The organism is Streptomyces wuyuanensis (genome assembly GCF_900103455.1).
GTDB classification, from domain to species: Bacteria; Actinomycetota; Actinomycetes; order Streptomycetales; family Streptomycetaceae; genus Streptomyces; species Streptomyces wuyuanensis.
In genome coordinates this window covers 1-56,294 of the sequence record NZ_FNHI01000005.1, presented here as the reverse complement: position 1 = coordinate 56,294, position 56,294 = coordinate 1, and the positions used below count along the sequence as shown (strand labels likewise).

53 protein-coding genes and 1 pseudogene (1 of these 54 running past the window's edge) are annotated in these 56,294 nt (G+C 71.5%); 30 read left to right on the top strand and 24 right to left on the bottom strand.

Annotation, left to right across the window (positions count from 1 at the left end):
- The 7 genes from BLT82_RS37825 to BLT82_RS09270 form a co-directional block, all read left to right on the top strand.
- Positions 1–1,776 carry the 3' portion of an ATP-binding protein gene (locus BLT82_RS37825; RefSeq protein ID WP_244291895.1) on the top strand. It extends 363 nt beyond the left edge of the window, so only the last 1,776 of its 2,139 coding nucleotides appear in the window; the start codon falls outside the window, past its left edge; it ends in the stop codon at positions 1,774–1,776.
- Positions 1,777–1,816: 40 nt separating this feature from the next.
- Positions 1,817–2,506, top strand: coding sequence for a response regulator (locus tag BLT82_RS09295; protein ID WP_093653413.1), 690 nt, complete (start codon positions 1,817–1,819; stop codon positions 2,504–2,506).
- 125 nt (positions 2,507–2,631) lie between these two features.
- Complete coding sequence (locus BLT82_RS09290; RefSeq protein WP_244291894.1) at positions 2,632–3,990, top strand: ABC transporter substrate-binding protein; 1,359 nt, start codon at positions 2,632–2,634, stop codon at positions 3,988–3,990.
- The gene (locus BLT82_RS09285) at positions 3,987–4,859 is read left to right on the top strand and encodes a carbohydrate ABC transporter permease (protein WP_093653411.1); all 873 of its coding nucleotides are present in this window, start codon (positions 3,987–3,989) and stop codon (positions 4,857–4,859) included. The genes BLT82_RS09290 and BLT82_RS09285 overlap by 4 nt, the downstream gene beginning before the upstream one ends.
- Positions 4,859–5,695, top strand: coding sequence for a carbohydrate ABC transporter permease (locus BLT82_RS09280; RefSeq protein ID WP_093653410.1), 837 nt, complete (start codon positions 4,859–4,861; stop codon positions 5,693–5,695). The genes BLT82_RS09285 and BLT82_RS09280 overlap by 1 nt, the downstream gene beginning before the upstream one ends.
- 263 nt (positions 5,696–5,958) lie before the next feature.
- The gene (locus tag BLT82_RS09275) at positions 5,959–6,567 is read left to right on the top strand and encodes a helix-turn-helix domain-containing protein (RefSeq protein WP_093653642.1); all 609 of its coding nucleotides are present in this window, start codon (positions 5,959–5,961) and stop codon (positions 6,565–6,567) included.
- Positions 6,568–6,793: 226 nt separating this feature from the next.
- Entirely contained in the window at positions 6,794–7,471 is a 678-nt protein-coding gene (locus BLT82_RS09270) for an HAD family acid phosphatase (RefSeq protein WP_093653409.1), read from the top strand.
- A 98-nt stretch (positions 7,472–7,569) separates the two neighbouring features.
- On the opposite strand, the gene BLT82_RS09265 is transcribed toward BLT82_RS09270, so the two are convergent.
- Entirely contained in the window at positions 7,570–8,595 is a 1,026-nt protein-coding gene (locus tag BLT82_RS09265; RefSeq protein WP_093653408.1) for an ATP-dependent 6-phosphofructokinase, read from the bottom strand.
- A 234-nt stretch (positions 8,596–8,829) separates the two neighbouring features.
- Here BLT82_RS09265 and pta point away from each other — a divergent pair, with 234 nt between their 5' ends.
- The 5 genes from pta (at position 8,830) to BLT82_RS09240 (ending at position 14,386) form a co-directional block, all read left to right on the top strand.
- The gene (gene pta / locus BLT82_RS09260) at positions 8,830–10,911 is read left to right on the top strand and encodes a phosphate acetyltransferase (protein WP_093653407.1); all 2,082 of its coding nucleotides are present in this window, start codon (positions 8,830–8,832) and stop codon (positions 10,909–10,911) included.
- A complete protein-coding gene (locus BLT82_RS09255; RefSeq protein WP_093653406.1) occupies positions 10,908–12,149 on the top strand; it encodes an acetate kinase in 1,242 nt (413 codons plus the stop codon). The genes pta and BLT82_RS09255 overlap by 4 nt, the downstream gene beginning before the upstream one ends.
- A gap of 91 nt (positions 12,150–12,240) precedes the next feature.
- Positions 12,241–13,674, top strand: coding sequence for a pyruvate kinase (gene pyk / locus BLT82_RS09250; protein WP_093653405.1), 1,434 nt, complete (start codon positions 12,241–12,243; stop codon positions 13,672–13,674).
- A 179-nt stretch (positions 13,675–13,853) separates the two neighbouring features.
- Complete coding sequence (locus BLT82_RS09245; RefSeq protein ID WP_093653404.1) at positions 13,854–14,132, top strand: type II toxin-antitoxin system Phd/YefM family antitoxin; 279 nt, start codon at positions 13,854–13,856, stop codon at positions 14,130–14,132.
- Positions 14,129–14,386 carry a Txe/YoeB family addiction module toxin gene (locus BLT82_RS09240; protein WP_093653403.1) on the top strand — a complete coding sequence of 86 codons (258 nt, stop codon included), beginning with the start codon at positions 14,129–14,131 and terminating at the stop codon, positions 14,384–14,386. Before BLT82_RS09245 ends, BLT82_RS09240 begins: the two co-directional genes overlap by 4 nt.
- Positions 14,387–14,743: 357 nt before the next feature.
- Here BLT82_RS09240 and BLT82_RS37820 read toward each other — a convergent pair.
- From BLT82_RS37820 to BLT82_RS09210, 5 genes and pseudogenes are all read right to left on the bottom strand, one after another.
- A pseudogene (locus tag BLT82_RS37820) lies at positions 14,744–15,063 on the bottom strand (transposase); the annotation flags it as partial.
- Between the two features lie 76 nt (positions 15,064–15,139).
- Positions 15,140–16,450 (bottom strand): midas domain-containing protein, encoded by a 1,311-nt coding sequence (locus BLT82_RS09230; RefSeq protein ID WP_093653402.1) that lies wholly within the window; start codon positions 16,448–16,450, stop codon positions 15,140–15,142.
- A complete protein-coding gene (locus BLT82_RS09225; RefSeq protein WP_093653401.1) occupies positions 16,440–16,982 on the bottom strand; it encodes a DUF6114 domain-containing protein in 543 nt (180 codons plus the stop codon). Before BLT82_RS09225 ends, BLT82_RS09230 begins: the two co-directional genes overlap by 11 nt.
- Positions 16,983–17,079: 97 nt before the next feature.
- Positions 17,080–17,709 carry a DUF6230 family protein gene (locus BLT82_RS09220; RefSeq protein ID WP_093653400.1) on the bottom strand — a complete coding sequence of 210 codons (630 nt, stop codon included), beginning with the start codon at positions 17,707–17,709 and terminating at the stop codon, positions 17,080–17,082.
- Positions 17,710–18,344: 635 nt separating this feature from the next.
- Positions 18,345–19,310, bottom strand: coding sequence for a tetratricopeptide repeat protein (locus tag BLT82_RS09210; protein WP_093653399.1), 966 nt, complete (start codon positions 19,308–19,310; stop codon positions 18,345–18,347).
- 228 nt (positions 19,311–19,538) lie between these two features.
- Between BLT82_RS09210 and BLT82_RS09205 the strand changes: the two genes are divergently transcribed.
- A complete protein-coding gene (locus tag BLT82_RS09205) occupies positions 19,539–20,165 on the top strand; it encodes a TetR/AcrR family transcriptional regulator (protein WP_244291893.1) in 627 nt (208 codons plus the stop codon).
- A gap of 94 nt (positions 20,166–20,259) precedes the next feature.
- Here BLT82_RS09205 and BLT82_RS09200 read toward each other — a convergent pair whose 3' ends face one another.
- The gene (locus BLT82_RS09200; protein WP_093653397.1) at positions 20,260–21,270 is read right to left on the bottom strand and encodes an SDR family NAD(P)-dependent oxidoreductase; all 1,011 of its coding nucleotides are present in this window, start codon (positions 21,268–21,270) and stop codon (positions 20,260–20,262) included.
- Positions 21,267–22,379 carry a UDP-N-acetylglucosamine--N-acetylmuramyl-(pentapeptide) pyrophosphoryl-undecaprenol N-acetylglucosamine transferase gene (locus tag BLT82_RS09195; protein ID WP_244291909.1) on the bottom strand — a complete coding sequence of 371 codons (1,113 nt, stop codon included), beginning with the start codon at positions 22,377–22,379 and terminating at the stop codon, positions 21,267–21,269. The genes BLT82_RS09200 and BLT82_RS09195 overlap by 4 nt, the downstream gene beginning before the upstream one ends.
- 144 nt (positions 22,380–22,523) lie before the next feature.
- Between BLT82_RS09195 and BLT82_RS09190 the strand changes: the two genes are divergently transcribed.
- The gene (locus tag BLT82_RS09190; RefSeq protein WP_093653395.1) at positions 22,524–23,213 is read left to right on the top strand and encodes a response regulator transcription factor; all 690 of its coding nucleotides are present in this window, start codon (positions 22,524–22,526) and stop codon (positions 23,211–23,213) included.
- A complete protein-coding gene (locus tag BLT82_RS09185) occupies positions 23,210–24,601 on the top strand; it encodes a sensor histidine kinase (protein ID WP_093653394.1) in 1,392 nt (463 codons plus the stop codon). The genes BLT82_RS09190 and BLT82_RS09185 overlap by 4 nt, the downstream gene beginning before the upstream one ends.
- Before the next feature lie 82 nt (positions 24,602–24,683).
- Here the strand turns inward: BLT82_RS09185 and BLT82_RS09180 are convergent, their stop codons facing one another.
- From BLT82_RS09180 to BLT82_RS09160, 5 genes are all read right to left on the bottom strand, one after another.
- Entirely contained in the window at positions 24,684–26,384 is a 1,701-nt protein-coding gene (locus BLT82_RS09180; RefSeq protein ID WP_093653393.1) for a coenzyme B12-dependent isobutyryl-CoA mutase large subunit, read from the bottom strand.
- A 73-nt stretch (positions 26,385–26,457) separates the two neighbouring features.
- A complete protein-coding gene (locus BLT82_RS09175; protein ID WP_093653392.1) occupies positions 26,458–26,790 on the bottom strand; it encodes a DUF3817 domain-containing protein in 333 nt (110 codons plus the stop codon).
- A gap of 124 nt (positions 26,791–26,914) precedes the next feature.
- On the bottom strand, positions 26,915–27,424 hold the full coding sequence (locus tag BLT82_RS09170) for a MarR family winged helix-turn-helix transcriptional regulator (RefSeq protein ID WP_093653640.1): 510 nt from the start codon (positions 27,422–27,424) through the stop codon (positions 26,915–26,917).
- 262 nt (positions 27,425–27,686) lie between these two features.
- The gene (locus BLT82_RS09165) at positions 27,687–27,980 is read right to left on the bottom strand and encodes an MTH1187 family thiamine-binding protein (RefSeq protein ID WP_031073724.1); all 294 of its coding nucleotides are present in this window, start codon (positions 27,978–27,980) and stop codon (positions 27,687–27,689) included.
- Positions 27,977–28,321 (bottom strand): DUF3817 domain-containing protein, encoded by a 345-nt coding sequence (locus BLT82_RS09160; RefSeq protein ID WP_093653391.1) that lies wholly within the window; start codon positions 28,319–28,321, stop codon positions 27,977–27,979. The genes BLT82_RS09165 and BLT82_RS09160 overlap by 4 nt, the downstream gene beginning before the upstream one ends.
- A gap of 179 nt (positions 28,322–28,500) precedes the next feature.
- On the opposite strand from BLT82_RS09160, the gene BLT82_RS09155 reads away from it, so the two are divergent.
- The 4 genes from BLT82_RS09155 (at position 28,501) to BLT82_RS09140 (ending at position 31,148) form a co-directional block, all read left to right on the top strand.
- Positions 28,501–29,133 (top strand): AIM24 family protein, encoded by a 633-nt coding sequence (locus BLT82_RS09155; RefSeq protein WP_093653390.1) that lies wholly within the window; start codon positions 28,501–28,503, stop codon positions 29,131–29,133.
- On the top strand, positions 29,133–29,783 hold the full coding sequence (locus BLT82_RS09150) for an AIM24 family protein (RefSeq protein WP_093653389.1): 651 nt from the start codon (positions 29,133–29,135) through the stop codon (positions 29,781–29,783). Before BLT82_RS09155 ends, BLT82_RS09150 begins: the two co-directional genes overlap by 1 nt.
- Positions 29,780–30,553: an AIM24 family protein gene (locus BLT82_RS09145; protein ID WP_093653388.1), complete on the top strand. Its 774-nt coding sequence runs from the start codon at positions 29,780–29,782 to the stop codon at positions 30,551–30,553. Before BLT82_RS09150 ends, BLT82_RS09145 begins: the two co-directional genes overlap by 4 nt.
- Positions 30,554–30,671: 118 nt before the next feature.
- A complete protein-coding gene (locus BLT82_RS09140; RefSeq protein ID WP_093653387.1) occupies positions 30,672–31,148 on the top strand; it encodes a MarR family winged helix-turn-helix transcriptional regulator in 477 nt (158 codons plus the stop codon).
- Positions 31,149–31,326: 178 nt separating this feature from the next.
- On the opposite strand, the gene BLT82_RS09135 is transcribed toward BLT82_RS09140, so the two are convergent.
- Positions 31,327–32,667: a sensor histidine kinase gene (locus tag BLT82_RS09135; protein ID WP_093653386.1), complete on the bottom strand. Its 1,341-nt coding sequence runs from the start codon at positions 32,665–32,667 to the stop codon at positions 31,327–31,329.
- On the bottom strand, positions 32,664–33,329 hold the full coding sequence (locus BLT82_RS09130) for a response regulator transcription factor (RefSeq protein WP_093653385.1): 666 nt from the start codon (positions 33,327–33,329) through the stop codon (positions 32,664–32,666). The genes BLT82_RS09135 and BLT82_RS09130 overlap by 4 nt, the downstream gene beginning before the upstream one ends.
- Positions 33,330–33,446: 117 nt before the next feature.
- On the opposite strand from BLT82_RS09130, the gene BLT82_RS09125 reads away from it, so the two are divergent.
- Positions 33,447–34,061, top strand: a complete 615-nt coding sequence (locus BLT82_RS09125; RefSeq protein ID WP_093653384.1) for a PepSY domain-containing protein — start codon at positions 33,447–33,449, stop codon at positions 34,059–34,061.
- 67 nt (positions 34,062–34,128) lie between these two features.
- Here BLT82_RS09125 and meaB read toward each other — a convergent pair whose 3' ends face one another.
- Together meaB and BLT82_RS09115 are read right to left on the bottom strand one after the other, a co-directional pair.
- On the bottom strand, positions 34,129–35,085 hold the full coding sequence (gene meaB, locus BLT82_RS09120) for a methylmalonyl Co-A mutase-associated GTPase MeaB (RefSeq protein ID WP_018891382.1): 957 nt from the start codon (positions 35,083–35,085) through the stop codon (positions 34,129–34,131).
- Between the two features lie 26 nt (positions 35,086–35,111).
- Positions 35,112–36,314 (bottom strand): acetyl-CoA C-acetyltransferase, encoded by a 1,203-nt coding sequence (locus BLT82_RS09115; protein ID WP_093653383.1) that lies wholly within the window; start codon positions 36,312–36,314, stop codon positions 35,112–35,114.
- A 148-nt stretch (positions 36,315–36,462) separates the two neighbouring features.
- Between BLT82_RS09115 and mce the strand changes: the two genes are divergently transcribed.
- From mce to BLT82_RS09090, 5 genes are all read left to right on the top strand, one after another.
- Entirely contained in the window at positions 36,463–36,903 is a 441-nt protein-coding gene (mce, locus tag BLT82_RS09110) for a methylmalonyl-CoA epimerase (protein WP_093653382.1), read from the top strand.
- Between the two features lie 166 nt (positions 36,904–37,069).
- Positions 37,070–41,020 carry a polarized growth protein Scy gene (gene scy, locus BLT82_RS09105; RefSeq protein WP_093653381.1) on the top strand — a complete coding sequence of 1,317 codons (3,951 nt, stop codon included), beginning with the start codon at positions 37,070–37,072 and terminating at the stop codon, positions 41,018–41,020.
- 115 nt (positions 41,021–41,135) lie between these two features.
- A complete protein-coding gene (locus BLT82_RS09100; RefSeq protein WP_093653380.1) occupies positions 41,136–42,074 on the top strand; it encodes a coiled-coil domain-containing protein in 939 nt (312 codons plus the stop codon).
- A 180-nt stretch (positions 42,075–42,254) separates the two neighbouring features.
- On the top strand, positions 42,255–43,205 hold the full coding sequence (locus BLT82_RS09095) for an ABC transporter ATP-binding protein (protein WP_093653379.1): 951 nt from the start codon (positions 42,255–42,257) through the stop codon (positions 43,203–43,205).
- A gap of 4 nt (positions 43,206–43,209) precedes the next feature.
- Positions 43,210–43,989 carry an ABC transporter permease gene (locus tag BLT82_RS09090; RefSeq protein WP_093653378.1) on the top strand — a complete coding sequence of 260 codons (780 nt, stop codon included), beginning with the start codon at positions 43,210–43,212 and terminating at the stop codon, positions 43,987–43,989.
- Positions 43,990–44,154: 165 nt separating this feature from the next.
- On the opposite strand, the gene BLT82_RS09085 is transcribed toward BLT82_RS09090, so the two are convergent.
- Positions 44,155–45,048, bottom strand: a complete 894-nt coding sequence (locus tag BLT82_RS09085; protein WP_143041484.1) for a hypothetical protein — start codon at positions 45,046–45,048, stop codon at positions 44,155–44,157.
- 552 nt (positions 45,049–45,600) lie between these two features.
- Here BLT82_RS09085 and BLT82_RS09080 point away from each other — a divergent pair.
- Positions 45,601–46,719 (top strand): ABC transporter ATP-binding protein, encoded by a 1,119-nt coding sequence (locus tag BLT82_RS09080; protein ID WP_093653376.1) that lies wholly within the window; start codon positions 45,601–45,603, stop codon positions 46,717–46,719.
- Positions 46,716–47,549 (top strand): ABC transporter permease, encoded by an 834-nt coding sequence (locus tag BLT82_RS09075; protein WP_093653375.1) that lies wholly within the window; start codon positions 46,716–46,718, stop codon positions 47,547–47,549. Before BLT82_RS09080 ends, BLT82_RS09075 begins: the two co-directional genes overlap by 4 nt.
- Positions 47,550–47,588: 39 nt before the next feature.
- Here BLT82_RS09075 and BLT82_RS09070 read toward each other — a convergent pair whose 3' ends face one another.
- Entirely contained in the window at positions 47,589–47,918 is a 330-nt protein-coding gene (locus BLT82_RS09070; protein ID WP_093653374.1) for an ATP/GTP-binding protein, read from the bottom strand.
- Positions 47,919–48,131: 213 nt separating this feature from the next.
- Between BLT82_RS09070 and BLT82_RS09065 the strand changes: the two genes are divergently transcribed.
- Positions 48,132–49,172, top strand: coding sequence for an LLM class flavin-dependent oxidoreductase (locus BLT82_RS09065; RefSeq protein WP_093653373.1), 1,041 nt, complete (start codon positions 48,132–48,134; stop codon positions 49,170–49,172).
- Between the two features lie 131 nt (positions 49,173–49,303).
- On the opposite strand, the gene BLT82_RS09060 is transcribed toward BLT82_RS09065, so the two are convergent.
- Positions 49,304–49,696 carry an SCO5389 family protein gene (locus BLT82_RS09060; protein ID WP_017946869.1) on the bottom strand — a complete coding sequence of 131 codons (393 nt, stop codon included), beginning with the start codon at positions 49,694–49,696 and terminating at the stop codon, positions 49,304–49,306.
- A 282-nt stretch (positions 49,697–49,978) separates the two neighbouring features.
- Here BLT82_RS09060 and nucS point away from each other — a divergent pair, with 282 nt between their 5' ends.
- Entirely contained in the window at positions 49,979–50,641 is a 663-nt protein-coding gene (nucS, locus tag BLT82_RS09055) for an endonuclease NucS (RefSeq protein WP_208867797.1), read from the top strand.
- A gap of 193 nt (positions 50,642–50,834) precedes the next feature.
- On the opposite strand, the gene BLT82_RS09050 is transcribed toward nucS, so the two are convergent.
- The 3 genes from BLT82_RS09050 to BLT82_RS09040 form a co-directional block, all read right to left on the bottom strand.
- Positions 50,835–53,450: an ATP-binding protein gene (locus BLT82_RS09050; RefSeq protein ID WP_093653371.1), complete on the bottom strand. Its 2,616-nt coding sequence runs from the start codon at positions 53,448–53,450 to the stop codon at positions 50,835–50,837.
- Between the two features lie 218 nt (positions 53,451–53,668).
- Positions 53,669–53,992: an STAS domain-containing protein gene (locus tag BLT82_RS09045; protein ID WP_093653370.1), complete on the bottom strand. Its 324-nt coding sequence runs from the start codon at positions 53,990–53,992 to the stop codon at positions 53,669–53,671.
- A gap of 231 nt (positions 53,993–54,223) precedes the next feature.
- Positions 54,224–55,072, bottom strand: a complete 849-nt coding sequence (locus BLT82_RS09040; protein WP_093653369.1) for a 3-hydroxyacyl-CoA dehydrogenase family protein — start codon at positions 55,070–55,072, stop codon at positions 54,224–54,226.
- 319 nt (positions 55,073–55,391) lie between these two features.
- On the opposite strand from BLT82_RS09040, the gene BLT82_RS09035 reads away from it, so the two are divergent.
- Positions 55,392–55,964 carry a cob(I)yrinic acid a,c-diamide adenosyltransferase gene (locus tag BLT82_RS09035; protein WP_093653368.1) on the top strand — a complete coding sequence of 191 codons (573 nt, stop codon included), beginning with the start codon at positions 55,392–55,394 and terminating at the stop codon, positions 55,962–55,964.
- Here the strand turns inward: BLT82_RS09035 and BLT82_RS09030 are convergent.
- On the bottom strand, positions 55,961–56,294 hold a 334-nt coding region (locus tag BLT82_RS09030; protein WP_143041483.1), incomplete at its 5' end, for an integrase core domain-containing protein. The genes BLT82_RS09035 and BLT82_RS09030 overlap by 4 nt on opposite strands.

Here is a 56,294-nt window from a genome sequence, read left to right as displayed (position 1 = left end):
GGACACACGGTCTCGGAGACCTACACGGGCACGCTCGGGCCGTCGGTGCGGACGGTGGCGCCGGTGCGGGACGGCTCCGGCCGGATCGTGGCCCTCGTCAGTGCGGGCATCACCATCGACAAGATCAGCGAGCAGCTCGGCAAGCAGGTCACCGCGCTGCTGGGGATGGCCAGCGCGGCGCTGGCGCTGGGCGGACTCGGAACGTACGTGATCAACGCGCGGCTGCGGCGGCACACGCACGGGATGAACGCGGCGGAGCTGAGCCGGATGCACGACTACCACGAGGCCACACTGCACGCGGTGCGCGAGGGGCTGCTGATGCTCGACGGACATCGGCGCATTGCGCTGATCAACGACGGAGCGCGGGAGTTGCTGGGACTCGGCGGGGACGTGGTGGGCCGGGGCCCCGACGAACTCGGCCTGCCGCCCGCGCTGACGGGGGCTCTGCTGGCGAGCGAACCCCGCGTCGACGAACTGCACCTCACCGCCGACCGGGTGCTCGTCGTCTCCACCCAGCCGGTGGTCGGCGGCGAGCGCCGCGGCACCGTGGTGACCCTGCGGGACCACACCGAACTCCAGTCGCTGACCGGCGAGCTGGACTCCGAGCGCGGCTTCACCCAGGCGCTGCGCGCCCAGGCCCACGAGGCGGCCAACCGGTTGCACACCGTGGTCTCCCTCATCGAACTGGGCCGAGCGGACGAGGCGGTCGACTTCGCGACGGCGGAGCTCGAACTGGCTCAGGTCCTCACGGACCGTGTGGTGTCGGCGGTCGGCGAGCCGGTCCTGGCGGCCCTGCTCCTGGGCAAGGCGGCGCAGGCCAACGAGAGCGGCGTCGAGCTCGTCCTGACCGACGACAGCCGCATCGACGACGGCGTACTCCCGCCCTGGCTGCCGCCCCGCGACCTGGTCACCATCCTCGGCAACCTGATCGACAACGCGGTCGAGGCGTCGTCGGCACCGCCGCCGGTGCCGCGCGAGCCCGCGTCGGCCCGGGCGGAGGGCCGCCTCGGGGACGGGCCCGCGTCCATGGCGGTCGGGGCGTCCGCCACGACCGCCCGCCGCGGCGCACAGCCGTCGGCCGGACCGGACACCGCCGGGTCGGGCGCGCGGGACGCCGCCGGACGCACCGCGACCGTCCCGGGCGCGCGCTCGGCGGCTCGACACCACGCCGAGGGCTTCCCCATCTCCGCCCCCGGCACACGGGACGTGCCCGGCGCGGACGGCTCCGGCGAGCCGCGGAATCCGGACGCCGACGCGCCGGCACGGCCCCGCACCCCGGAACCAGGGTCCGGCACCCCCGGCACTCGGAACCTGCCCGGCACCGACCACGGACAGCGGACCGCGCCCGCGGACCGCGCGGACGGCTCCGGGGCCGCCGTCCCGGGTGCGCGGGACGCCGCCGGGCCCCCGGGCCGGGCCCACGAGGCGCCCCCGACCGCCGCGCGATCCGCGGCCGCCCGGGAAGGCGCTCCCACGGCCGCGACGCCCGCCCGTGCCGCGGGCGCGCGCCCCCGCGTCGTCGTCACCGCCCGCACGGACGAGGACGAGCTCGTGCTGCGCGTCAGCGACACCGGTCCGGGGCTCGGGGCCGAGGACGCCGAGGCCGTGTTCGAGCGGGGCTGGTCGACCAGGGGCCCGGGACGGGGCCTGGGGCTGGCGCTGGTGCGGCAGGCCGCGCACCGGGGCCGGGGCACGGTCGAGGCGGCCCAAGGCCCGTACGGTGGCGCGGAGTTCACCGTACGGCTGCCCCTGCGCACGACGGAGGTCGACAGATGAACGGACGCCCCGGCCGGAGACGTGGCACGGAGGTGGCGAGGTGACCGCTGCCGCCGGGATCAGAGTGCTCGTCGTGGAGGACGACCCCGTCGCCGCCGACGCGCACGCCCTGTACGTGGGCCGCGTACCGGGATTCACCGTGGCGGGCGTCGCGCACTCGCGGGCCGAGGCGTACCGCGTCCTGGAGCGCACGCCCGTGGAGCTGATCCTGCTCGACCTCTATCTGCCGGACGGGCACGGCCTTCAGCTGCTGCGCGCCCTGCGCGCCGCCGGGCACTCCGCCGACGTGATCGCCGTGACCTCCGCCCGCGATCTGGCAGTCGTCCGCGAGGGCGTGTCGCTGGGCGTCGTCCAGTACGTTCTGAAGCCGTTCACGTTCGCCACGCTGCGCGACCGCCTCGACCGGTACGCCCAGTTCCGCGCCGCCGCGGGCGAGGCGTCCGGGCAGGACGAGGTGGACCGCGCCCTCGCGACCCTGCGCACCCCCCAGCCCGCCGCGCTGCCCAAGGGCCTCAGCGCACCGACGCTGGAGGCGGTCACCCGTACCCTCCGGGACGCCGACGCCGGGCTCACCGCGGCCGAGGCGGGCGCCGCGGTGGGCATCTCGCGGATCACGGCACGCCGCTATCTGGAGCACCTCGTCACCGAGGGCCGGGCGGCGCGCAGCCCGCAGTACGGCCAGGTCGGCCGCCCGGAGCTCCAGTACCGGTGGATCCGCTCCGGCCGCTGACCAGCCGCTTCACCCGTGCTCCACAAGGCTGAAAGCCCTTTCTGCGCACGGGCATTGACCTTGTTCCGCGGCCGGACCTACGGTCACCGGGCAGCCCCCCGCGGCTGACAGAGGAGGTCGTGCCCGTGCGCCCCACCGCCCCAAAGGTCCTCGCTCCCCCCTTGCTCGCCCTCGCCCTCGTCCTGACCGCCTGCGGCGGCTCCGGCTCGGGTGACCCCGACACCGTCGAGGTGGTCTACAACCGCTCGACCGACAACAACATCCGCTTCAAGGACGCCTTCCTCGAGTCCGTGAAGAAGGAGTTCGAGAAGGCCCACCCGGGCAGGACGGTGAAGCTCATCCCGATCCAGGCCCCGGACAACGACTACGCCACCAAGGCCCAGCAGATGATGCGCTCCCCCAAGACCGCGCCCGACCTGGTCTACGAGGACACCTTCCGCATCAACTCCGACATCAAGGCCGGGTACTTGCGGCCCCTCGACGACTACATCGCCGACTGGGACGCCTGGGACCAGTTCGTCGGCACGGCCAGGCAGGCCGCCAAGGCCGAGGACGGCAGGACGTACGGCATCCCGGACGGGACCGACACCCGCGGTCTGTGGTTCAACAAGAAGATCTTCGCCGAGGCCGGGCTGCCCGCGGACTGGCAGCCGAAGAACTGGGACGAGGTCCTCGACGCCGCGCGCACGGTCAAGCGCGAGGTCCCCGGCGTCATCCCGCTCAACGTCTACACCGGCAAGGGCCCGGGCGAGGCCGCCGTGATGCAGGGCTTCGAGATGCTGCTCTACGGCACGGGCGAGGACCCCCTCTACGACCCGGCGGCCAAGAAGTGGGTCGCGGGCGGCAAGGGCTTCCGCGACGCCCTCGGGTTCGTGCGGACCGTGTACGCGGAGAAGCTCGGCCCGGACGTCTCCGACGCGCTCGACCCCAACATCGGCACCCGTGTCGCCACCGAGTTCTTCCCCGACGGCAAGCTCGCCATCTCCCTCGACGGCTCGTGGATGGGCCAGAACTGGATCAACAAGGGGCCGAAGGAGTGGCGGGCCTGGGAGACGGATCTGGCGCAGGCCCCGATGCCGACCCAGCACGGCCAGGCACCCGGCAAGGTGTCCATGTCCGGCGGCTGGACGTGGGCCATTCCGCAGAAGGCCGGGAACCCGGATCTGGCCTGGGAGTTCGTCAAGACCCTGCAGTCGAGGGAGAACGCGGTGCGCTGGGACGTCGCCGGCGCCCAGATCGCCGTGCGCAAGGACGTGGCGGCGGACCGGCGCTATCTGTCGTCCATGCCGGGCATCACGTTCTTCACCAAGCTCGTCCCGTACACCCATTACCGGCCGGCGCTGCCGGTGTACCCCCAGGTGTCCTCGGCCATCGGTGAGGCCATGGAGAAGGTGACGACCGGTGACGCCTCGCCCGAGGCGGCGGCGAAGGCGTACGACGAGCAGCTCGGAACCCTCACCGACGGCGCGGTCGTGCGCAGATGAGCCGGAACGCGCGCGCTGCCGGGGCGTGGCGGTGGCTGCCGCTCGCCCCGGCCACGGTGCTCCTGCTGCTCTTCCTCGCCGGCCCGATCGGCTACTGCGTGTGGATCGCCTTCACCGACGCCCAGCTGACCGGCGCGTCCGGTGCGGACTTCGTCGGCCTGGACAACTTCCGCCGCGCCTTCGCCGACGAGGACTTCCGCAACGCGGTGTGGCTGACGCTGGTCTTCACGGTGGTCTCGGCGGTCCTCGGGCAGAACACACTGGGGCTGGCGCTGGCCGGGCTGATGCGCGCCGCGTCCCGGCCGGTGCGCACGCTCACGGGCGCACTCGTCATCACGGCCTGGGTGCTCCCGGAGATCGTCGCGGCCTTTCTGCTGTACGCGTTCTTCCGCCGCGAGGGCACCCTCAACGCGGTGCTGGACCAGCTGCATCTGCCGTCCCAGAACTGGCTGTTCACCCTGCCGATCCTCGCGGTGTCCTTCGCCAACGTCTGGCGCGGCACGGCGTTCTCGATGCTGGTCTACTCGGCGGCGCTCGCGGAGATCCCCCGGGACGTCACCGAAGCCGCCGCCGTCGACGGGGCGGGCGGGGTGCGCCGGCTGCGGTACATCACCCTGCCGATGCTGCGCCGCTCCATCGGGACGACGCTGATGCTCAACACCCTCTCCACGCTCTCCGTCTTCGGCCTCATCTGGGCGATGACGCGCGGCGGACCGGGCAGCCGCAGCCAGACGCTGCCGGTGTTCATGTACGACCAGGCGTTCCTGAAGAGCCTGATCGGGTACGGCACGGCGGTGGCACTCCTGCTGCTCCTGGTGGGGTCGCTCTTCTCGGTCGTGTACCTGCGGCTGCTGAAGGTGGAGGTCTGATGCGGGCACCGGTACGTCACGCGACCCGGCGCCGGCTCGCCGCCGACGCCGCGCTGCTGCTCACCGCGGCGGGGTTCGCGCTCCCGCTGCTCTGGCTGGTGCTGGCGTCGGTGGACCCCGGCGCGGACCTGCGGGTGCGGCTGCCGGGATCGGTCACGGCCGGGCACTTCGACGCCGTGCTGACGGACGAGATCACCTTCACGCCGATGCTCAACAGTCTGCTGCTGTGCGGCGGCGCGACCCTGGTCACGGTCGTGTGCGCGGCGTTCGCCGCGTATCCGCTGTCCCGCTACCGGTCGCGGTTCAACCGCCCGTTCCTGCTCACGGTCCTGTTCACCACGTGTCTGCCGATCACCGCGGTGATGGTGCCGGTGTACGGGCTGTTCGTGCAGGTCGAGCTGATCGACACCATGCACGGGACGGCGCTGTTCCTGGCCACCTCCCAACTGCCTTTCGCCATATGGCTGATGAAGAACTTCATGGACGGCGTGCCGCGCGTGCTCGAGGAGGCGGCGTGGACTGACGGGGCGTCGACGGCGCAGACCCTGATCCGGGTGGTGCTGCCGCTGACGGGCCCGGGGGTGGCGGTGGTGATGATCTACACCTTCATCATGCTGTGGGGGAACTTCTTCGTTCCGTTCATGCTGCTGCTCTCCCCCGAGCAGCTGCCTGCGTCCGTCTCGGTCTTCACGCTCTTCGGCAACTACGGCTCCGTGGTCTACGGCCAGTTGGCGGCGTTCTCGATCCTCTACTCGCTGCCGGTGCTGGTCCTGTACGTGCTGATCGCGCGCCGGCTCGGGGGCGGCTTCACACTGGGCGGGGCGGTCAAGGGGTGACCCGAGGCGGGCGCCCGGGGGATCATCGACGCGGCGGACCACCCGCCGGCGGTGCCGCGCTTCGCCCGCGAGGCGCGCAGCCCCTCACGTCTCATGGGAACGGCCCACCGCCGCCGGACCGGCCCGGTGGACCTTTCTACGAGTTTCCGGCTTGGGGGAACGCACCGTAGCCGGAGGTGACTCTCCGCTCCTACGGTGTGCGCGTGCACTCCACCCCGCCTTTCAACGCTCCCGCCGCCCGCCGACTGCGCGAGGCCCTGGGGATGGCGCCGGGCCATGTCGCGTACGGGCTCCAGGCCCAGTACGGGCTCCGGGTCACCGCGGACACCGTGGTGGCCTGGGAACGGGGACTGCTGGCGCCGGACTCCCGGGAACTGACCGCGCTGGCGGGAGTGCTGTGGTGCTCGCCGGGCGAGTTGCTCGGCACTCCCCAGAGCCTGCGCGAGCACCGCATGGCCCGCGCCATGGGAGTCGACGAGCTGGCCCGCCGAGTGGGCATGGACCCGTCGTCGTACCGGCGTATGGAGGACGGCAACCGCTGGCGCGGAAACGGGCGGCAGACCGCCGCGCTCGCCGAGGCCCTGTCCCTGACCCCGCGCGAGCTGCTGACGGCGACCGGCCGCGACGGGGAGCTGGCGGAGCTGCTGCGCAGCGCGGCGACCACCCGCTGGCAGGCGTACGTCCGCCCGGTCGCCAGGATGCTGCCGCTTCCCGGACGTCAGCTGGAGGACGCGCTGCAGCGGCTGCACTCGGACTACCACGCGCGGATGGCGGCCACCTCCAGCTGGGGGGCCTCGGCCGGCTCCGGGGAGTCCGGCAAGGACTTCCTCGACCGGATCGTCGAGCACTTCTGGGCCCTCACCCCCGGCTGATGCCCTCCCGGCACGCCGGCCGCGCCCTTCGGCGGGCGGCGCCGGTTCCCTCACCACTGCCCGGCGACGGGTGCGCGGACCCGAATCCCCCTTCCGCCATTACGTAGTTACCAGGGGGTAGATAGAACGCTTCATTCCGTCCATGGTTGAACGCGAACATGCCAAGGCCCGCGGCTCTCCCCGGCCGGCGGGCGTCCACCGGACCTCCCTCAGGAGCGAACCCCCCATGCATGTACGCAGATGGACCACCCGCGCCGCGGTCACGGCCGCCGCGCTGGCCCTCACCACGTCCATGACGGCCACGGCCTCGGCGGACACCGCGAGCGCCGCACCGAAGACCCCGGCCGCCGCCTCCGTCACCACCCACGCGCCGCAGCGCTCGGACCTCACCGCCGCCGGCCTCGCCGGCATCGACTACGCGACCTGGCAGCGGGACGTCACGGCGGCCCTCGCCACCGCCCGCCCCTACATCGAGCAGCGCACGGCCAATGCCTCCGGGCAGCGGCTGGCCATGGTGCTGGACATCGACAACACCTCGTTGGAGACCGACTTCCACTACTTCTGGGAGTACCCGACGCCCGCGGTCCGGCAGGTCCTGGACCTCGTCCGCTACGCGGACTCCCGCGGAGTGGACATCTTCTTCGTCACCGCCCGCCCCGACATCATCGAGTCGCTGACGTCGTACAACCTCAAGAGGGCCGGGTACCCGGTGGACGGTCTGTACGTGCGCAGTCTGCCGGACCTGTTCGACGAGGTCAGCGCGTACAAGACCGGCAAGCGGGCGGAGATCGAGGCCAAGGGCTACACGATCGTCGCCAACGTCGGCAACCGGCCCAGCGACCTGGTCGGCGGCCATGCCGAGCGCACGTTCAAGCTGCCCGACTACGACGGCAAGCTGTCCTGAGCCGGTCCGCGCCCTCCGCGCGGGTTGCGTCCGTCCGCCGGCCCCTGCCGCACCGCGACCGGGGCCGGCGGACGGGCCCCTGCCGCGCACGCGGCCGGTCAGAAGACCGACTCGGCCTCGCGGACCCGGTCCTCCGGCACCGTCTTGAGCCGGGTCACCGCCTCGGCGAGCGGCACCGTGACCACCTCGGTGCCGCGCAGCGCGGTCATCCTCCCGAACTCGCCGCGGTGAACGGCCTCGACGGCGTGCCAGCCGAAGCGGTTGGCGAGCACCCGGTCGTAGGCGGTGGGCGTACCGCCCCGCTGGACGTGGCCGAGGATGACCGGCCGCGCCTCCTTGCCCATCCGCCGTTCCAGCTCGGCGGCCAACCGGGTGCCGATGCCGGTGAAGCGCTCGTGCCCGTACTGGTCGATCTCGCCCTTCTTGTACTCCATGGAGCCCTCGGCCGGGTGCGCGCCCTCGGCGACGCAGATGACCGCGAACTTCTTGCCCCGGGCGAAGCGTTCCTCGACCATCTTCACCAGGTCCTCGATCAGGAAGGGCCGCTCGGGCAGGCAGATCCCGTGCGCCCCGCCCGCCATGCCGGACTCCAGCGCGATCCAGCCCGCGTGCCGCCCCATGACCTCCACGACCATGACCCGCTGGTGGGACTCCGCGGTGGTCTTGAGCCGGTCGATGGCCTCCGTGGCCACCGTGACGGCGGTGTCGAAGCCGAAGGTGCGGTCCGTGGAGGAGATGTCGTTGTCGATCGTCTTCGGCACACCGACGACGGGCATGCCGGCGTCCGACAGCATCCGCGCGGCGGTCAGCGTGCCCTCGCCGCCCACCGGGATGAGGGCGTCCAGGCCGTGCTTCCGCGCCAACTCGGCGCCGTTCTCGGCGGCTTCGCGGAGCCGGGAGCGTTCGAGCCGGGCCGATCCGAGGATCGTGCCCCCGCGGGCGAGGATGCCGCTCACCGCGTTGAGATCCAGGGTGCGGTAGTGGCCCTCGAGGAGACCCTTGAACCCGTCCTCGAATCCCAGGACTTCGTCCCCGTAGCCGGTCAGCGCACGGTGCACGACCGACCGGATCACTGCGTTGAGGCCGGGACAGTCGCCCCCTGCGGTCAGAATTCCGATGCGCATCGTGCCGTGTCTCCTGCTCGCTCGTGGTACCAGTGAGCCTCGTTTCGATTCTCACACGCACGCCCGGGTCCCTGCCGGTCCAGAGGCCCCGGACGACCCGCCACCCGGCGGGCGCCTTACCTATCCGTAGAGGTATTGTCAAGGGGATATTGCCACCCTATCGAGTTTTCTCGAGACCCCGAGCGCGCCAGGACCTCGCGCTCGATCGCAGCCCAGCAGGACAGGAGAGCACGCGTGACGCGCAGCGTGTACGTGACCGGGATCGACCGCGGGGACGGCCGCCAGGTGGTGGACCTGGGAGTCATGGAGCTCCTGACCCGCCAGGTGGACCGCGTGGGGGTGTTCCGGCCCCTTGTGCACGATGGCCCCGATCGTCTGTTCGATCTGCTGCGGGTGCGCTACCGGCTCTCCCAGGACCCCGCGACCGCGTACGGCATGGACTACCACGAGGCGGCGGCGCTGCAGGCCGAGAAAGGCACCGACGAGCTGGTGTCCCGGCTGGTCGACCGCTTCCACGAGGTGGCCCGCGACTACGAGGTCGTACTCGTCCTCGGCACCGACTTCCGCGCCACCCAACTCCCCGACGAGCTGGCCTTCAACGCCCGGCTGGCCAACGAGTTCGGCGCGTCGGTGATAGCCGTCGTCGGCGGCAAGGGCCAGACGGCCGAGTCCGTACGGGCCGAGGCCCGCAACGCCCACCGCGCCTACGAGGTGCTGGGCTGCGACGTCCTCGCGATGATCGTGAACCGGGTCGCCGCCGACGACCGCGACGCGATCGCCGAGCGCCTCACCGCCCGGCTACCAGTCCCCTGCTACGTCCTCCCCGACGAGCCGGCGCTGGCCGCGCCCACGGTCGCCCAGGTCAGCCAGGCCCTGGGGGCCACCGTGCTGCTCGGGGACGATGCCGGGCTCGCCCGGGACGCGCTCGACTTCGTCTTCGGCGGCGCGATGCTGCCGAACGTCCTGAACGCCCTGAAGCCGGGATGCATGCTGGTCACCCCCGGCGACCGGGCCGACCTGGTGGTGGGCGCTCTGGCGGCCCACTCCGCGGGCACCCCGCCCATCGCGGGCCTGCTGCTGACCCTCGACGAGCGCCCCGGCGAGTCGATCCTCACCCTGGCGTCCCGTCTCGCCCCCGGCACCCCCGTCATCTCGGTGCCCGGCGGCTCCTGGCCCACCGCGGCCGAACTCTTCTCGCTGGAAGGCAAGTTGAACGCCGCCACCCCGCGCAAGGCGGAGACGGCGCTCGGCCTCTTCGAGCGACACGTCGACACCGCCGGGCTGCTCGCGCGCCTGGAGGTCGCCCGTACGGGACGGGTCACCCCCATGATGTTCGAGCACGACCTGCTGGAGCAGGCCCGCGCCGACCGCCGCCGCGTGGTGCTGCCCGAGGGCACCGAGGAGCGCGTGCTGCGCGCCGCGGACGTACTGGTGCGCCGCGACGTCTGCGACCTGACGCTGCTCGGGGACACCGACGTCATCCGCAAGAAGGCCGCCGACCTCGGCATCGACCTGGGCGACGTCCGGCTGATCGACCCCGCGACCTCCGAGCTGCGGCCCCGTTTCGCCGAGCTGTACGCGCAGATGCGCGCCCACAAGGGCGTCACGGTCGAACTGGCCCACGACGTCGTCTCGGACGTCAACTACTTCGGCACGCTGATGGTCCAGGAGGGCCTGGCCGACGGCATGGTGTCGGGCTCGGTCCACTCCACGGCCGCCACGATCCGCCCCGCCTTCGAGATCATCAAGACCAAGCCCGGGGCGTCGATCGTCTCGTCCGTGTTCTTCATGTGCCTGGCCGACAAGGTGCTCGTGTACGGCGACTGCGCGGTCAACCCGGACCCGGACGCCGAGCAGCTGGCTGACATCGCGGTGCAGTCGGCGGCGACGGCCTCGCGCTTCGGCGTCGAGCCGCGGATCGCGATGCTGTCGTACTCCACCGGCACGTCCGGCTCCGGCGCGGACGTGGACAAGGTGCGCGAGGCGACCAAGCTGGTGCGCGAGCGCCACCCCGAGCTGCGGATCGAGGGCCCGATCCAGTACGACGCGGCGGTCGAGCCGTCCGTCGCGGCGACCAAGTTGCCGGACTCGGAGGTCGCGGGTCAGGCCACCGTCCTGATCTTCCCCGACCTCAACACCGGCAACAACACCTACAAGGCCGTGCAGCGCTCGGCCGGCGCCGTCGCCGTGGGCCCGGTGCTCCAGGGGCTGCGCAAGCCGGTCAACGACCTCTCGCGCGGCGCACTCGTCAGCGACATCGTCAACACGGTCGCGATCACCGCGATCCAGTCCCAGGGTCAGGAGTCCACCGCATGACCGGTTCCGCCAACGCCACTCGTGTGCTGGTCCTCAACTCCGGCTCCTCGTCGGTGAAGTACCAGCTGCTCGACATGGAGGACGGCACCCGGCCGGCCGTCGGTCTCGTCGAGCGGATCGGGGAGGAGACCTCCCGGGTGGTGAACACCGGGCCGGCCGGCGCCGGGAAGCGCGAGCGCACCGGCCCGATCCCGGACCACGCCGCCGCGCTGAAGGCGGTCGCCGACGAACTGGCGCACGACGGACTGGGCCTGGACTCCCCCGAGCTGGCGGCGATCGGCCACCGGGTGGTGCACGGAGGACTGAAGTTCTCCGCCCCCACCCTGATCACCGACGAGGTCCTGGCGGAGATCGAGCGCCTGGTCCCCGTGGCGCCGCTGCACAACCCGGCCAACATCACCGGCATCCGCACGGCCCGGGCGCTCCGCCCCGACCTGCCCCAGGTCGCCGTCTTCGACACCGCGTTCCACACGACCATGCCGGAGTACGCGGCGCGCTACGCGATCGACGTGGAGACGGCGGACGCGCACCGGATCCGCCGCTACGGCTTCCACGGCACCTCGCACGCGTACGTGTCGCGCCGGGCCGCCGAGCTCCTGGGCAAGGAGCCGGAGGAGGTGAACGTGATCGTGCTGCACCTGGGCAACGGCGCGTCGGCGTCCGCGGTCCGGGGCGGGCGCTGCGTGGACACGTCCATGGGACTGACCCCCTTGGAGGGGCTGGTGATGGGTACCCGCTCCGGTGACATCGACCCGGCGGTCACGTTCCACCTCAAGCGGGTGGCCGGGATGTCCGAGGACGACGTCGACGTGCTGCTCAACAAGAGGAGCGGCCTGGTCGGCCTGTGCGGTGACAACGACATGCGGGAGATCCGGCGGCGGATCGAGGAGGGGGACGAGAGCGCCCGGCTCGCCTTCGAGATCTACGTCCACCGGCTGAAGAAGTACATCGGTGCCTACTACGCGGTGCTCGGACGGGTGGACGCGGTGGTTTTCACGGCGGGGGTGGGCGAGAACTCCGCCCCCGTGCGCGAGGCTGCCGTCGCCGGCCTGGAGGAGCTGGGGCTCGTGGTGGACGCGGACCTCAACGCCGTACGGTCGGACGTGCCGCGGCTCGTCTCGCCCGACCACGCACGGGTGGCGGTCGCCGTGGTGCCGACCGACGAGGAACTGGAGATCGCCCGGCAGACCTTCGCGCTGGTCGGCGCGGGCCGTGAGGGTCGCGGCCGAGCGGAGTGAGAAAGAGCAACGCCTGAGCGGCCGGGTGCCCATTTGTACATTCCACCAGACGGAATATTCCGCGTAGAAACAAACCGATAGGATCCGCCTCATGCGCCGTTCCAAAATCGTCTGCACACTGGGCCCAGCCGTCGACTCCTACGAGCAGCTGAAAGCGCTCATCGAGGCCGGCATGAACGTGGCCCGTTTCAACATGAGCCACGGGACCCACGCGGAGCACCAGGAGCGGTACGACCGTCTCCGCCGCGCGACGGCGGAGACCGGCCGCGCCGTGGGCGTGCTCGCCGACCTCCAGGGCCCGAAGATCCGTCTGGAGACCTTCGCCGAGGGACCGGTCGAGCTGGTCCGCGGTGACGAGTTCACGATCACCACCGAGGACGTGCCGGGTGACAAGTCGATCTGCGGCACGACGTACAAGGGCCTGCCCGGCGACGTCTCCAAGGGCGACCAGATCCTGATCAACGACGGCAACGTCGAGCTGCGCGCGGTCGAGATCGAGGGACCGAGGGTGAAGACCGTCGTCATCGAGGGCGGCGTCATCTCCGACCACAAGGGCATCAACCTGCCCGGTGCGGCCGTGAACGTCCCCGCCCTGTCGGAGAAGGACGTCGAGGACCTCCGCTTCGCGCTGCGCATGGGCTGCGACCTGGTCGCGCTCTCCTTCGTGCGGGACGCCGGCGACGTCAAGGACGTCCACAAGGTGATGGACGAGGAGGGCCGCCGGGTCCCCGTCATCGCCAAGGTGGAGAAGCCGCAGGCCGTCGAGAACATGGCGGACGTCGTCATGGCCTTCGACGGTGTGATGGTGGCGCGCGGCGACCTGGCCGTCGAGTACCCGCTGGAGCGGGTCCCGATGGTGCAGAAGCGGCTGATCGAGCTGTGCCGGCGCAACGCCAAGCCGGTGATCGTCGCGACCCAGATGATGGAGTCGATGATCACCAACTCCCGCCCGACCCGCGCCGAGGCGTCCGACGTCGCCAACGCGATCCTGGACGGCGCGGACGCGGTCATGCTCTCGGCCGAGTCCTCGGTGGGCGCGTACCCGATCGAGACCGTCAAGACGATGTCCAAGATCGTCAGCGCGGCGGAGGAGGAGCTCCTCTCCAAGGGCCTGCAGCCCCTGGTCCCGGGCAAGAAGCCGCGCACCCAGGGCGGTTCGGTCGCCCGCGCCGCCGCCGAGATCGCCGACTTCCTCGGAGGCAAGGCGCTGGTCGCCTTCACCAAGTCCGGCGACACCGCCCGCCGACTCTCCCGCTACCGCGCCGAGCAGCCGATCCTCGCCTTCACCACGGACGACTCCACCCGCAACCAGCTCACCCTGAGCTGGGGCGTCGAGCCCTTCATCGCCCCGTTCGTGGAGACCACCGACGCGATGGTCGACCTCGTGGACGCGGCGCTGCTGAAGCTCCAGCGCTACAGCGAGGGCGACGTCATGATCATCACGGCGGGTTCACCTCCGGGCATCCCCGGCACGACGAACATGGTCCGGGTGCACCACCTGGGCGGCGACAAGCACCCGTCCTGACCGGCCTGACCGCTCGCGCCTGTGGGCCGCACCCCTCGAGGGGTGCGGCCCACAGGCGCTTCTGCAGACCGCACACGCCCCGGTGGCTGGGTGGGCATCCGGAAAGCATGAGTGGTACAGGAACACCGTACCGCCATTGCGGTACGGTGTTCCTGTACCACTGCCGAAGGAGGAGCGACGTGGCCATCTCCGCCAGCGAGGCCCGCGCCAAGCTGTTCCCACTGATCCAGCAGGTCAACGACGACCACGAACCCGTGGAGATCGCCTCCAAGGGCGGCAATGCCGTCCTGATGTCCGCCGACGACTACCGTTCCTGGCAGGAGACCGTCTACCTCCTGCGCTCCCCCGCCAATGCCGCGCGCCTCATGGCCGCCGTCGCCGCGGACAAGGCGACCGAGACCCCCGTGATCGAGAAGACCATGGAGGAGCTCGACGCCATGCTGGAGGACGAAGAGTGAGGGACGTACGGTTCCGGCCCACGGGTTGGGAGGACTACCTCTACTGGCAGACCACCAACAAGCAGTTGGCGAAGAAGATCAACAGGCTGATCAGCGAGATCCAGCGGGACCCCTTCACCGGAATCGGCAAGCCTGAACCGCTGAAGGGCGATCTGTCGGGGTACTGGTCCCGTCGCATCGACGACGAGCACCGCCTCGTCTACCGAGCCGACGACAAGCAGGTCGTCATCATCAAGGCCCGCTACCACTACTGAACCGTCCGACGCCCGTGTGCCGCGGGTGGGGACGGCGGCATGCTCAGTTCCCGCAGAGGCCCGCAACGCCCCCTCTGGGCGGGCGCGCCCGCGGACTGTCCGGCCGCAGGTGGGGGCAAGCCGTGCGGGCGCCTACGAACCGGCTCCCGGGGGCCTGCCCAGCGCCTCGGCGATCTTCTCGGCGAGTTCGGCGGTGACCAACCCGAGATAGACGTAGGGCTTGCCATGTGGTCCAGTGTCTGACCTGGTAGTGGTCGATTCCGACCTGGCTCTTCGCAGCCTGGAAGCACTCCTCGACACTCCAGCGGACGCCGGCGACGCGGACGAGCCACCACTCCGGCGGCGATCATCTGCCCCGGCCAGGCGGGGCTTGGTCGCGAACTGCACCTCGTCGGGTATACCGGCAGCCTGGCGGATCTCGGGATCGCCGCACCAGGACTGCTCGGGCAGGTAGCCTGCGGTCGATCAACGCCGTCCCTGGCTGGTGGCATAGGCGAGGAAGGCACCGACCCGGGGGTGCTCGCTGCGCCCGGCGGTGCCGGGGTCCTGCCGCTGGACGCCCGCCGAAGCCCGGCCCTTCTTCACGAAGCCGGTCTCGTCCACGATCAGCACACCGTTGTCGGGCCGAGGTGATCGACGTCGTAGGCGTCACGCCGGTGGTCCCGCACCATGTCGACGGCCTGCCGAACGACCGTGGGCCGCACCCCGTATCGGGGTGCGGCCCACGGCCTCTTTCCGCGGCTCCCGGAAGAATCAGCCGGCGTTCCCGCCGGTGAAGTAGTTGTGCAGGCCGGGCACGGACAGCGTGCCGCCGAACTGGCCGGCCTGGGTCACCTTGACGTCGGTGAACATCGCGAAGGGGACGTTCAGCGGCGGCGGGGTCTTCGGGCTGAACGTGACCGGGATGATGCCGAAGAGGTTGCCCTTCAGCTCCTCCGTGTACATGGTCACGGTGCCGTTGCGGATCGTGGAGGTGGAGCCCTGCTGCGCCTTGACGTGGGCCGTGGTGCCGTTGGGGCCCTGCACCAGCTGGTGGAGGTCCTTGATGTCCACGCCCGAGGCGGTGAACTTCAGCACCTTCTTGACCTTGCCGCTGCCGGTCTGCACCTCGACGATGCCCTTGTAGTCGAGGCCCGTCAGGGTCAGCCGGGAGCTCTCCAGCACCCACGGCTCGTCCGGCAGCGCCGGAATGCCGGGCTCCGCCTTTGCGTTGGCGAGTGCCTCCGGATCGGCGGTCGGGCACGGGAATCGCGGCTTGCCGTCGGCGCCCTCGGGGATGTCCTCGTCCTTGACGGGGTCGAGGCCCTTGACCTTGTCGTCCAGCTCCTCCACCTCGGCGCCGGCCTTCTCGGCGGCGTCCTTGATGGCTTCCTTGGTCTTGTCCGCGGCCTTGTCGGCCTCGTCGGTCACGTCCGAGACCGCGTCCTTGACCGGCTCGGTGGGCTTCGACGCGGTGTCCTCGGCCGGCTTCGACGGCTCCTCGGCGGGTTCGGCCGACTCGCTCGGCGCCGGGGCGGCCTCCGGCTCCTCGTCGGGACCGTCGAAGATGTCCTTGATGGCGTCGCCGACACCCAGCGGGTCGAGCGGGTTCCGGGTCTCGGACTCGCTCGGGGTGGGCGTCGGGGACGGGTCCGCCTGCTCGGGCGGCTCCTCGTCCGTACGGCCGGGATCGGAGGCGGAGGGGCTCTCGCCGGGCTTCGGCTCGTCGGTCTGCCCGTCCTCCGAACCGCTCGGGGAGGGCTCGGGCTTGTCCGTGGCCTCCTCGGACGGCTTCGCCGACTCCGAGGCCGACGGCGACGCCGACTCGCTGGGCTCGTCCGACCGCGTCACACAGGGACCGGGTGCGAACGGGAACTCCTGCTTGTCGTCGGCCAGTGCCAGCTTCGGCGTCAGACCCATGCCCACGAAGACGGCGGTGGGCATGGCGGCGATGGCCATCGCCTTGCCGGCGGGTATCTGCAGCTTCGTGAACAATCTCTTCCGGGGAGCGGCGTGGCGCGGTCCTCTGGGCGCGTGCCCGTCGGGACCGAGGTCCGCCTCCGGCTGAATCTGATCACCCCGCACTGTTCCTCCCGCCTTCGGCGTGGGCACTGGTCTTCTGCGTGATCGTGCTGTCGCCCACCTGCGGCCCCGGCACCAGCGGCGCGTCCGGCCCGTCCGCCGGTGCGGACGATGCCGGAGCCTCCGCCTCCGCGGCCTTGCCCGGTGCCCAGGCGATCGACAGCGCGCCGCCGATCAGGGCGAGCAGGAAGCCGATGAGGAAGCCGCCGATGTTGGAGACCGGGAGGGAGATCAGTGCCAGCAGGATCGCGGCGACACCGGCGAACACCCGGACGATGTGGTGGAACCACATCGTCAGACCCAGCGTCACCAGAAGCACGCCGATGATCAGCGAGCCCGCTCCCGCCGTCGTGGCCATGGCCAGCGTCATATGGCCGATCTTGAGGCTTGCGTACGGGAAGTAGGCGATCGGAATGCCGCCGAGAATGGTGAACAGGCCGGCCCAGAAAGGCCGCTGACCGCGCCAGACGCGGAAACGCCGCTTGACGACTCGGAGGAAGTGCTCGTTCTGCTGCCCCGGGGACTCGGCGCTCATGGAAAACAGCTCCCTGGAACCGGTGTTGCTCGAAGAAAGTGTGAGGATCGGGCGGACGAGCCCGCCTTACGGCGTTCCCGTCCGCCCTGGCGAGTGCTTAGTAGCACTCCTTGACGCCCTTGTGCAGCTTCATGCTGAGACCGCTCAGCTTGAAGGTGCCGGCAGTGGTCGCCCACGCCGTCTGCTTGACGTCGGTCAGGTGGGCTTCCTTGGCGCGCTGGGCGAAACCGTACGGGTTCGCCTGCGTGTTCGGCTGGATGCCCGGCTTGTTGGCCTTGTCGCCGGCGGCGACGCCGATGTCGATGTTCTTGAACGTGGCGTTCGCCTCAAGCTCGGCCACGTCCAGGTACAGGTTCTCCGCCTTGACCGGCGTACCCTTGCCACCGGCGCGCAGCTCGAGGCTGACACTGCCGAAGATCGGGACGTCAGGGGTGACGACCGACTGGCACATGTTGGTGATCGTTGCGGTCCCGAAGGACGACACCGCGACGGGGTGCAGCGTCTTGTTGCCCTTGAGGTCGGTGCCCTGGGCGAGACTTCCGTACTGGAAGAAGTCCGTGCCGTCCAGGGTACTGGCCGTCACCTTGAAGCTCTGGCCGGAGACGCTGAACGAAGCCGCCAGCGCACCCTGGGCCAGGCCCACACCGATCGCGGCCGTCGCGGCCACCGACGGCACCATGACGACGGCGAAACGCTTCCATCTGGTCCCACCACGAACCTGGGACATAAATTTCCTCCTTCTCGGACGTACATCTCCGGCGCGGACCGTCAAGTCCGCCCTGGGATGGGAGAAGTGCTACGTCCTCGGGAAGGAGAGCGCCGTGCATCAGGCGCGAGCCGCGTCCGAATCACCGGCGATCACCCCCGAGCGACAACCACTGGCCACGCCTTCGCGCAACCTCTTTGGACAGGCCCTGCCGGTCGGGGCAGGAACCCCCCTGTCCGCGGCCGGCGCCTCTGCCGTCGGCCGGCTCGGTGGGGACCCAGGACCGCGGTACGAGGCTGGCTGCCGAGCTGGTGCGGTGATGGACCGAGCGTGGCCGATCGTGGTGCATTACGCGCCGGGGCACAAGGGGGTTCGTTACTCACTAGTAACGGACCGATAACCACGCCACGACGGGGTGATGTCGCCCGGCAACACAGGGTGCCCCGGAAGGGCTCGCCAGATCCGGAGAATGGAGGGAAAAAGCGGACAGAACAACGCGGTTGATTTACTACGAGTAACAGCGGCCGCGTTTACCAAGTTTTGGCAAAGCGCGACCGCTGTTTGTCACTGTGTCGCCAAATCGGCCCGCAGATCCGGCGATACGCACCGGAGGGCTCCGCCCCGAGCGGGGACACCGGAGCCCGGCCCCGGCACCGTCAGAAGAGGACCCTCGCAAGCGCGGTGCGTGCCGCCGTCACGCGCGGGTCGTCCGGGCCGATCACCTCGAAGAGGTCCAGCAGCCGCAATCGGGCGGCGTCGCGGTCCTCGCCCGCCGTGCGGCGCACGGTCTCGACGAGCCGGCCGAAGGCGTCCTGCACATGGCCCCCGGCGAGGTCCAGGTCCGCCGCGGCGATCTGCGCCTGCACGTCGTCCGGCCGGTCGGCGGCCTCCTGGCGCACCTTCTGCGGGTCCATCTCCTGCACCCGGGACAGCAGTTCCGCCTGCGCGAGGCCGAGCTTCGCCTCGGAGTTCGCGGGGTCGTCGGAGAGGACGTTCCGGTACGCCCGGATGGCACCGCCGAGGTCTCCCGCGTCGAGCGCGTCGACCGCCGCCTCGAGGGCCGCGTCGTGCGGGCCGGGGGCGGGGGCGGCGACCGCGGACTCGTCGGCGTCCGCGTCGACGGTCAGACCGGTGAGGCCGAAGCGCTGCTCACCGACCTGGATCAGCTGGTCGAGGGTCTCGCGGATCTGGGGCTCCGGCGCCAGGCCCTGGAAGAGCGGCAGCGCCTGGCCGGCGACGACCGCGAACACAGCCGGGATGCCCTGGATCCCGAACTGCTGCATCAGCATCTGGTTGGCTTCGACGTCGATCTTGGCGAGCACGAAGCGGCCGTTGTACTCGCGGGCCAGCCGCTCCAGTACCGGGCTCAGCTGCTTGCAGGGCTCGCACCACTCGGCCCAGAAGTCGAGGACGACCGGGACCTCGGCGGAACGCTGGAGAACGTCCCGCTCGAAGCCGGCCTCGTCGACGTCGATCACCAGGGCGGACGGGGGCACCGCACCGCCGCCGCCCTGCCGGGCGGTCTCCGCGCGCGTCTGCTCGGCCTTGGCCTTGGCCTCACCGGCCGCCTTCACCGCGGCGAGGTCGACGACGCCACTCATGGACATGTTCCTAGGCTGCATGAGTACATCCTCCCCCCTCCGCGCGCACGATGAAAAAGTCGGAGCGCCGGGCCTGTGTACCGGTCGTTGCGCACCGGCCCCGCGCGCCCGCGCCGGGTCCCCACCCGGCGCCAGCGGCTGTCGCTTTCGCTACGAGTCGTAGCGTAACTGGTCCGAAGGGGGCTCGGGGCGCATCCCCCGGTGAAGTGGCTCACAGCGATGCACCTACTGGCCGGTATGGTCGCCTCCATGTGTAGTCACAGCCGTCGGACCACGGCCCGCACCGGCCGCCCCCGCAGCGCCGAGGCGGACGCCGCCATCCTCGACGCGACCCGGGCTGCGCTGGTGGAGCTGGGCTGGTCGAAGCTGACGCTCGGCGACGTGGCGAGCCGGGCCGGGGTGGCGAAGACGACCGTCTACCGGCGCTGGTCGGGCAAGAGCGAGCTGGTCGTGGACGCGGTCGCGGAGCTCTTCGACGAGCTGGAACTGCCCGACCGCGGCAGCCTGGCCGCGGACATCGAGGGCGTGGTGCTGCAGTTCGCCGCGCTGCTGGAGCGGCCAGAGGCCAGGACGGCGCTGATGGCCGTGGTCGCGGAGTCGACGACCGACGAACCGCTGCGCGAGCGGATCAGGGTCTCGATCGTGGAGCGGCAGAAACGGCTGGTTCTGGAGGGTCGCGCCCGGGCCCAGGCCCGGGGCGAGCTCCCGGAGGAGACCGACCCGGCGGCGGCCGCCCGCACCGCCGACCTGATCTTCGACGTGATCGCGGGCGCGGTCGTGCACCGAGCGCTGGTGAGCTGCGAACCCGTCGACGAGGACTGGGTCCGCCGCTTCACCGCGGTGCTGCTGGGCGGGCTGGGGTCGGCCGAGTCCTGACGACGGGTCCCGGCGGGGTCCCGGACATCCAGGGTCCACTCCGCCGCAGCCCCTGGACAGCCGGTGCCGCGCCCGCCGGAAACGCCGCCCCGTCTCAGACCTCGTACCGGCCCGTCGCGAAGAGGCGGAGATTCTCCGCCACCCACTCCGACGTGCGCTTCAGCCCTTCCTCCAGGGTGACTTCCGGCTCCCAGCCCGCCCATTCCCGCGCCCGGCGGTTGTCGGACAGAAGCCGTTCGACCTCGCTCCCCGTGGGCCGCAGCCGTGCCGGGTCCACCACGATCTCGGCCCGGCGGCCCGACGCGGCGACGAGCATCCGCGCCAGCTCGCCGATGGCGATCTCCTGGCCCGTACCGAGATTGACGACCTGTCCGAGGGCGCGGTCGCAGTCCGCCAGTGCGAGGAATCCCCGGGCCGTGTCCGTGACATAGGTGAAGTCACGCGTCGGGCTGAGCGAGCCGAGCCTGATCTCGCTTGCCCCGGCGTGCAGTTGGGCGAGGATCGTGGGGATGACGGCGCGCGCCGACTGCCGGGGGCCGTAGGTGTTGAAGGGCCGTACCACCGTCACCGGCAGCTCGAAGGCGTGCCAGTGCGAGAGCGCCATCATGTCCGCGCCGATCTTCGACGCCGAGTACGGGGACTGCGGCTGCAGCGGGTGGCTCTCCGCGATCGGGGCGGTCAGGGCCGTGCCGTACACCTCGCTGGTCGAGGTGTGGACGAGCCGGCGGACCGCGTGCCTGCGGCACGCCTCGGCGATGTTCTCGGTGCCGTTGACGTTGACCTGGACGTACGCGCCGGGCGAGTCGTAGCTGTACGGGATGCCGATGAGCGCGGCGAGGTGGAAGACGGTGTCGCAGCCGGCGACCGCGTCCATGACCCGGCCCGCGTCGCGCACATCGCCCGCGATCAGCTCCACATCCTCCGCCCGGTGCGCGAGATGGCCCTTCTCCGCGTACGGCTTGTAGTGGGCGAACGCCCTCACCCGCGCCCCGCGTTCCACGAGCAGGTCGACGAGCGTGGAGCCGATGAATCCCTCGGCTCCGGTGACGAGGACGGTGCGGCCGTTCCAGTCCGTGGTGAGGCCGTTGTGCGAGGTGGTGGTCATGCTGCGTACTCCTTGGTGGACGAGGCGAGTTCGAGGACGCGGGCGGCCAGCAGGTCCGCGGCGCGGGCGTGCGGGCCGGGATCGGCCGCCGCGCCCATCGCGGCCAGCCGCGCCGGATCCGCGAGCAGTGGCGCGGTGAGCGCGTCGAGGCGTTCGGCGGTGGTCTCGGCGTCCGGGAGGAGCACTGCCGCCCCGGCGTCGGTGAGGACGCGGGCGTTGTGCGTCTGGTGGTCGCCGGGTGCGTGCGGATAGGGGACGAGGACGGCCGGTACCCCGGTGGTGGCCAGTTCGGCGACGGTCGCCGCACCGGCCCGGGAGACGACGAGGTCGGCGGCCGCGTAGGCGAGGTCCATCCGGTCGAGATACGGCACGGCCCGCGCGACGGGCGAGTCGCCGAGGCGGCGCCGTGTCTCCTCCAGTGCGGCGGGACCGGTCTTGATCAGCAGCCGGACACCGGGCCGGTCGCGCAGCCGGTGCGCGAGCCCGACGGCGGCCTCGGTGAGCCGGGCGGCGCCGAGACTGCCGCCGTTGACGAGCAGCAGCCGGGCTCCGTCCGGGACGCCGAACTCGGCGCGGGCCTGCGCGCGCAGCGCGGTGCGGTCCAGCCCTGCGAGCGCGGTGGCGATCGGCATTCCCGTGGTCAGCGCGTCCTCGCCGCCCGGCAGATGGGCACGGCTCCGGTCGAAGGCGACCGCGAGATTGCCGGTGAGGCGGGCCGCGAACCGGTTGGCCCGCCCGGGCACGGCGTTGGACTCGTGGATGACGCTGGGCAGCCCGGCCAGCCGGGCGCCGACGATGACGGGCGCGCTGGGATAGCCGCCCATGCCGACGGCGATGTGCGCGCGCTGCTCCTTCAGGATCGCGCGACACTGGGCGCCGGACTTGAGCAGGGCCGCGGGGAGCAGATACCGCCTGGCGCCCAGTGCGGGGTCGAAGGGGATCATGTCGACGGTGTGCAGCCGGTGGCCCGCGGCCGGTATCAGGTCGGTCTCCAGGCCGCGGGTCGTGCCCACGAAGGAGATCACCGCGCCGGGCACGGCTCGGCGGAGCGCCTCGGCGAGCGCGAGCCCCGGGTAGATGTGGCCGCCGGTGCCGCCGGCGCCGATCACGACGGACAGCGGTTCGGCGGCGGTCCACGGGCGGTCCGGCGGTGGGCCCGCGGGGCGGGGTGTGCATGGTGGTGTGTGCATGGACGCACGCTGGCGGAACGCCTTAAGAAGGTTCTAAGAGCCCGGTTTGGCAGGCTTGAGCTCATGGGAGCAGCGAGGATCCTGGTCGTCGACGACGACCCGGAGGTACGGGCGGCGGTGGCCGACGGCCTGAGCGTCGAGGGCTACGAGGTGCGGGAGGCGGCCGACGGGCTGGCCGCGCTGTCGGAGACGGCCGCCTGGCAGCCCGACGCGCTGGTGCTCGACGTGCGGATGCCGGTCCTCGACGGGCTCGCCGTGTGCCGGCGGCTGCGTGCGCTGGAGGACCGTACGCCGGTGATCGTGCTGACCGCGCTGGACGCGGTGAGCGACCGTGTGGACGGACTGGACGCGGGCGCCGACGACTACCTCGTGAAGCCGTTCGCGCTGGACGAGCTGACCGCTCGGGTGCGGGCCCTGCTGCGCCGGGCGGCTCCGGACGGTCCGGACGGCCCCGCGGAACTCCGCTTCGCCGACCTCGCCGTCGACCCGGCGGCGCGCACCGGCACCCGCGGTGGGCGTCTGCTGGAGTTCAGCCGTACCGAGTGCGCGCTGCTGGAGCTGCTGCTGCACCACCCCCGGCAGGTGCTGACCCGGGAGCTGATCCACGAGCGGGTCTGGGGCCGTGACTTCGGGCCGGACTCCAACTCGCTCGCGGTGTACGTGGGCTATCTGCGGCGCAAGCTGGAGGCGGGCGGCGAGCCGCGGCTGGTGCACACGGTCCACGGCGTGGGCTACCGGCTGGACCTCGGGTGAGCGGCGCCCGCAGGCTGGGCGCCCGCTGGCGCCGCCGCAGGCCCGTGCGCACACGGCTCGCGCTCGCCGCGTCGGCGGCCGTCGCCGTGGTGGCGGTCGGCGTGTGCGCGGCCGCCTTCGTGGTCCTGCGCTACGCGATGTACCGCCAGCTCGACCTCAACCTGACGCAGTCGGCGACCCAGGTCGTCCAGCAGCACCGGGGGGCGGCGCCGGACGTCCTGGCCGGCGAGTGCCGCTTCCTGTCGGCACCCGCCTGTGCGCAGATCGTCCCCGCCGACCCCGCGGCGGACGCCCGCAAGCCCCATCCGCTGCCGGTGTCCGCCCCCGTGCGCGAGGTCGCGGCCGGTGAGCGGGCGCCGTACTTCAGCAACACCACGGTCGCGGGCGCGCCGGCGCGCATGTTCACGACGAACTTCGGCGAGGGCAGGGCGCTCCAGGTCGCGCTGCGCTCCGACACCGTGCAGCAGGGGGTGCGGCAGGCGGCCTGGCTGCTGTCGCTGGTCGGGGGCGCCGGGGTGCTGCTGGCAGGCGCTCTCGGATACGCGGTGTCGCGCACCGGGCTGGCGCCGGTCGCCCGGCTCACCGCGACCGCCGAGCGCATCGCAGCGACCCGCGACCCGCGGCACCGCATCGAGCTGCCGCCCGGCCCGCCGGGACGTGAGGACGAGGTGACGCGGCTGGCCGCGACGTTCAACACCATGCTGGGAGAGCTGGAGCAGTCGGTCACGGCGCAGCGCCGTCTCGTGGCGGACGCCTCCCACGAGCTGCGCACCCCCCTCACGGCACTGCGCACCAACGCGGAGCTCCTCACCCGGGCGGACCGGCTCACCGTCGCCCAGCGCGACCGGGCCTCGGGGGCGCTCGCCCGGCAGTTGCGCGAGGTGACGGGTCTGGTGAACGACCTGATCGAGCTGGCCAGGGACGAGGAGCCGGATCCGCTGCTGGAGGCGGTGGCACTGCGGCCGCTGACCGAGCACGTGGTGGACGCCGCCCGCGCCCACTGGCCGGGGACGGCGTTCACGCTCTGGGTGGAGGACGCGGCGCTGGGCCTCACCCTGCCGGGCGTGCCGGCCCGGCTGTCCCGGCTGCTGACGAACCTGCTCGACAACGCGGCCAAGTTCAGTCCCGCCGGCGCGGCGGTGGAGGTGGCCCTCACCACCGCGGACCTCACCGTGCGGGACCACGGCCCGGGCGTCCGGCCCGACGATCTGCCCTATGTCTTCGACCGCTTCTACCGTTCGGAGTCGGCCCGGGCACTGCCGGGTTCCGGGCTGGGGCTGGCGATGGCGCGCCAGATCGCGCGGGCGCACGGTGCGGAACTGACGGCGGAGAACGCGCCCGGCGGCGGCGCGTTGTTCCGCCTCGCGTTCGGCGCGACGGCGTCGTGAGGCACCGGCCGGAACGCGGAGGACCGGCCGTCGGGCCGCTGTTGCGGCGACGGCCGGTCCTCGACCGGTCGGCGGCTGCGGCTCAGAAGCCGGCGGGCTCGGTGTAGGTGCCCCACTCGTCCCGCAGGGCGTCGCAGATCTCTCCGAGCGTGGCCTCGGCTCGGATCGCGTCGAGCATCGGCTCGATCATGTTCGAGCCGTCGCGGGCGGCGGCCAGCATCTTCTCCAGCGACGCCTCGACGCGGGCGTCGTCGCGGCGGCTCTTGCGGTCGCCCAGGATGCGGACCTGCTCCCGCTCGACCTCGTGGCTGACGCGCAGGATCTCGAGGTCGCCGGTGACGGAGCCGTGGTGGACGTTGACGCCGACGACCCGCTTGTCGCCCTTCTCCAGCGACTGCTGGTAGCGGAAGGCCGACTCGGCGATCTCGCCGGTGAACCAGCCGTCCTCGATGCCGCGCAGGATGCCGGAGGTGATGGGCCCGATGGGGTGCTTGCCGTCCGGGTGGGCGCGCAGGCCGCGCTCCTTGATCTGGTCGAAGATCTTCTCGGCGTCCGCCTCGATGCGGTCGGTGAGCTGCTCCACGTACCAGGCACCGCCGAGCGGGTCGGCCACGTTGGCGACGCCGGTCTCCTCCATCAGCACCTGCTGTGTGCGCAGGGCGATCTCGGCGGCCTGCTCCGACGGCAGTGCCAGCGTCTCGTCCAGGGCGTTGGTGTGCAGCGAGTTCGTGCCGCCGAGGACGGCCGCGAGGGCTTCGACGGCCGTGCGCACGACGTTGTTGTACGGCTGCTGGGCGGTCAGCGAGACGCCCGCGGTCTGGGTGTGGAACCTCAGCCACTGGGCCTTGTCGGTCTTCGCCCCGTAGACCTCCTTCATCCAGCGGGCCCAGATGCGGCGGGCAGCGCGGAACTTGGCGATCTCCTCGAAGAAGTCCAGGTGCGCGTCGAAGAAGAAGGACAGTCCGGGCGCGAACACGTCCACGTCCAGGCCGCGGCTGAGGCCGAGCTCCACGTACCCGAAGCCGTCGGCGAGCGTGTACGCCAGCTCCTGCGCGGCCGTCGCACCCGCCTCGCGGATGTGGTAGCCGGAGACGGAGAGCGGCTTGTACGCCGGGATGTCGCGGGCGCAGTACTCCATCAGGTCGCCGATGAGGCGCAGATGGGGCTCGGGCTCGAAGAGCCATTCCTTCTGGGCGATGTACTCCTTGAAGATGTCGGTCTGGAGCGTGCCGTTCAGGACGCGCGGGTCGACACCCTGCCGCTCGGCGGCGACGAGGTACATGCAGAAGACGGGGACGGCGGGACCGCTGATCGTCATCGAGGTGGTGACGTCGCCGAGCGGGATGTCCTTGAAGAGGACGTCCATGTCGGCGGCGGAGTCGATGGCGACGCCGCAGTGGCCGACCTCGCCGAGGGAGCGCGGGTCGTCGGAGTCGCGCCCCATCAGCGTCGGCATGTCGAACGCGACGCTGAGCCCGCCGCCGCCGGCGGCCAGGATCATCTTGTACCGCTCGTTGGTCTGCTCGGCGTTGCCGAAGCCGGCGAACTGGCGGATGGTCCAGGTGCGGCCGCGGTAGCCCGTCGGGTGCAGACCACGGGTGAACGGGTACGCGCCCGGCCACCCGATCCGCTCGAAGCCGTCGTAGGTGTCGCCGGGCCGGGGCCCGTAGACCGGCTCGACCGGATCACCGGAGAGCGTGGTGAAGTCGGCGTTCCGCTTCTTCGCGGAGTCGTAGCGGGCCTGCCAGCGTCGGCGGCCCTCCTCGATGGCGTCAGCGTCCATACCCACGAATTTACTAGGACGTCCAAGTAAATGTCGATGGCAGCCCGCCGTACGCGTGCGTACGGCGGGGTGACTACGCCTTGGCGACGGCCGGCTGCGGCTCGCTGACCAGCGGCGCGACCGAACGTGTGACATTGCGCTCGACGAAGAAGGCGACGAAGGGGATCGTCCCGGAGAGCAGCACCCACAGCAGCTTGCCGAACGGCCACTTGGCCTTGGAGCCGAGGTCGAAGGCGAAGATCAGGTAGATGATGTAGAGGACGCCGTGCGCCTGGGAGACGGCGAAGGTGATGTCCTCACCCGTGTCGAAGCCGTACTTGAACACCATGCAGGTGCACAGCACGAGCAGCATGACGGCGGTGACGTAGGCCATCACCCGGTAGCGGGTCAGGACGCTCTTCTTCATGGCGCCGAGCGTAACGGTCCGCTTTGGGCGATCTTCGGGCGGGTCGGCCCTCCGCGGAGCCGCCCGGCACCCGTCCCCGGAGGGCGGCCCGCAGTCGCGCGGGGCCGCCCGGCCCCGGCCCGGCTCAGCCCTCGTCGAAGTCGTGCGCGGCGACCCTCAGCGGCCGAAGCAGCGCGAAGATCTCCGCACACTCCTCGGTGTCGTAGGCGCCGAGCCCGAAGTCCATCTCCATGAGGTCGCGGGTGGCCGCCTCGACGACCTCGCGGCCCTTCTCCGTGATGGAGGCGAGCGTCCCGCGGCCGTCGTTGGGGTTGGGCCGCTTGGCGACCAGACCGGACTTCACCAGGCGGTCCACGGTGTTCGTGACGGAGGTCGGGTGGACCATGAGCCGCTCGCCGATCTTGGACATCGGCAGCTCACCGGCCTTCGAGAAGGTGAGCAGCACCAGCGCCTCGTAGCGTGCGAAGGTCAGCCCGTACGGCTTGACGACGGCGTCGACCTCGGCGAGCAGGATCTGGTGGGCCCGCATGATCGAGGTGATCGCGGCCATCGAGGGCACGGGGCCCCAGCGCTGCCGCCAGAGCTCGTCGGCTCGGGCGATGGGGTCGAAGGGAAGGCTGAGCGGCTTCGGCACGGCACCGACCTTACCCACTGGTCACATGCTGGTCAGCCCTGTCTCGAACTTCGGTCCTCCCCGCCCCCGACCGGGCTTCCTCCCGTCGCGCGCTCCGCCGCCACCGGTGCCGCACGGCACGCAGGGCCACCGGACCCGGCACGCGCCCGGGGCGGCGGCCGGCACCGTGAGTCGCCGGGTCGCGCCGGGCGATCGGCTCCCCGGCGAGAGACCGGTCCCCGGCCGTTCGGCCGGGGACCGCCGGGGTCTCGGGTGGGCCCGGTCAGGCCGAGAGGTGGCGCTCGACCGTCTCGACCTTGCTGGTCAGGCCGTCCGTGACGCCGGGCCTGATGTCGGCCTTGAGGACGAGGGAGACGCGCGGGGCGCGCGCCTCGACCGCCGCGACGGCGCGCCGGACGACGTCCATGACCTCGTCCCACTCGCCCTCGACCGAGGTGAACATCGCGTCCGTGCGGTTCGGCAGTCCGGACTCGCGGACGACGCGGACCGCGTCGGCGACGTACTCGCCGACGTCCTCGCCCACGCCGAGCGGGGTGACGGAGAAGGCGACGATCACGCGTTCACCGTGCCCTCGCGGCGGGCGCGGGAGGCGATGACCGCGTCCTCGGCGGCGCGCTTGAGCTTGCGGTCGGCGTAGAAGCCGCCGAACGGCAGCACCGAGAGGACGAAGAAGAGCGCGGCGGTCTTGACGTCCCACTTGGTGCGGTTCCAGGCGTCCAGCCAGAAGATCACGTAGAGGACGAAGAGAACGCCGTGGATCGCACCCATGACCGGGACCGCGTTGAACTCCGTCGTGCGCTTGAGCACCGAGCAGACGAGCAACAGCAGGAAGGACACGGCCTCGGGGCCGGAGACGAGCCGGAGGCGGTGGAGGGCGGAGGCGGTCTTGATGTCCACGGAGGCACCTTCAGGGGGAGGGGGCGATGGTCTTGTGAACGGACGCACAAGCGTAGCCATTCTGGCACCGCGCTTTTACCGCCCTTTACCCGGGTGGCCTCGGGGTGGGGTCAGGGTCGTGTTCATTCCTGGGGGCCTGTCCGAATACGCACCCCGCCCAGTACCTTCACCCCGTGGCAATGTTCCGACTTCAAGGCAGCAAAGTGCTCGCCGTCGACATGACCGGGGACTCCGTCAAGGCGAAGAACGGGTCCATGGTCGCGTACGACGGCCACATGGACTTCAAGAAACTCTCCGGCGGCGGTGAGGGCATCCGCGGCATGGTGACCCGGCGCCTCACCGGCGAGCAGATGACACTGATGGAGGTGAAGGGCCAGGGCACCTGCTACTTCGCCGACCGCGCCTCCGAGATCAATCTCGTCTCGCTGCACGGCGACAAGCTGTACGTCGAGTCGAGCAATCTCCTCTGCACGGACGGCGGGCTGCGCACCGGCACCAGTTTCACCGGAATGCGCGGCGGCGCGACCGGGAACGGCCTGTTCACCACGACGGTGGAGGGCACCGGCCAGGCCGCGATCATGTCGGACGGCCCGGCCGTGGTCCTGCGCGTGACGCCCCAGTACCCGCTCTCCGTGGACCCGGGCGCCTATGTCGCGCACCAGGGCAACCTCCAGCAGCAGTTCCAGTCCGGAGTCACCTTCAGGACGCTCCTGGGCGAAGGCGGCGGCGAGGCCTTCCAGATCCGGTTCGAGGGCGACGGGCTCGTGTACGTGCAGCCGAGCGAGCGGAACACCGTCGGAGGTGACGTCTGATGCCGTTCCGCGAGATCAATTCGAAGATGGTCGAGGCGACGGTGGTCCCCGGCCAGAAGATGTACAGCCAGCGCGGCGCGATGCTCGCCTACAAGGGCGACGTCTCCTTCACCCCGAACATCGCCGGCGGCCAGGGCGGCCTGATGTCGATGATCGGCCGGCGGGTCGCCGACGAGGCGACTCCGCTGATGACGGTCGAGGGCTCCGGGACGGTCATGTTCGGCCACGGCGGGCACCACATCCAGGTCATCGCCCTCACCGGCGACACGCTGTACGTCGAGGCCGACCGGCTGCTCGCCTTCGACGGCACGCTGCAGCAGGGCACGATGTTCATGGGCTCGCAGGGCGGGGTGATGGGAATGGTGCGCGGCCAGATCACCGGCCAGGGCCTGTTCACCACCACCCTGAAGGGACACGGTTCGGTCGCGGTCATGGCCCACGGCGGGGTGATCGAACTGCCCATCACACCGGGCCGCCCGGTCCATGTCGACCCCCAGGCGTACGTCGCGCACCACGGCGACGTACGGAACAAGCTCTCCACCGCGCTGGGCTGGCGGGACATGGTGGGGCGCGGTTCGGGCGAGGCGTTCCAGCTCGAACTGAGCGGCAGTGGTGCGGTGTACGTCCAGGCGTCGGAGGAGAAGCTGTGAGCACGCCGGTGATTCATGATCCGATGACGCTGCCGAGCGACGACAACGTCAACCCGTACACCTTCTGCGTGGAGCTCAAGGGCTCCCAGTGGTTCCTGCAGAAGGGGAAGATGATCGCCTACTACGGGCGGATCGACTTCAACGGCATCGGCCACGGCCGGCTGGACCGGCTGATGCGCACCAGCTTCCACTCGCCGCTGCACGCGAGCGACTGGGTGGTGGCCGAGGGCAGCGGCAAGATGCTGCTCGCGGACCGGGCCTTCGACGTCAACTCCTTCGACCTCGACGAGGGCAATCTGACGATCCGGGCCGGGAACCTGCTGGCGTACCAGCCCTCGCTCGCCCTGAAGCAGTCGATCGTGCCGGGCTTCCTCACGCTCATCGGCACGGGGAAGTTCGTCGCGGCGTCGAACGGACCCGTGGTCTTCGTGGAGCCCCCGATCCGGGTGGACCCGCAGGCCCTGGTGGGCTGGGCGGACTGCCCCTCGCCGTGCCACCACTACGACCACGGGTACATGAGCGGGGTCATGGGCGGCCTGCGTCAGCTGTCCGGGATCGGCGGGGCGTCCGGAGAGGAGCACCAGTTCGAGTTCGTGGGTGCGGGCACGGTGCTGCTGCAGTCGACCGAGACGCTCATGCCCGAACAGGCGACGGGCGTCGTCCCGCATGCGGACGGGGTACCCGGCGGAGGCCACGGCCCCGGTCAACACGGCTCCGCCCCGCGTCTGCCCGGTCAGCTGGGGGACCTCCAGCGTCGCTTCGGCTTGTGAGCGGTAGGCTGCGGAGTGTGACGTCGAACGTCTGCACCCTTCTCGGGGGACTCGGGGTGCCGGATGGGACCGTCCCCGCCTTCGTCCGGATTTCAACTTCTTAGGGTAGCATCCATATATGGAGACCGAGACGGCCACGCGCTGGCTGAGCGATACGGAGCAGTGCGCCTGGCGCACCTATCTGGACGTCAACAGGCTGCTGACGTACCAGATGGAAAAGGATCTGCAACCGTTCGGCCTGACCAACAACGACTACGAGATCCTCGTCAACCTCTCGGAGTCCCCCGAGCGGCGGATGAGGATGAGCGACCTGGCGGCGGCCACGCTGCAGTCCAAGAGCCGGCTCTCCCACCAGATCACCCGCATGGAGAACGCGGGCCTGGTGCGCCGGGAGAACTGCGAGTCCGACCGCCGCGGGCTGTACGCGGTGCTCACCGACCAGGGCATGGAGACCATGCAGAAGGTCGCGCCGCACCACGTCGAGTCCGTGCGCAAGCACTTCATCGACCTGCTGTCCCCGGAGGCGCTCGCCGACCTCCACGAATCCCTGAAACCGGTGGCGGAGCACCTGCGCGGCCGCCGCGGCAGGGTCTGACCGCCCGCAGGCGCCGCTGACGCGGGTCCGCACGCCGGTGCGCGCACCGGCCGGCCCGCGCCGGACGTCCGCGCACGCCACCGCGCCGCGCCGCCTCACCACGTGCTCTGGGGGAATGGGCACGGGACGAGCCGGTGCGGTGCGGGCGTCCGCGGGCGCCCTGCCGGCCGCAGTCCGTTCAGGACGCCAAGGGCAGGCGGAGCACGAAGAGCGCGCCGCCGTCCGCCGTCGCGGAGACCGTCAGCGTTCCGCCGTGGCGCCGGGCCACGTCGCGGGCGATCGCCAGACCGAGGCCCGCGCCGCCCGCGTCACGGCTGCGGGCGTCGTCGAGGCGCACGAATCGTTCGAAGATCCTCTCGCGCTCCGGCTCCGGCACACCCGGACCGTCGTCCGCCACGGTGAGCACCGCGTCGCCGCCCTCGCGCCGCACCGTCACGGACACCGCGCCGCGCGCATGCCGCTGCGCGTTGTCCAGCAGGTTGCCGAGGACCCGGCCCAACTGGCCGGGTGAACCAGCCACTTCCACGTGCTCCTCGGCGTCCACGGTCACCGGCAGCCGGTCCCCCGCGCCCCGCTGCGCCACCTCCTCGCGCACCGTCGCCGCCAGGTCCAGACGGGCCCGCCCGGGCCGCTCCCCCGCGTCCAACCGCGCCAGCAGCAGCAGATCGGCGGCCAGTTGCTGCAGGCGGACGGTGTCGGCCACCGCGCCGGGCACGTCCAGCAGCCCCGGGTGAGCGGCGCCCACCTCCAGCTGGGTGCGCAGGGACGCGATGGGGCTCCGCAGCTCGTGCGACGCGTCCGCGACGAAGCGCCGCTGCCGCTCCACCGACGCCTCGAGCGCGGCGAGGGTCTCGTTGGTCGTACGGGCCAGCCGGGCGATCTCGTCGCGCGAGTTTGGTTCGGGAACGCGCCGCGACAGGTCCTCGGACGCGGTGATCGCCGCCATCTCGCTGCGGATGCCCTCCACGGGGCGCAGCGCCCGGCGCGTCACCAGCCAGGTCACGCCCGCCACGACCAGCAGCAGCACGGGCAGCCCGATGAGCATGGCGTCCCGGACCGTGTCGACCGCACGGTGCTCGGCGGCCAGGGGCGCTCCCGCGGCCACGGTGACGGTTCCGCCGTCACGGCCGTCGGCCCGTACGACCGCGAAGCGGTAGTCCGCCGTGTCCCCGTCCACTGTCGCGGTGCCGTTGCCGAAGCTCGGCCGGTCCTCGTCCTCGCCCGGGACGGCGGGCGTACCGGTCATGGCCTCCAGGTCCTCGCTCGCCGCGCGCACCCGGCCGTCCTCGCCCGTCACACGCACCGGGCGGTCCTCGCCGTCCGGCAGGTCCAGCCGGTCGTAGGGCACGTCGAGGTCGAGCTGCGTCGCGACGTTCCTGGCGGTGACCTCGGCCTGGAGCCCGGCCTGGTCGGTGAGGTTGGCCCGGAGCACGAACAGCACGGCCAGTCCGGCGCCGATCAGCGCCACCGCGACGACGAGCGTGGCGCCCAGCGCCGCCCTCGCCCGTACCGAGTTCACCGGTCCGCCAGCCGGTAGCCGGCGCCGCGCACCGTCTGGATCACCGAGGCGCCCAGTTTGCGGCGCAGCGAGCTGATGTAGACCTCGACGATGTTCGGGTCGCCGTCGTAGGCGAAGTCCCAGACGTGTTCGAGGATCTCCGGCTTGCCGACCACTTCGCCGGGCCGCAGGGCCAGCTGCTCCAGGACGGCGAACTCCTTGGCGGTGAGGGCGATTTCGGCATCGCCCCGGTGGACCCGGCGGGCGGCGGTGTCGACGGTGACCTCCCCGGCCCGCAGGACCGGCGAGGCGCTCTCGGCGCGCCCGCGCCGGCGCAGCAGGGCCTTGATCCGGGCGACGAGGACGACGTACGAGAACGGCTTGGTCAGATAGTCGTCGGCGCCGGTGTCGAGGCCCTCGGCCTCGTCGTACTCGCCGTCCTTCGCGGTCAGCATGAGGATCGGGACGTCGTTCCCGGCGGCGCGGAGGGCGCCGCAGACCCGGTAACCGTTCATGCCCGGCAGCATGATGTCGAGGACGACGAGGTCGTACGGGGCCTCGCCGGCGCGGTGCAGTGCCTCCAGGCCGTCGTGCACCACGTCGACGGCGTAGCCCTCCGCGGTGAGCCCGGCGGCGAGGGACCGCGCGAGCCGCTTCTCGTCCTCCACGATCAACAGCCTCATGCGCACAGCGTCGCAAACGGAACCTGAAGGCGCCTTCAGGTGCCTTCAGGCGGGCTTCAGCGTTACCCGGGCAGGGTGGTTCCCGTCATCACGAACCGTCACCGGAAGGCACGACTCATGAAGCGACGCAAGCTGGCCATCGCGACCCTGACCGCGGCCGTTCTCGCCGGCGGGGGCACCGCCGCCGCGTTCGCCGTCCAGAACGGTGACGGGGACGGGGACCGCGATGACGCGGCGCAGGCGCGGGCGGCGAAGGTCACCATCTCCCAGGCGATCGACACGGCCCTGGGCGCGGCGCCCGGGACCGTCACCGGCGCCGGCCTGGACGATTCCGAGTGGGAGGTCGACATCCACGGCAGGGACGGCGACCGGCACGACGTGACGCTGGACGCGGCCACCGGGAAGGTCACCTCGACCGAGCGCTCGGACGGCGACGGCCGCGCACCGTCGGCGCAGGACGCCCCGGTCACGGCCGCACGCGCGGCCGAGGCCGCCGAGTCCGCCGTCCCCGGCACCGTGACCTCGGTCGAACTCGACCACGCCGACGGCCCGGGCAACGCCCTCGTCTGGGAGGCCGAGGTCCAGGGGCTGGACGGCCGGGAGCACGAACTGACCGTGGACGCGAAGAGCGCGAAGGTCTCGGCGGAGGCGCGGAAGGCCTCCGGAGCGGAGTCGGACAAGGACGGCAGCGAGCACGGCGAGGCCGAGGACCACGACGGCGACGACGACTGACCGGCCCCGCCGGACCGCGGCGCGGCGGGTACCGCGCCACTCCGCCGGCGGGACGCGCGGGTGCCGCTCAGTCCCCCGTCAGGCCCGCCACCAGTTCGTCCGCCGCCGCGTACGGGTCCAGCTCGCCCGCGACGATGCGCTCCGCGAGCGCGCCGAGACGCCGGTCGCCGCGGAGGTCGCCGATGCGCTCGCGGAGGGCGGTGACGGCGATCGTCTCCACCTCGTGCGCGGCCCGGCGGGCGCGGCGCTCGGCGAGGACGCCGTGCTCCTCCATCCAGGCGCGGTGCTTCTCCAGGGCCTCGACGACCTCGTCGACGCCCTGCGCCCGCGCGGCGACCGTCTTCACGATCGGCGGCCGCCAGTCGCCCGGTCCCCGGGACTCGCCCAGGCCGAGCATGTGGTTGAGCTCGCGTGCGGTCGCGTCGGCGCCGTCGCGGTCGGCCTTGTTGACCACGTACACGTCGCCGATCTCCAGGATCCCCGCCTTCGCGGCCTGGATGCCGTCGCCCATGCCGGGTGCCAGCAGCACCACGGACGTGTCGGCCTGGGAGGCGATCTCCACCTCCGACTGGCCGACCCCGACCGTCTCGACGAGCACGACGTCGCAGCCGGCCGCGTCGAGGACGCGGATCGCCTGCGGCGCGGCCCAGGCGAGGCCGCCGAGATGACCGCGGGTGGCCATCGAGCGGATGTAGACGCCCGGATCGGAGGCGTGCTCCGACATCCGCACCCGGTCCCCGAGCAGCGCACCACCGCTGAACGGGGACGACGGGTCGACGGCGAGCACGCCGACGCGCTTGCCGGCCTTGCGGTACGCCGTCACCAGCGCCGAGGTGGACGTGGACTTGCCGACGCCCGGCGAACCGGTCAGGCCCACCACGTACGCGCCGCCGGTCAGCGGCGCGAGCTCCGCCATGACCTCGCGGAGCTGCGGGGACGCCCCCTCGACGAGTGAGATCAGCCGGGCCACGGCCCGCGGCCTGCCCTCCCTCGCCTGGGCGACCAGCTGGGGGACGTCCACCATCGTGCGTGCTCCGATCTCTGAAGGGCTTACTTCGCCGGTACGCGGACGATCAGCGCGTCGCCCTGACCGCCGCCGCCGCACAGCGCCGCCGCTCCGACCCCGCCGCCGCGCCGCTTCAGCTCCAGCGCCAGGTGCAGGACGATGCGCGCACCGGACATGCCGATCGGGTGGCCCAGGGCGATCGCGCCACCGTTGACGTTCACCTTTTCCGGGGATACGCCGAGGTCCTTCATCGACTGCACGGCGACCGCGGCGAACGCCTCGTTGATCTCGATGAGGTCGAGGTCCGAGACCTCCAGGCCGTCCTTCTTCAGGGCGTGCGCGATCGCGTTGGAGGGCTGGGACTGGAGGGAGTTGTCCGGGCCGGCGACATTTCCGTGGGCGCCGATCTCGGCGATCCAGTCCAGACCGAGCTCCTCGGCCTTGGCCTTGCTCATCACGACCACGGCGGCGGCGCCGTCCGAGATCTGCGAGGAGGTGCCGGCCGTGATCGTGCCGTCCTTGGCGAAGGCGGGGCGCAGCCGGCCCAGCGACTCGACGGTGGTCTCGGCGCGGATGCCCTCGTCCTTGCTGAAGACGACCGGCTCGCCCTTGCGCTGCGGGATCTCGACGGGCGTGATCTCGGCCTCGAAGAGGCCATTCTTCTGGGCGGCGGCGGCGCGCTGGTGGGACAGCGCGGCGATCTCGTCCTGCTCGGGGCGGGCGATGCCGAGGCGGGTGTTGTGCTTCTCGGTGGACTCGCCCATGGCGATGCCCTCGAACGCGTCGGTGAGACCGTCGTGCGCCATCGCGTCGAGCATCTCGATCGCGCCGTACTTGAAGCCCTCGCGGGACTTCGGCAGCAGGTGCGGCGCGTTCGTCATGGACTCCTGGCCGCCGGCGACGACGACGTCGAATTCACCCGCACGGATCAGCTGGTCGGCGAGGGCGATCGCGTCGAGTCCGGACAGACACACCTTGTTGATCGTGAGCGCCGGGACGTTCATGGGGATGCCGGCCTTGACGGCCGCCTGGCGGGCCGGGATCTGACCGGCGCCGGCCTGCAGCACCTGGCCCATGATCACGTACTGCACCTGGTCGCCGCCGATACCGGCCCGGTCCAGCGCTGCCTTGATGGCGAAGCCGCCCAGGTCGGCGCCGGAGAAGGACTTCAGCGAGCCGAGCAGCCGTCCCATGGGCGTACGGGCCCCGGCGACGATGACGGATGTGGTGCTGTTCGTTCCAGTCATGAGAGGGGATCCCCTTCCAGCGCGGCGGCTGAGGAGTGAACGAGGGTTTACTCGAACTGTACTGAGCGGTATGCGCTCGGGTCACCGGGCAGCCGGTGTGATCGCGCGCACGTTGCGTAACCACCGCGGGGAGCGCTGCACTGGAGCCATGCTGACGCGAATCGACCACATCGGGATCGCCTGTTTCGACCTCGACAAGACCGTCGAGTTCTACCGGGCCACGTACGGCTTCGAGGTCTTCCACACGGAGGTCAACGAGGAGCAGGGCGTGCGGGAGGCCATGCTCAAGATCAACGAGACCTCGGACGGCGGTGCCTCCTACCTCCAGCTCCTGGAACCCACCCGCGAGGACTCCGCGGTCGGGAAGTGGCTGGCCAAGAACGGCGAGGGGGTCCACCACATCGCCTTCGGCACGGCGGACGTGGACGGCGCCGCCGACGACATCCGGGGCAAGGGCGTACGGGTGCTCTACGACGAGCCGCGCATCGGTTCGATGGGCTCCCGGATCACGTTCCTGCACCCCAAGGACTGCCACGGTGTCCTCACGGAACTGGTCACTTCCGCCGACCCCTCCTCAGCGGAGCACTGACCGCCGGGATTCCCGGCCCGGTAGAGTGGGCCGCTCCGGGCCGGGGCCGGGCCGGGGCCGCGCCGCGTCCTCGTGACTGATCTGACACCATTTCCCCGGGGGGCCGTTCAGGCGAACGGTGCTCGTCTGTAGAGAGTTGCGACCAGGGGACGGATGGGACCGCGCAGTGCGGGGCTACGAACGCCAGGAGAGCCACCGAGCTGACGACGACCACCTCTCGCGGTTCGAAGCCGAGATGGACCGGCTGAAGACCGAGCGGGAGAAGGCCGTCCAGCACGCCGAGGACCTCGGATACCAGGTCGAGGTGTTGCGCGCCAAGCTCCACGAGGCGCGCCGCACCATCGCGTCCCGTCCCGCCTACGACAGCGCCGACATCGGCTACCAGGCCGAGCAGCTGCTCCGGAACGCCCAGATCCAGGCGGACCAGCTGCGCTCGGACGCCGAGCGCGAGCTCCGCGAGGTCCGGGCCCAGACCCAGCGCATCCTCCAGGAGCACGCCGAGCACCAGGCCCGGCTGCAGGCCGAGTTGCACGCGGAGGCGAACCAGCGCCGCCAGCGCCTCGACCAGGAGCTGGCCGAGCGCCGGCAGACCGTCGAGGCGCACGTCAACGAGAACGTGGCGTGGGCCGAACAGCTCCGCGCCCGCAGCGAGTCCCAGGCCCGCCGCCTGCTGGACGAGTCGCGTGCCGAGGCCGACCAGGGGCTGGCGGCCGCCCGCGCCGAGGCCGCGCGGGTCGCCGAGGAGACCCGGCAGCGGCTCGGCTCCGAGGCGGAGGCCGCCCGCGCCGAGGCGGAAGCGATCCTGCTGCGCGCCCGCAAGGACGCCGAGCGGCTGCTGAACGCCGCCTCCAGCCAGGCGCAGGAGGCCACCAGCCACGCCGAGCAGCTGCGCTCCTCGACGACCGCCGAGTCCGACCAGGCGCGTCAGCAGGCCGCGGAGCTCAGCCGGAGCGCCGAGCAGCGGATGCAGGAGGCCGAGGACAGGCTCCGCGAGGCCCGCACGGAGGCCGAGAAGACCCTCGCCGAGGCCAAGGAGGCCGCGGGCAAGCTGCTCGCGAGCGCCGAGTCGGCGAACGAGCAGCGGGCCCGTACCGCCAAGTCGGAGATCGCCCGCCTGGTCGCCGAGGCCACCAAGGAGGCCGAGAACCTCAAGAGCGAGGCCGAGCAGGCGCTGGCCGATGCCAAGGCCGAGGCGGAGAAGCTGGTCGCGGAGGCGTCGGAGAAGGCGCGTACGGTCGCGGCGGAGGATTCGGCCGCCCAGCTCGCGAAGGCGGCACGGACCGCCGAGGAGGTCCTGGACAAGGCGTCCGAGGCGGCCAAGGACACCACCCGCAAGGCCGTCGAGGAGGCGGAGCGGATCCGCCGCGAGGCAGAGGCGGAGGCGGACCGGCTGCGCGCCGAGGCCCACGGCACGGCCGAGGAGCTCAGGGGCGCGGCGAAGGACGACACCAAGGAGTACCGCGCCAAGACCGTCGAACTCCAGGAGGAGGCCCGGCGGCTGCGCGGCGAGGCCGAGCAGCTGCGTTCCGAGGCCGTCGCCGAGGGCGAGCGGATCCGCAGCGAGGCACGCCGTGAGACCGTCCAGCAGATCGAGGAGGCGGCGAAGACCGCCGAGGACCTGCTGACGAAGGCCAAGGCCGACGCCGATGACGTGCGGTCCAAGGCCACCACGGACAGCGAGCGCGTCCGCACCGAGGCCATCGAGCGGGCCACGACCCTGCGCCGGCAGGCCGAGGAGACGCTGGAGCGCACCCGTACCGAGGCGGACCGGCTGCGCGCCGAGGCCGAGGAGCAGGCCGACGAGCTGAAGGCGGCGGCCGAGCGTGCCGCCGCCGAGCTGCGCGAGGAGACCGAGCGGGGGGTCGCCGCCCGCCAGGCCGAGGCCGCGGACGAGCTGACCCGGCTGCACACGGAGGCGGAGGCCCGGCTCGCGTCGGCCGAGGAGGCGCTCACCGAGGCGCGCTCGGAGGCGGAGCGGATCCGCCGCGAGGCAGAGGCGGAGGCGGAGCGGCTGCGCACCGAGACGGCCGAGCGCACCCGTACCCTCCTGGACCAGGCCGAGCAGGAGGCCGAACGGCTGCGGACGGAGGCCGCGTCCGACGCATCGGCCTCCCGCGCCGAGGGCGAGGCCGTCGCCGTGCGGCTGCGCACCGACGCCGCCACGGAGGCCGAGCGGCTGAAGTCCGAGGCGCAGGAGACCGCCGACCGGGTCCGCAGCGAGGCCGCCGCGGCCGCCGAGCGGGTCGGCCAGGAGGCATCCGAGGCGCTGGCCGCCGCGCAGGAGGAGGCCAACCGACGCCGTCGGGAGGCCGAGGAGACCCTCGGTGCGGCCCGTACGGAGGCCGACCGGGAGCGGGAACTGGCCCGCGAGCAGAGCGAGGAGCTGCTCGCCGCCGCCCGCAAGCGGGTCGAGGACGCCCAGACCGAGGCGCAGCGGCTGGTGGAGGAGGCGGACCGGCGCGCCACCGAGATGGTGTCGGCCGCCGAGCAGACCGCCCAGCAGGTACGGGACTCCGTGTCCGGTCTGCAGGAGCAGGCCGAGCAGGAGATCTCCGGGCTGCGCAACGCCGCCGAGCACGCGGCGGAGCGGACCAGGACGGAGGCGCAGGAGGAGGCGGACCGCGTCCGCGCCGACGCCTACGCGGAGCGGGAGCGTGCCACCGAGGACGCCAACCGCGTCCGGGCGCGCGCCGACGAGGAGGCGGAGGCCGCCAGGTCGCTCGCCGAGCGGACCATGAACGAGGCGATCACCGAGTCGGACCGGCTCCGTGCCGAGACCTCGGAGTACGCCCAGCGGATGCGCACGGAGGCGGCCGACGCACTGGCCTCCGCCGAGCAGGACGCGGCACGGACCCGGGCCGAGGCCCGCGAGGACGCCAACCGGATGCGTTCCGAGGCCGCGGCCCAGGCCGACCGGCTGGTGGCCGAGGCCACGAGCGAGTCCGACCGCGTCACGACCGAGGCGTCCGAACTGCTGGCGCTGGCCGAGCAGGACGCGGCCCGGCTGCGGACCGAGGCCGAGCAGGTCAAGGAGGACGGCGAGCGCCAGGCCGAGGAGCTGCGCGCCGCCGCCCGCGCGGACGGCGAGCAGATCCTGGACGAGGCCAGGAAGGCAGCGGACAAGCGCCGCGCCGACGCGGCCGAGCAGGCCGACCAGCTCATCGCCGAGGCGGCCTCGGAGGCCGAGCGCCTGCGCGCCGAGGCGGCCGACACCGTGGGCACCGCCCAGCAGCGGGCGGACCGCATCAGGGCCGAGGCGGAGCGGCTCCGCGAGGACGCCGAGCGGGCCGCCGAGCAGATGCGCTCGGAGGCCCGCGAGGAGGCCGACCGCACGCTCGACGCCGCGAGGAAGGACGGGGCGAAGCGCCGCGCCGACGCGGCGGAGCAGGTCGACCAGTTGATGGCCAAGGCCCAGGAGGAGGCGCTGCGCGCCACGACCGAGGCCGAGTCGCAGGCGGACACGATGGTCGGCGCGGCCCGGAAGGAGGCCGACCGGCTGGTCGCCGAGGCGACCGTCGAGGGCAACTCCCTGGTGGAGAAGGCCCGTACGGACGCCGACGAGCTGCTGGTGGGGGCGCGTGGCGACGCGACCGCCATCCGGGAGCGCGCGGAGGAGCTGCGCAGGCGCGTCGAGAACGAGGTCGAGGAGCTGCACGAGCGGGCCCGCAGGGAGTCCGCCGAGCAGATGAAGGCCGCGGGCGAGCGCTGCGACCAGTTGGTGAAGGCCGCGGAGGAGCAGCAGGCCGAGGCCGCGGCGAAGGCCAAGGCGCTGGTCTCGGAGGCCAGTTCGGAGGCCGGCAAGGTGCGCATCGCCGCGGTGAAGAAGGCGGAGGCGCTGCTCAAGGAGGCCGAGCAGAAGAAGGCCGAGCTGGTCCGCGAGGCCGAGAAGGCCAAGGCGGACGCGGAGCGCGAGGCCGAGCGCACGATCGAGGAGGGCAAGCGGGAGCTGGACGTGCTCGTGCGCCGGCGCGAGGACATCCAGGCGGAGATCTCCCGGGTGCAGGACGTGCTGGAGGCGCTGGAGTCGTTCGAGGCACCGGCCGGCAAGGACGGCGTGGTCAAGGCGGGGGCGTCGGCAGGAGTTACACGTTCGAGTGGCAAGTCGTCCGAGAGCTAGCCACCCGAAAGGCTGGACATTCTCCATATCAAACGGGCATCAGCTCGATGACACGCCGCTCGGGCGCCTAGGATTCCCCCTAACACCTCAGCCGGTCTCATTCGACAGGAACCCCATGAGCGACACTTCCTCCCCCTTCGGCTTCGAGCTCGTGCGGCGTGGGTACGACCGCGGTCAGGTGGATGACCGCATTACCAAACTCGTCGCCGATCGTGACAGTGCTCTAGGACGTATCACCTCTCTGGAAAAGCGCATCGAGGAGCTCCATCTCGAGACGCAGAATGCCCAGGCCCAGGTCAACGACGCCGAGCCGTCGTACGCCGGACTCGGTGCGCGCGTGGAGAAGATCCTCCGGCTCGCGGAAGAGGAGGCGAAGGACCTGCGCGAGGAGGCCCGTCGCGCGGCCGAGCAGCACCGCGAGCTCGCCGAGGGCGCCGCCCAGCAGGTGCGCAACGACGCCGAGGCCTTCGCGGCGGAGCGCAAGCAGAAGGCGGAGGACGAGGGCGTCAGGATCGTCGAGAAGGCGCAGAGCGAGGCGAACTCGCTGCGTGCCGACGCGCAGAAGGACGCGCAGTCCAAGCGCGAGGAGGCGGACGCGCTCTTCGAGGAGACCCGCGCCAAGGCCGCCCAGGCCGCCGCGGACTTCGAGACGAACCTGGCGAAGCGCCGCGACCAGTCCGAGCGCGATCTGGCCTCGCGTCAGGCGAAGGCGGAAAAGCGCCTCGCGGAGATCGAGCACCGCGCCGAGCAGCTGCGCCTGGAGGCCGAGAAGCTGCGCACGGACGCGGAGCGCCGCGCCCGCCAGACCGTCGAGACCGCGCAGCGCCAGGCCGAGGACATCGTGGCCGACGCGAACGCGAAGGCGGACCGTATCCGCAGCGAATCGGAGCGCGAGCTCGCCGCGCTGACGAACCGTCGCGACTCCATCAACGCCCAGCTGACCAACGTCCGCGAGATGCTGGCCACGCTGACCGGCGCGGCGGTCGCCGCGACGGGTGCGCCGGCCGACGACGAGCCGGTGTCCCGCGGCGTCCCGGCCCAGCAGTCCCGCTGACGCCGCAGCCGTACGGCAGTACGCTCCGCGTGCGCCCGGTGCCTTCGTTGGCACCGGGCGCACGCGTCTTCCCGGCCCGTGCCGCCGTGCGCGGCCCCGTCACCGTCCGGACGGTGAAATGTCGCCGCCCGTTGTCCATATCCGCTGGCGTCGCCCCATCGGCCCCCGTAGCGTGAACGCATGATCGAGCTCGAGGGTCTCACCAAACGTTTCGGCTCCAAGGTCGCGGTCGACCATCTCTCCTTCACGGTGCGGCCGGGCGTCGTGACCGGCTTCCTCGGGCCCAACGGCGCGGGCAAGTCGACGACGATGCGCATGATGCTGGATCTGGACAACCCCACGAGCGGGACGGTCCGGATCGACGGCAGGCACTACCGGGATCTCCAGGAACCGCTCAAGTACATCGGCGCCCTGCTCGACGCCAAGGCGATGCACGGCGGCCGCAGTGCCTACAACAACCTGCTCTGCCTGGCCCAGGCCAACCGGATCCCTTCGAGCCGGGTGGCCGAGGTCCTCGACACGGTCGGCCTGACGGCGGTGGCGAAGAAGAAGACCAAGGGCTTCTCCCTCGGTATGGGGCAGCGGCTCGGCATCGCCTCCGCACTGCTCGGCGACCCGGAGATCCTGATGTTCGACGAGCCGGTCAACGGGCTGGATCCCGAAGGAATTCACTGGATCCGCAATCTGATGAAACAGCTCGCCGCCGAGGGAAGAACGATCTTCGTCTCCTCCCATCTGATGAGCGAAATGGCCCTCACCGCGGATCACTTGATCGTCATCGGACAGGGACGATTGCTCGCCGACACGTCGATGGCCGATTTCATCCATCAGAACTCGCGCAGTTATGTACGGCTGCGCTCCCCGCAGCAGGAGCGGCTGCGGGACGTGCTCCACCAGTCGGGCCTGACCCCCGTCGAGGCCGGCAACGGCACGCTGGAGATCGACGGCGCCACCACCGAGCAGGTGGGCGAACTCGCCGCCGAGCACCACATCGTGCTCCATGAACTGAGCTCCCAGCGCGCCTCGCTGGAGGAGGCGTTCATGCAGATGACGGCGAGCGCCGTGGAGTACCACGCGCACTCCGCCCCCGGTCACGGCCCCCAGTGGGCCCCGCGCGACAAGGGAGCCTGACCCGATGGCCTCGGTACCCGCCGTTCTGCAGTCCGAGTGGACCAAGATCCGCACGGTCGCCTCCACCACCTGGACCCTCGTCAGCGCCTTCGTCGTCACGGTCGTCGTCGGCGCGCTGCTCTGCGCGCTGCTCGCCTCGACCTTCGACGAGCTGCCGCCCGCCGAGCAGGCCACCTTCGACCCGACGCTCGTCAGTTTCTCCGGGATGGTGCTGGGGCAGCTCGCGATGGTCGTCTTCGGTGTGCTCGTGGTCGGCACGGAGTACAGCTCCGGCATGATCCGCACCTCGCTCGCCGCCGTCCCGCAGCGCGCCACGTTCCTGTTCGGCAAGATCGCGGTGGCCGGGCTGCTGGCGCTGACGGTCGGGATGGCGACGAGCTTCCTGAGCTTCTTCCTCGGTCAGGCCCTGCTCGGCGACCGCGCCACCACCATCGGCGAGGAGAACGTGCTGCGCGCGGTGATCGGCGGTGGGCTCTACATGGGTCTCATCGCGATCTTCTCCATGGGCGTCGCGGCGATGCTGCGGAGCTCGATGCTCTCGCTCGGCATCCTGATGCCGTTCTTCTTCCTGGTGTCCCAGATCCTGGCCGCCGTCCCGTACGCGAAGGACGTCGCCCGCTACTTCCCGGACCAGGCGGGCTCGAAGATCATGCAGGTCGTGCCTCTGGCGATGAACAGCGAGGAGGCCCCGTACGGGCCGTGGGGCGGTCTCGGCATCATGGCGCTCTGGGTGGCGGCCGCGCTGCTCGGCGGCTTCCTGGTGCTCAAGAAGCGGGACGCCTGAGGGCTTGCAGGGAATCAAGGTGTTGCTTCCCTGCAAGCCCTCAGCGCGACGAGGCTGTGGTGTCCATGGGTCCTGGGCCCCACAGCCGGTCTCGTCTCGTTGTTCCCGGTCCCCGGCATCGGGTCGGCTATCGGTCGCGCGCTCGCGACAGCCGGTTTACGGGCGTCACTTGCACTGCTTGGCGTTCACCACGGTCCACGTCTTGCGCTTCGAGCCGAACTTGTTCTGATAGCAGGTCTTGTCCTTCAATTTCTTGGAGGCTTCAAGGGTCGGAAAGAAGACCTTTCCTCCTACAGCGAGACCGCAAGCAGTCCCCAGAAGGAGACGCGCCTTTCCGCAGATGTACGCGAGGCCGACCTCCATGCCGAATCCGACCATGGGCGCAATGATTTTCAGCTCACGCCCCCACATGCTGATGTAGACGCCCCATCCAAGTGAGATTTTGGGGTCCGCCACGACAGGAAACGCGGTCGATTCGCTCGTCTCAACGGTCTGCACCAGGGTGTTGCCGTCAAGCGTGTAGGACGTGGGGACGGCTTCGCCCCGGGCATCCTTGGCCCAGGGTGCGTCGATGGCGCCGACGGCGCGTTTGCCGCCCTCTCCATCTGCGCCCTGCAGGATCTGATAGCCGCCCTCACCGTCCGGGACGAGCTCGGCACCGTCGGGCAGGTCCAGGTCAAAGCGGTGCGTGGTCGCCGCTGACCGGTCCTTGAGGGTCACCAACGCGCGTACGGCCCCGGAATCAGTGGCCTGCACCGAGACATCGGTGGCTTCGGCTGCTTCCGGGTAGACGATGGTGCCCCTGCCGGCCAGGACCCCGGACACGTTCTCGGTGACCGGCAGACCGAGACCGACCGTTCCACCCTCAGGGCCCCGCACCTCGACGGAGCCTCTTGCCTCTTCAGGCGCGGCCACGGTGACGGCTCCGCCGTTCTCCACCGCAACCACGGTCGTGAAGGCGCTCCCCGACTCGCCGGAGAGGCGGTTGGCCAGATCCCCGGTACCGGTGGCCCGTTCGACTACGGCGGCCGCGAGCTGGGGCGACGTTGCCACATCCACGGCACCTGCGGGCGTCGCAGAGGCCAGGAGCGAGGTGGTGAGGGCGATTGCGATTGCCCCCGAAGGTATTGCGAACGCGGACTTCAAGGCAGCCCAATTCCCTTTGGATAACGAAGCGGAGTGCTTCTACGGATCAGATCTGCCCACGAGGACCTCCCGGGCATGCCTGAGAACCCGCTGCGGGCAGGTCAGGCAAGCAAGGAATCAGAATCGGGCACAGCACCCGGAAAATGCCGCACGGAAGCCGCTCGGCCGAGAATTCCCCCTGGACTCGCCGGGTGTGGTCGATACCCAACTGATCGGTAGCTTATGCATGCGGCGAGAGAACTATCAAATGAAGGTCCGAGAACGACCCGGTCGGCCCCCACGGGCCCGTGGGGGCAAGAGCGTCTACGCCCCGGGCGATGCCTGTCGCCCTCTGCCGCCGGATCAGCTCTCGGCATGGGCTTGGCCGGAACCGTCAAGGCCCGGATATCCTCATAGCTCTTACGGGGGTGTACGGCAACAGCACGGCCAGGCCCCGACGACCCGACAGTCGATGGGGCTGGAGACATGATCGAGGCAGTCGGCCTGACGAAGCGCTACGGCGCCAAGACGGCCGTGTACAACCTTTCCTTCCAGGTGCGGCCCGGTGCCGTCACCGGGTTTCTCGGACCCAACGGTGCCGGCAAGTCCACGACCATGCGCATGGTCCTGGGACTCGACCGGCCCACCGAGGGACGGGTGACCATCGGTGGCCTTCCGTACCGGCAGTTGCCGAACGCCCCGCGCCAGGTCGGAGCGCTGCTGGACGCCAAGGCGGTCCACGGTGGACGCACCGCGCGCAATCACCTGCTGTCGCTGGCGCAGCTCGCCGGCATCCCGGCCCGCCGGGTCGACGAGGTCCTCGGCGTGGTCGGCCTCCACGACGTCGCCAAGCGACGCTCCGGCGGTTTCTCGCTCGGCATGGGGCAGCGCCTGGGCATCGCCGCGGCCCTCCTGGGCGACCCGCAGGTGCTGCTCTTCGACGAGCCGGTCAACGGCCTCGACCCCGAGGGCATCCTCTGGGTCAGGAACCTGATGAAGCAGCTCGCGGCCGAGGGCCGCACCGTCTTCGTCTCCTCTCACCTGATGAGCGAGATGGCGCTGACCGCCGACCACCTGATCGTGATCGGCCGCGGCCAGCTGATGGCCGACATGAGCGTCCAGGACTTCATCGCCCACAACTCGGCCAGCTTCGCCAGGGTGCGGACCCCGGAGACCGAGCCGCAGCAGCGCGAGAAGCTGTCCGCGGCCCTGTCCGAGGCGGGCGGCCAGGTCATGCCCGAACAGGACGGCGCGCTGCGGGTCACCGGGCTCGCCCTGCCGCGCATCAGCGACCTGGCGCACGAGGCGGACGTCCGGCTGTGGGAGCTGTCGCCGCACCAGGCGTCCCTGGAGGAGGCGTACATGCGGATGACCCAGGGCGCCGTGGACTACCGCTCGACGGAGGACCAGAAGGCGGGCCTGATGCAGCCGCAGCCCCCGGGCTACGCGCCACCGCAGCCGCAGATCCCCGACGTGCCCCAGCAGGGCTGGTACGCCCCGCCACCGCCCGCGCCCGGCGAGAACCCGTACGCGACCGCACCGCCGGCCACTCCCCCGGCGGACGCCGCCCACACCGACCAGATCAAGCCCGAGGATTCCCGATGACCACCCCCTACCAGCAGCCGGGTGCTGCCATGGGCGCGTACACCTCCCCGATTCCGGTCCGGGCGGCCCACCTCGGCGACGCCCTCGCCTCCGAGTGGACCAAGATCCGCTCGGTTCGCTCCACGATGTGGACGCTGGGCGTGATGATCCTGCTGATGCTCGTGGTCGGTCTCGGGATCGCCGCCCTGGTCGCTGCGGCGGACGCGAACGGCGAGATGGGCAATGAACCCGTGCTCGGCTTGGGCGTGTTCGGCGCACTGATCGGCTGCATCTGTGTGATCACTCTCGGCTCGCTGACGGTCACCTCGGAGTTCGGCACCGGGATGATCCGCACCACACTGACGGCCTGCCCGAGCCGGAGCCGGGTGCTCACGGCGAAGTCGCTCGTCTTCTTCGGTCTGGCCTTCGTCACGACGCTGGTGACCACCGCCTTCGTCGCTCTCTGCCAGGTGGCGATCCTCGACGGCCGGGAGCCGGCCACCGAGGAGTGGCTCCTGTCCACCGTGGGCTCATCGCTGTTCATCGCCCTGCTGGGACTGGCGTCGCTGGGTATGGGCGCGGTGATCCGGCACTCCGCCGGGACGATCACGGTGATGCTGGGCATCATGCTGATGCCGCTGGTGGCCGGGTTCTTCATGCTCGGGTCCGCTGCCCTGTCGGACGTGAGCGAGTTCCTGCTCGGCTACTCGATCCCGGCGCAGCTCATCGGCGTCTACGGTGAGGCCGCCGGATCGGGGCCCGCGGGCTGGGCGTCCGTACTGGTGATGCTCGGTGTCGCGGGGGTCTCACTGGGAAGCGCCTTTGTCGTGATCAACCGGCGCGACGTCTGACCGCCGCCGGACCGGCGCTTCGGCAGCCGGGCCGGCCGTTCAGTGGCGAGGCGCGTTGCGGGACCGCTGCACCCGGGAGGTGCGGCGGTCCTTCGCGTTCCAGCACGCCTTGTGCCAGTGGCGCCGGTCGTCCACTCCCCCGTACTCGGGCCAGGCGACCACGTGCGGGGTGCCGGACGGGATCTCCTGGTCGCAGCCGGGGCAGCGGTAGCGCTTGCCCACGGCGCTCGCCCCCGCGACGTGCCGGACGCGCCAGTCCTCGCCCTGCCAGCTCTCGGAACGCTCCACACCGCCGTAGCGGTCGCCCATGTCGCCGGCACGGTCTGTCTGCTTCTCCCCGCCGCGGGGGCGGTTTCTGCGCGGGGACACGTGACACCTCGGGGGCAGAGCGGACAGTTCACCCCCAAGCCTACGGTCCCGGGCAGCGGGTAGGCGTCCGGTACGGCGCCGAGCGCGCCACCCACAGGGGCCAGTTACCGGAAAATCGCAACAACTTCACTCGCGGCCGTGCCTTTGGCACGTGTCAGACGTTGTTGCCTGTGTGGGGGGAATGCCGCGTCGGCCGCAAGGAGGCATCAGGCGATGCGCGTTGGAGCTTTTGTACTGGCCGCCCAGTTCCCGGGCCAGGGGCACGGAGAGGCGCTGCACCGTGCCGTGCGGTCCGCCGAGGCGGCGGAGGCCGCCGGACTGGACTCGGTCTGGCTGGCCGAGCACCATTTCGTACCCTACGGGGTCTGCCCGTCGGCCGTGACCCTGGCGGCGCTGCTGCTCGGCCGCACGGAACGGATCCGGGTGGGCACCGCGGTGAGCGTGCTGCCGACCGCCCACCCCGTGGCGCTGGGCGAGCAGGCGGCGCTGCTGCACCTCACGTCGGGGGGCCGGTTCTCCCTCGGTGTGGGCCGCGGCGGCCCCTGGGTCGACCTCGAGGTCTTCGGCGCCGGTCTCGCGGCGTACGAGAAGGACTTCCCCGAGTCGCTGGACCTGCTGCTGCGCTGGCTGCGGGAGGCCCGTGTGGGGGCCGAGGGGGAACGATTCGCTTTCCGCGAGGTCCCCGTCGTTCCGCGCCCCGACGACCTGATCGGCGACGACGTCGACGGCCCCGCGGGTCCCGAGGTCGTCGTGGCGTGCACCTCCCCCTCGACGGTACGGCTGGCGGCCGAGCGCGGACTGCCGATGCTCCTCGGGATGCACTGCGGTGACGAGGAGAAGGCGGACATGGTCGCCCTGTGGCGCGGCCACGCCCTCGCGGCGGGCCACGCCCCGGAGACGGTGGCTCAGGCCGGCCATGTGTCGGCCGGCGTGGCGCAGATCGCCGACAGCCGCACGGCGGCGGAGGAGACCCTCGTCAAGGCGATGCCGGGCTGGCTGAAGCAGGGCCTGGACGCACATGTGACGGTCGACGGGCGCCGGCGCGCGATGCGCGACCCCGTGGCCTACACGGAGCTTCTGTGCCGGCTACACCCGGTAGGCCCGCCGAGGCTGGCGGCGGACCGGCTCGCGGCGACCGCGGAGCGCACCGGCATCAACCGTTTCGCGCTCCTCTCCGAGGGCTCGGGCGATCTCGCGGCGACGGAGGAGAACGTGCGGCGGCTGGGCGCCGAGGTGCTTCCGCTGCTCCGCTGAGCGGGGCGCCGCCGCGGATGCGGGCCGTACGACCGTACGGCCCGCACGCCTCCCCCGGCCCGTCGTCCGGCGGAGGCTGCCGCCCCGGCATCCATGACGCCTCCCGCGATGCGGAGCGGCAGCGGAAGACATCAGCAGTCGCGAAGTTCGGGCGACTGGTTGAGCAACTGGGCCCGTACGGAAGTGAAGCGGGCGAGCCGCTCGTCCACCGAGGAGTCCAGCGGGAACACCGCGACGCGATGGCAGTTCTGGAAAGCGAGCCGTACCCCGAAGTGCCGCTGCAGCGCACCCCGGATGGCATCACTCGCGAGCGCGCGCAACAGCTGACCACGTGCCTGCTCGTCCGGCGGCGGCGTCTGGTTGTCGGCGAACTCGCCGCCGTCCACCTTCAGCTGAGCCACCAGAGAACTGATCATCTCCCATGCATAGGGCAGGGAGGTCCGGACGCAGTCGACGAATGCAGCTTCGTCGACCTCGCCTCGCTCGGCCTGTTCCAACAGCGCCGGTGAGACGTCGAGCGACATGGGTTCTCCTCTCGCGACCCCGTCGAACGGGGTCTTACGGGCAGGGAAGGAGGCGACCGATCATGCCCGGCACGGCGCTGAAGACGACGCAGAGTGCACGAACGGCGACCTCCTGCTTCCACGTTATGCGCGCTGTCTGGTCCGCACCAGGAGAATGGGAACACAACCGGCCAATAACGTAAGGGCACAAGAGGGGCGACCCGTAGGGACTCGGACAGGGGCAGGGTGCGCGACAGTGGAGGAATCGCGCGCGAGGAGGTCGGTCGAGTAGCGTTGCGCACCATGCGTCTCGTCATCGCCCGCTGTTCCGTGGACTACGCCGGCCGGCTCACCGCCCACCTGCCCTCCGCTCCCCGTCTGATCCTGGTCAAGGCGGACGGCAGTGTCTCCATCCACGCCGACGACAGGGCGTACAAACCGCTGAACTGGATGTCGCCTCCCTGCACCCTCAAGGAGGGGGAGGACAACGTCTGGACGGTCACCAACAAAACGGGCGAGAAACTGATCATCACGATGGAGGAGGTCCTCCACGACTCGTCCCACGAGCTGGGTGTGGACCCGGGGCTCATCAAGGACGGCGTGGAAGCGCACCTCCAGGAGCTGCTGGCAGACCGTATCGAGACACTCGGCGACGGCTACAGCCTGATCCGCCGCGAGTACCCGACGGCGATCGGCCCCGTGGACATCCTCTGCCGGGACTCCGACGGCGCGACGGTGGCGGTGGAGATCAAGCGCCGCGGTGAGATCGACGGGGTCGAGCAGCTCACCCGCTATCTGGAGCTGCTGAACCGCGACCCCCATCTCGCCCCGGTCCGCGGTGTGTTCGCGGCGCAGGAGATCAAGCCCCAGGCACGCGTCCTGGCGACGGACCGCGGGATCGGCTGCGTGGTGCTGGACTACGACGCCCTGCGCGGCATCGAGGACGACAAGCTGCGCCTGTTCTGACGGAAGGCACGAGAACGCGGACGGCGGGCCGTGGTGCTGGCCGCCCGCGTTCATGCCGGGGCCGCGCCCGCCCCGTACCGGCCGCCTGCCGTCGCGCTTCCGTACGACCGCCCGGACCGACCGGGCCGCGCCCGTGGGGCGCGGCCCGTGCACGGCGGGCACCTGCCCGGGGTCCGCGGCGCGCCGCCCCCGGTCAGGTCGACGAACTGCTGGGCCCCGCCTGGCTGCCGCTGGGGCTGGTCGACGTGCCCGTACTGCCGGAGGAGGACGCACCGCCCTCGGTGGTGCCCCCGTCCGCGGTGCCGCCGTCGGTCGTACCGCCGTCCGTGGTGCCGCCGCTCGGGCCGGTGGACGTGCCGCCGTCGGTCGTACCGCCGTCCGTGGTGCCGCCGTCGGTGGTCCCACCGTCCGTCGTACCGCCGTCGGTCGTACCGCCGTCCGTCGTACCGCCGCTCGGGCCGGTGGACGTGCCGCCGTCCGTCGGTGAACCCGTGGATCCCGTCGACGTGCCACCCGTCGCGGGTGAACCTCCCGTCGACGACGAGCCCCCGGTGGTGCCGCCCGACGTCGAGGACGAACCGCCGGTCGCGGAGCCGCTCGTGCCCGAGCCGCCCGCCGAGGAACCGCTGCCCGGAGTGGACGGGTCGCCCGCCGAGCCGCTCTCGCCCGGCCGGGCGGTGCCCGGGGCGGCGGGGGTGCCGCCCGTACCGCCGGTGGTGCCGTCCGCGGGGCGGCTGGTGGGGTCGCCGGCGGGCTCGTCCGCGTCGAGGCCGTCGCTCCCCTCGCCCTCGTTCGCCGACTGCTCGTTGGTCACCCGGTTCGCCGGAGTCTCGTCGTCGGAGGTCGCGCCGAGCGTCACCACCGTGCCGAGGACGACGGCCAGCAGGACGCCCGCTCCGGCCGCGACCAGATGGCGCCGGGGGCCGGAGACCACGAGGCGGCGGGCGCCGGCGATCACACCGGGCAGCGAGGCCGGGGAGTCGCGGCGGGTCACCAGTGTCTCGAGCGGCGGGGAGACGGCCGTGGCGCCCATGGCCGGGGACACCGGCTCCTCGGGGCGCACCGCCGGGGCACCCTCGCCTTCGGGCGTACCCGTGCCGGGCAGCCGGATTCCCTCCCGGTCGGTCACGAGCGCCAGCGCCCTCCGGCCGGCGACCGTGCCGCGCTTGTCGGCGAGCGCTCCGCGCATGGCTATGGACGCCTCGAGCTCGGCACGCGCCCGGTCGAGGCCGCCCGTGCAGAGAGCCAGCACGCCCAGCTCGTGGAGGAAGTAGGCCTCTTCCGCGACCTCGCCTGCCGTCCGGGCCGCTTCCTGACCGGTTCGCAGGGTGCGCTCCCACGCCTGCCAGTGCAGTCCGGCCGCGAACGCGGGTGCCGCGCTGCGGGCCAGCAGCACCGCGGTGCTGGCGTGCCCGGTCTCCTGCGGGGGAACCAGCGAACCCAGCGCCGCGAGGATCGCGTCGGCCTCGGAGGACGCCCGCGCGGGCGTCACCGAGGGGTGCCCCGCCCACCAGGCGTAGTGCCGGGCGGCCGTGTGGGCGCGGTCGAGGGCTCCCTCGCCGTAGCCGGCGGCCTCGAGCTGAGCGGCGACTCCGGCCGCCAGCCGGTAGCGGGAGCCGACGGGGCTGAGCAGGGCGCAGCTGGTCAGTTCGCCGAGCGCGGCGTCCGCGTGGGTGTCGCCGACGAGCGCGGGCAGGTGCGCCTGGTGTGGGACCTCACCGCCGAGGGCGACCGCGAACCGGAGGGCGTCGCGGGCCGACTCGCTGAGCCGGGAGGCGAGCAGGGCGGCGGGCGCGGCGCCTTCGCCGAGCGTCGGCAGCGGGATGTCGAGCCCGTCGCCGAAGACGTTGTCCCCGTCGTCGTCATCGTCGTCGTCCCGCTCCTCGGGGACGTTGCGCAGGGCGTCGCGCTGCCTCAGCAGCGCACCGGCCTGGACGAAGCGCAGGGGCAGCCCCTCCGACTCGAACCAGAGGTCGCCGGCCCAGTTGGCCTCCTCGTCGGTGAGAGGCCGGTCCACGGCCCGCTCCAGGAGCTCCAGCGCCGTGCCGCGTTCGAGTCCGGAGAGGAACACCTCTTCGACCTGGGAGTCGGCGGACGGCGCCGCGACGTCGGGGGTCGCGGCGAGCAGGAAGGCGCATTCGGGGGTCGAGTCCAGGAGTTCGTCCAGCGCTCCGCCGCCGAACTCCAGGTCGTCGACGAGGACGACGGCACCGATCTCGCGGACGTGTCGCAGCAGCTCCGTCCGGTCGGGCCGGTGCAGCGGGGCGTTGTGGACGGCTCTGAAGAGTTCGTACAGCAGCTCGGCCGGTGTGCGGTGGTACCCGGAGAGGCGGACGACGCCGTCGGGGGCGAGGTCCGCGCAGTCGTCGGCGACGGCGTCCAGCAGGGCGGTACGGCCCGATCCGGCCGGTCCGGTCAGCCGGACCGTGCGGCCGCGCCCCAGGAGCCGTACGAGCCGCTCACGCTCTTCCTGACGCTCCAGCAGCGGCAGTGCCGGGGCGGCCGGTCCGGGCGGGAGCGGGGGCCGCCCGGCGCGCCGCAGCTCGTCGCGCTCCTCGGTGGTGTGCCGTAGGGGGGCGGCGGGTTCCCCGTCGGGGCGGCAGGGCTCGATCTCGCTGCCGTCGACCGGGTTGACGGTGAGCGCGAAGTCGCCGGCGACCACCCGCACCGTGCGTGCGGGCGCGGCCTTCTGATGGGCGAACTCCGGCGGCACCGCGTCGCGCGGCGGTCGCTGCGGACTGCCGGCCTCGTCACCGCTGCGGTCGTCGTCGCGGCCGTACTCGTCCGGTCCCGGATTCCTCGGGTCCATGGTCAAAGCCCCCAGATGGCGTCTCGTGCGGAAGCCCCTCCCGGCCGGTCTGCACGCTCCGCTGCCGCTTCTGGTCCGGTGCCCGCCGTGTGGGTTCGTGAAGAGGCAGGCGACCGGAGCCTAGACGCTCGCCGGGTGTCGGGGAACAGCCGGGGTGCCGGGCGCCCCAGGACGTCACGGTCTCGTGATGAATGGGCGCCCTGGCGGGTGTCGTCCGCTCAGACCCGAGGCAGGGACTCTGCGGCGATTCCGCCCTCGATGGCCAGGATGCGGTGCAGCCGGGTGGCCACCAGGAGCCGCTGCATCTGCGGCGGTACACCGCGCAGGACGAGGCGTCGGCCGCAGCGGCCGGCCCGTCGGTGCGCGCCCATGATGACCCCGAGACCGGTGGCGTCCCAGGAGTCGAGATTGCTCAGGTCGAGCACGAGATCGCCCACTCCGTCGTCGACGGCCGAGTGCAGGACCGTTCGGGCGTCCGCCGCGCTCCGGACGTCGAGGCGGCCCCCGACGACCAGCTCGGCATGGTCGCCCCTGATGTGCATATGCGCTCCCCGAGAGTGCCTTTGTCCGTCAGGTCTGACTTGTACGTCGACTTCCCGACCCTGCGTTCGATTGTCGCGTTCGACCGCGAGGTTCGACTGCCTATTTCTTTGCACCAACTGACTGCCGCACAGGCAGAGAAGTTGCCGTCTGTAAGCGAACCGATACCGAATTCACCCTGAGGGGTGACGGTACGCAGGGGCGTACGGCCCCTGCGTACCCGGGGTCGGTGTTCAGTGCTTGTAGAAGCCCTGCCCGCTCTTGCGCCCGATGTCACCGGCGTCCACCATCCGGCGCATCAGCTCCGGCGGCGCGAACTTCTCGTCCTGCGACTCGGTGTAGATGTTGCTCGTCGCGTGGAGCAGGATGTCGACACCGGTCAGGTCGGCGGTGGCCAGCGGCCCCATCGCGTGGCCGAAGCCGAGCTTGCAGGCGATGTCGATGTCCTCCGCGGTCGCCACGCCCGACTCGTACAGCTTGGCGGCCTCGACGACGAGCGCCGAGATCAGCCGGGTGGTCACGAAGCCGGCGACGTCGCGGTTGACGACGATGCAGGTCTTGCCCACTGACTCGGCGAACTCGCGTGCGGTGGCGAGCGTTTCGTCGCTGGTCTTGTAGCCGCGGACGAGTTCGCACAGCTGCATCATCGGGACGGGCGAGAAGAAGTGGGTGCCGACGACGCGCTCCGGCCGCTCGGTCACGGCAGCGATCTTGGTGATCGGGATGGCGGACGTGTTGGAGGCGAGCACCGCCTCGTCCCGTACGAGCTTGTCGAGCGCACGGAAGATCTCGTGCTTCACCTCGAGCTTCTCGAAGACCGCCTCCACGACGATGTCCGCGTCGGCGACGGCCTCGAGGTCCGTCGTCGTGGTGATGCGCCCCAACGCGGCCTCGGCGTCCGCCGCTTCGAGCTTCCCCTTGGCGACGAACCTGTCGTACGAGGCCTTGATGCCGTCGGTGCCACGGGTCAGGGCCGCGTCGGTGACGTCACGCAGCACGACGTCCCAGCCCGCCTGGGCGGAGACCTGCGCGATGCCGGACCCCATGAGTCCGGCCCCGATGACGGCGAGCTTCCTGGCCACTGCTGCACCCCTTAACACACGTTTACATACGGATCTCTGCGGAGGCTATCGGCCGCGGGGCACCGTGTGGCGGCGAAGAGATGCGCGTCACGTCTCAGATGACGGACATCACACCGGAGGCCGGTCGGGTGCCCGGGCACGGCCAAGGGCTGTCCCGTCATCACCGGTGGATCAGCGCGCGGCGTCAGATGCGGTGCATCGCAAGGCGGAGAGAGCGCCCTCATACCGGGCGTGTTCGGGTGATCCGACAACGCAGCGAGGTGCCGTGGCTGTCGTCGCGCGCCCGCTGGTGATTACGGGCCGGCCTTAGGCTGGCCGCATGGTCAATCTGACGCGCATCTACACGCGCACCGGCGACAAGGGCACCACGGCGCTCGGCGACATGAGCCGCACGAGCAAGACCGATGTGCGCATCTCCGCCTACGCGGACGCCAACGAGGCGAACGCCGCCATCGGCACCGCCGTCGCGCTCGGCGGGCTGCCGGAGGAGGTCGTCAAGGTTCTCGTCCGGGTCCAGAACGACCTCTTCGACGTGGGCGCGGACCTGTCCACACCCGTCGTGGAGAACCCGGAGTACCCGCCGCTGCGCGTGCAACAGGACTACATCGACAAGCTGGAGGCGGACTGCGACCGCTTCCTGGCGGATCTGGAGAAGCTGCGCTCGTTCATCCTCCCCGGCGGCACGCCGGGCGCCGCGCTGCTGCACCAGGCGTGCACGGTGGTACGGCGGGCCGAGCGCTCCACCTGGGCGGCCATGGAGGTGCACGGCAAGACGATGAACCCGCTGACGGCGACGTACCTCAACAGGCTCTCCGACCTGCTCTTCATCCTTGCGAGGACCGCGAACAAGCAGGTCGGGGACGTGCTCTGGGTGCCGGGCGGAGAGCGCTAGGTGTATTGCCCTGTGAGGTTGGGGACGCGGCTGGCGGGTGGTTTGCCTGCGAGCGCGGTGTGTCCGCGGTGGTGATTGTAGGTGTGCAGCCAGCCGGGGAAGGCGTCGCGTCGTTCCTGCTCTGAGCGGTAGGGGCGGGCGTAGGCCCATTCGTCGAGCAGGGTGCGGTTGAGGCGTTCGACCTTGCCGTTGGTCTGGGGCCGGTAGGGGCGGGTGCGTTTGTGGGTGATCTGGGCTGCCGCGAGGGTGTCGCGCCAGTCGCGGGAGCGGTAGCAGGCTCCGTTGTCGGTCAGGACGCGTTCGACGGTGATCCCGCAGGAGGTGAAGAAC

Excerpts from the sequence above, each read along its gene's own strand:
- BLT82_RS09265 (WP_093653408.1), bottom strand. The coding sequence starts at position 8,595 with ATGCGCATCGGAATTCTGACCGCAGGGGGCGACTGTCCCGGCCTCAAC.
- BLT82_RS09155 (WP_093653390.1), top strand. The coding sequence starts at position 28,501 with ATGTTCCGACTTCAAGGCAGCAAAGTGCTCGCCGTCGACATGACCGGG.
- BLT82_RS09190 (WP_093653395.1), top strand. The coding sequence starts at position 22,524 with ATGGGAGCAGCGAGGATCCTGGTCGTCGACGACGACCCGGAGGTACGG.
- meaB (WP_018891382.1), bottom strand. The coding sequence starts at position 35,085 with ATGGTGGACGTCCCCCAGCTGGTCGCCCAGGCGAGGGAGGGCAGGCCG.
- BLT82_RS09150 (WP_093653389.1), top strand. The coding sequence starts at position 29,133 with ATGCCGTTCCGCGAGATCAATTCGAAGATGGTCGAGGCGACGGTGGTC.
- BLT82_RS09175 (WP_093653392.1), bottom strand. The coding sequence starts at position 26,790 with ATGAAGAAGAGCGTCCTGACCCGCTACCGGGTGATGGCCTACGTCACC.
- BLT82_RS09065 (WP_093653373.1), top strand. The coding sequence starts at position 48,132 with ATGCGCGTTGGAGCTTTTGTACTGGCCGCCCAGTTCCCGGGCCAGGGG.
- BLT82_RS09075 (WP_093653375.1), top strand. The coding sequence starts at position 46,716 with ATGACCACCCCCTACCAGCAGCCGGGTGCTGCCATGGGCGCGTACACC.
- BLT82_RS09090 (WP_093653378.1), top strand. The coding sequence starts at position 43,210 with ATGGCCTCGGTACCCGCCGTTCTGCAGTCCGAGTGGACCAAGATCCGC.
- BLT82_RS09270 (WP_093653409.1), top strand. The coding sequence starts at position 6,794 with ATGCATGTACGCAGATGGACCACCCGCGCCGCGGTCACGGCCGCCGCG.
- BLT82_RS09200 (WP_093653397.1), bottom strand. The coding sequence starts at position 21,270 with ATGACCACCACCTCGCACAACGGCCTCACCACGGACTGGAACGGCCGC.
- BLT82_RS09045 (WP_093653370.1), bottom strand. The coding sequence starts at position 53,992 with ATGCACATCAGGGGCGACCATGCCGAGCTGGTCGTCGGGGGCCGCCTC.
- BLT82_RS09225 (WP_093653401.1), bottom strand. The coding sequence starts at position 16,982 with ATGAGCGCCGAGTCCCCGGGGCAGCAGAACGAGCACTTCCTCCGAGTC.
- BLT82_RS09210 (WP_093653399.1), bottom strand. The coding sequence starts at position 19,310 with ATGCAGCCTAGGAACATGTCCATGAGTGGCGTCGTCGACCTCGCCGCG.
- BLT82_RS09205 (WP_244291893.1), top strand. The coding sequence starts at position 19,539 with ATGTGTAGTCACAGCCGTCGGACCACGGCCCGCACCGGCCGCCCCCGC.
- nucS (WP_208867797.1), top strand. The coding sequence starts at position 49,979 with ATGCGTCTCGTCATCGCCCGCTGTTCCGTGGACTACGCCGGCCGGCTC.
- BLT82_RS09285 (WP_093653411.1), top strand. The coding sequence starts at position 3,987 with ATGAGCCGGAACGCGCGCGCTGCCGGGGCGTGGCGGTGGCTGCCGCTC.
- BLT82_RS09115 (WP_093653383.1), bottom strand. The coding sequence starts at position 36,314 with ATGACTGGAACGAACAGCACCACATCCGTCATCGTCGCCGGGGCCCGT.
- BLT82_RS09220 (WP_093653400.1), bottom strand. The coding sequence starts at position 17,709 with ATGTCCCAGGTTCGTGGTGGGACCAGATGGAAGCGTTTCGCCGTCGTC.
- BLT82_RS09280 (WP_093653410.1), top strand. The coding sequence starts at position 4,859 with ATGCGGGCACCGGTACGTCACGCGACCCGGCGCCGGCTCGCCGCCGAC.
- BLT82_RS09275 (WP_093653642.1), top strand. The coding sequence starts at position 5,959 with ATGGCGCCGGGCCATGTCGCGTACGGGCTCCAGGCCCAGTACGGGCTC.
- BLT82_RS09140 (WP_093653387.1), top strand. The coding sequence starts at position 30,672 with ATGGAGACCGAGACGGCCACGCGCTGGCTGAGCGATACGGAGCAGTGC.
- mce (WP_093653382.1), top strand. The coding sequence starts at position 36,463 with ATGCTGACGCGAATCGACCACATCGGGATCGCCTGTTTCGACCTCGAC.
- BLT82_RS09125 (WP_093653384.1), top strand. The coding sequence starts at position 33,447 with ATGAAGCGACGCAAGCTGGCCATCGCGACCCTGACCGCGGCCGTTCTC.
- BLT82_RS09035 (WP_093653368.1), top strand. The coding sequence starts at position 55,392 with ATGGTCAATCTGACGCGCATCTACACGCGCACCGGCGACAAGGGCACC.
- BLT82_RS09080 (WP_093653376.1), top strand. The coding sequence starts at position 45,601 with ATGATCGAGGCAGTCGGCCTGACGAAGCGCTACGGCGCCAAGACGGCC.
- pyk (WP_093653405.1), top strand. The coding sequence starts at position 12,241 with ATGCGCCGTTCCAAAATCGTCTGCACACTGGGCCCAGCCGTCGACTCC.
- BLT82_RS09095 (WP_093653379.1), top strand. The coding sequence starts at position 42,255 with ATGATCGAGCTCGAGGGTCTCACCAAACGTTTCGGCTCCAAGGTCGCG.
- BLT82_RS09060 (WP_017946869.1), bottom strand. The coding sequence starts at position 49,696 with ATGTCGCTCGACGTCTCACCGGCGCTGTTGGAACAGGCCGAGCGAGGC.
- BLT82_RS09050 (WP_093653371.1), bottom strand. The coding sequence starts at position 53,450 with ATGGACCCGAGGAATCCGGGACCGGACGAGTACGGCCGCGACGACGAC.
- BLT82_RS09180 (WP_093653393.1), bottom strand. The coding sequence starts at position 26,384 with ATGGACGCTGACGCCATCGAGGAGGGCCGCCGACGCTGGCAGGCCCGC.
- BLT82_RS09255 (WP_093653406.1), top strand. The coding sequence starts at position 10,908 with ATGACCGGTTCCGCCAACGCCACTCGTGTGCTGGTCCTCAACTCCGGC.
- BLT82_RS09100 (WP_093653380.1), top strand. The coding sequence starts at position 41,136 with ATGAGCGACACTTCCTCCCCCTTCGGCTTCGAGCTCGTGCGGCGTGGG.
- BLT82_RS09130 (WP_093653385.1), bottom strand. The coding sequence starts at position 33,329 with ATGAGGCTGTTGATCGTGGAGGACGAGAAGCGGCTCGCGCGGTCCCTC.